At 44.9% G+C, this 57,671-nt stretch carries 48 protein-coding genes (1 of these 48 running past the window's edge); 35 read left to right on the top strand and 13 right to left on the bottom strand.

Annotated elements, in window-relative coordinates; genetic code table 11:
• Positions 1–46, top strand: partial view of a phenylalanine--tRNA ligase subunit alpha gene (gene pheS / locus AM279_RS13280; protein WP_054408514.1) — the 3' portion only. The gene continues 974 nt to the left of window position 1, outside the view; 46 of the gene's 1,020 nt are visible here — the last part of the coding sequence; its start codon lies beyond the left edge, outside the window; it ends in the stop codon at positions 44–46.
• Between the two features lie 318 nt (positions 47–364).
• Here the strand turns inward: pheS and AM279_RS13275 are convergent, their stop codons facing one another.
• Positions 365–859 carry a copper resistance protein NlpE gene (locus AM279_RS13275; protein ID WP_074961653.1) on the bottom strand — a complete coding sequence of 165 codons (495 nt, stop codon included), beginning with the start codon at positions 857–859 and terminating at the stop codon, positions 365–367.
• Positions 860–1,104: 245 nt separating this feature from the next.
• Between AM279_RS13275 and AM279_RS13270 the strand changes: the two genes are divergently transcribed.
• The 9 genes from AM279_RS13270 to AM279_RS13230 all read left to right on the top strand — a co-directional run bounded on the left by AM279_RS13270 (position 1,105) and on the right by AM279_RS13230 (position 11,432).
• Positions 1,105–1,515: a hypothetical protein gene (locus tag AM279_RS13270; protein WP_054410334.1), complete on the top strand. Its 411-nt coding sequence runs from the start codon at positions 1,105–1,107 to the stop codon at positions 1,513–1,515.
• 101 nt (positions 1,516–1,616) lie between these two features.
• Positions 1,617–1,967, top strand: coding sequence for an arsenate reductase family protein (locus tag AM279_RS13265; protein ID WP_054408512.1), 351 nt, complete (start codon positions 1,617–1,619; stop codon positions 1,965–1,967).
• Between the two features lie 84 nt (positions 1,968–2,051).
• The gene (locus AM279_RS13260; protein WP_054408511.1) at positions 2,052–2,912 is read left to right on the top strand and encodes a YicC/YloC family endoribonuclease; all 861 of its coding nucleotides are present in this window, start codon (positions 2,052–2,054) and stop codon (positions 2,910–2,912) included.
• A 77-nt stretch (positions 2,913–2,989) separates the two neighbouring features.
• Positions 2,990–3,577, top strand: a complete 588-nt coding sequence (gene gmk / locus AM279_RS13255; RefSeq protein ID WP_054408510.1) for a guanylate kinase — start codon at positions 2,990–2,992, stop codon at positions 3,575–3,577.
• 131 nt (positions 3,578–3,708) lie between these two features.
• Entirely contained in the window at positions 3,709–4,290 is a 582-nt protein-coding gene (gene nadD, locus AM279_RS13250; RefSeq protein WP_054408509.1) for a nicotinate (nicotinamide) nucleotide adenylyltransferase, read from the top strand.
• 577 nt (positions 4,291–4,867) lie between these two features.
• Positions 4,868–6,316 carry a PcfJ domain-containing protein gene (locus tag AM279_RS13245; protein WP_054408508.1) on the top strand — a complete coding sequence of 483 codons (1,449 nt, stop codon included), beginning with the start codon at positions 4,868–4,870 and terminating at the stop codon, positions 6,314–6,316.
• Positions 6,317–6,360: 44 nt separating this feature from the next.
• On the top strand, positions 6,361–7,758 hold the full coding sequence (locus tag AM279_RS13240) for an RtcB family protein (protein ID WP_054408507.1): 1,398 nt from the start codon (positions 6,361–6,363) through the stop codon (positions 7,756–7,758).
• Positions 7,759–7,942: 184 nt separating this feature from the next.
• Entirely contained in the window at positions 7,943–8,476 is a 534-nt protein-coding gene (locus tag AM279_RS13235; protein WP_054408506.1) for a tetratricopeptide repeat protein, read from the top strand.
• 76 nt (positions 8,477–8,552) lie between these two features.
• Positions 8,553–11,432: a GH92 family glycosyl hydrolase gene (locus AM279_RS13230; protein ID WP_054410332.1), complete on the top strand. Its 2,880-nt coding sequence runs from the start codon at positions 8,553–8,555 to the stop codon at positions 11,430–11,432.
• On the opposite strand, the gene AM279_RS13225 is transcribed toward AM279_RS13230, so the two are convergent.
• The 5 genes from AM279_RS13225 to AM279_RS13205 all read right to left on the bottom strand — a co-directional run bounded on the left by AM279_RS13225 (position 11,429) and on the right by AM279_RS13205 (position 18,826).
• Positions 11,429–12,427, bottom strand: a complete 999-nt coding sequence (locus tag AM279_RS13225) for a TerC/Alx family metal homeostasis membrane protein (protein ID WP_054408505.1) — start codon at positions 12,425–12,427, stop codon at positions 11,429–11,431. The genes AM279_RS13230 and AM279_RS13225 overlap by 4 nt on opposite strands.
• A gap of 3 nt (positions 12,428–12,430) precedes the next feature.
• A complete protein-coding gene (locus tag AM279_RS13220; RefSeq protein ID WP_054408504.1) occupies positions 12,431–13,426 on the bottom strand; it encodes an NAD(P)H-dependent glycerol-3-phosphate dehydrogenase in 996 nt (331 codons plus the stop codon).
• A gap of 323 nt (positions 13,427–13,749) precedes the next feature.
• Complete coding sequence (locus AM279_RS13215) at positions 13,750–14,064, bottom strand: hypothetical protein (RefSeq protein WP_143090428.1); 315 nt, start codon at positions 14,062–14,064, stop codon at positions 13,750–13,752.
• Positions 14,065–14,204: 140 nt separating this feature from the next.
• Positions 14,205–15,749, bottom strand: coding sequence for an L-piperidine-6-carboxylate dehydrogenase (gene amaB, locus AM279_RS13210; protein ID WP_054408502.1), 1,545 nt, complete (start codon positions 15,747–15,749; stop codon positions 14,205–14,207).
• Positions 15,750–15,931: 182 nt separating this feature from the next.
• Positions 15,932–18,826, bottom strand: a complete 2,895-nt coding sequence (locus AM279_RS13205) for a triple tyrosine motif-containing protein (RefSeq protein ID WP_054408501.1) — start codon at positions 18,824–18,826, stop codon at positions 15,932–15,934.
• 250 nt (positions 18,827–19,076) lie between these two features.
• Between AM279_RS13205 and AM279_RS13200 the strand changes: the two genes are divergently transcribed.
• The 3 genes from AM279_RS13200 (at position 19,077) to AM279_RS13190 (ending at position 23,743) form a co-directional block, all read left to right on the top strand.
• A complete protein-coding gene (locus AM279_RS13200) occupies positions 19,077–20,480 on the top strand; it encodes a glycoside hydrolase family 30 protein (protein ID WP_054408500.1) in 1,404 nt (467 codons plus the stop codon).
• Positions 20,481–20,482: 2 nt separating this feature from the next.
• Positions 20,483–22,795, top strand: coding sequence for a glycoside hydrolase family 3 N-terminal domain-containing protein (locus tag AM279_RS13195; protein ID WP_054408499.1), 2,313 nt, complete (start codon positions 20,483–20,485; stop codon positions 22,793–22,795).
• Between the two features lie 180 nt (positions 22,796–22,975).
• Positions 22,976–23,743 (top strand): amidohydrolase, encoded by a 768-nt coding sequence (locus AM279_RS13190; protein ID WP_054408498.1) that lies wholly within the window; start codon positions 22,976–22,978, stop codon positions 23,741–23,743.
• On the opposite strand, the gene AM279_RS13185 is transcribed toward AM279_RS13190, so the two are convergent.
• Complete coding sequence (locus tag AM279_RS13185) at positions 23,740–25,371, bottom strand: Ig-like domain-containing protein (protein ID WP_054408497.1); 1,632 nt, start codon at positions 25,369–25,371, stop codon at positions 23,740–23,742. The genes AM279_RS13190 and AM279_RS13185 overlap by 4 nt on opposite strands.
• Positions 25,372–25,492: 121 nt before the next feature.
• On the opposite strand from AM279_RS13185, the gene AM279_RS13180 reads away from it, so the two are divergent.
• Positions 25,493–27,505, top strand: a complete 2,013-nt coding sequence (locus AM279_RS13180) for a T9SS type A sorting domain-containing protein (RefSeq protein ID WP_082344230.1) — start codon at positions 25,493–25,495, stop codon at positions 27,503–27,505.
• 68 nt (positions 27,506–27,573) lie between these two features.
• Here AM279_RS13180 and AM279_RS13175 read toward each other — a convergent pair whose 3' ends face one another.
• Entirely contained in the window at positions 27,574–28,257 is a 684-nt protein-coding gene (locus AM279_RS13175; RefSeq protein WP_054408495.1) for a ComF family protein, read from the bottom strand.
• Positions 28,258–28,604: 347 nt separating this feature from the next.
• Between AM279_RS13175 and AM279_RS13170 the strand changes: the two genes are divergently transcribed.
• Positions 28,605–29,462, top strand: a complete 858-nt coding sequence (locus AM279_RS13170; RefSeq protein ID WP_054408494.1) for a hypothetical protein — start codon at positions 28,605–28,607, stop codon at positions 29,460–29,462.
• An 81-nt stretch (positions 29,463–29,543) separates the two neighbouring features.
• Here the strand turns inward: AM279_RS13170 and AM279_RS13165 are convergent, their stop codons facing one another.
• Positions 29,544–31,484, bottom strand: coding sequence for a S9 family peptidase (locus tag AM279_RS13165; protein WP_054408493.1), 1,941 nt, complete (start codon positions 31,482–31,484; stop codon positions 29,544–29,546).
• A gap of 294 nt (positions 31,485–31,778) precedes the next feature.
• On the opposite strand from AM279_RS13165, the gene AM279_RS13160 reads away from it, so the two are divergent.
• The 6 genes from AM279_RS13160 to nudK all read left to right on the top strand — a co-directional run bounded on the left by AM279_RS13160 (position 31,779) and on the right by nudK (position 37,800).
• Complete coding sequence (locus AM279_RS13160) at positions 31,779–32,426, top strand: M949_RS01915 family surface polysaccharide biosynthesis protein (RefSeq protein WP_054408492.1); 648 nt, start codon at positions 31,779–31,781, stop codon at positions 32,424–32,426.
• 190 nt (positions 32,427–32,616) lie between these two features.
• Positions 32,617–34,161 carry a glycine--tRNA ligase gene (locus AM279_RS13155; RefSeq protein ID WP_054408491.1) on the top strand — a complete coding sequence of 515 codons (1,545 nt, stop codon included), beginning with the start codon at positions 32,617–32,619 and terminating at the stop codon, positions 34,159–34,161.
• Positions 34,162–34,233: 72 nt separating this feature from the next.
• A complete protein-coding gene (locus tag AM279_RS13150) occupies positions 34,234–35,070 on the top strand; it encodes a hypothetical protein (protein WP_054408490.1) in 837 nt (278 codons plus the stop codon).
• Positions 35,071–35,199: 129 nt separating this feature from the next.
• Entirely contained in the window at positions 35,200–36,006 is an 807-nt protein-coding gene (locus tag AM279_RS13145) for an alpha/beta fold hydrolase (protein WP_054408489.1), read from the top strand.
• Between the two features lie 348 nt (positions 36,007–36,354).
• Positions 36,355–37,014: a suppressor of fused domain protein gene (locus AM279_RS13140; protein WP_054408488.1), complete on the top strand. Its 660-nt coding sequence runs from the start codon at positions 36,355–36,357 to the stop codon at positions 37,012–37,014.
• 207 nt (positions 37,015–37,221) lie between these two features.
• Entirely contained in the window at positions 37,222–37,800 is a 579-nt protein-coding gene (gene nudK / locus AM279_RS13135) for a GDP-mannose pyrophosphatase NudK (RefSeq protein ID WP_054408487.1), read from the top strand.
• Positions 37,801–37,914: 114 nt separating this feature from the next.
• Here nudK and AM279_RS13130 read toward each other — a convergent pair whose 3' ends face one another.
• On the bottom strand, positions 37,915–38,376 hold the full coding sequence (locus AM279_RS13130; protein ID WP_054408486.1) for a nuclear transport factor 2 family protein: 462 nt from the start codon (positions 38,374–38,376) through the stop codon (positions 37,915–37,917).
• A 197-nt stretch (positions 38,377–38,573) separates the two neighbouring features.
• On the opposite strand from AM279_RS13130, the gene AM279_RS13125 reads away from it, so the two are divergent.
• The 6 genes from AM279_RS13125 (at position 38,574) to AM279_RS13100 (ending at position 42,718) form a co-directional block, all read left to right on the top strand.
• The gene (locus tag AM279_RS13125; protein ID WP_054408485.1) at positions 38,574–39,125 is read left to right on the top strand and encodes a DUF4256 domain-containing protein; all 552 of its coding nucleotides are present in this window, start codon (positions 38,574–38,576) and stop codon (positions 39,123–39,125) included.
• A gap of 11 nt (positions 39,126–39,136) precedes the next feature.
• On the top strand, positions 39,137–39,526 hold the full coding sequence (locus AM279_RS13120; RefSeq protein WP_054408484.1) for a DUF1398 domain-containing protein: 390 nt from the start codon (positions 39,137–39,139) through the stop codon (positions 39,524–39,526).
• A 38-nt stretch (positions 39,527–39,564) separates the two neighbouring features.
• Entirely contained in the window at positions 39,565–40,029 is a 465-nt protein-coding gene (locus AM279_RS13115) for a DinB family protein (RefSeq protein WP_054408483.1), read from the top strand.
• A 22-nt stretch (positions 40,030–40,051) separates the two neighbouring features.
• Positions 40,052–40,624: a hypothetical protein gene (locus AM279_RS13110; RefSeq protein WP_054408482.1), complete on the top strand. Its 573-nt coding sequence runs from the start codon at positions 40,052–40,054 to the stop codon at positions 40,622–40,624.
• Positions 40,625–40,718: 94 nt separating this feature from the next.
• Positions 40,719–41,498, top strand: coding sequence for a pyrroline-5-carboxylate reductase (gene proC, locus AM279_RS13105; RefSeq protein ID WP_054408481.1), 780 nt, complete (start codon positions 40,719–40,721; stop codon positions 41,496–41,498).
• Between the two features lie 440 nt (positions 41,499–41,938).
• Complete coding sequence (locus AM279_RS13100; RefSeq protein ID WP_054408480.1) at positions 41,939–42,718, top strand: Bax inhibitor-1/YccA family protein; 780 nt, start codon at positions 41,939–41,941, stop codon at positions 42,716–42,718.
• Between the two features lie 69 nt (positions 42,719–42,787).
• Here the strand turns inward: AM279_RS13100 and dusB are convergent, their stop codons facing one another.
• Positions 42,788–43,780, bottom strand: a complete 993-nt coding sequence (gene dusB / locus AM279_RS13095) for a tRNA dihydrouridine synthase DusB (RefSeq protein WP_054408479.1) — start codon at positions 43,778–43,780, stop codon at positions 42,788–42,790.
• A 1,025-nt stretch (positions 43,781–44,805) separates the two neighbouring features.
• On the opposite strand from dusB, the gene AM279_RS13085 reads away from it, so the two are divergent.
• On the top strand, positions 44,806–48,681 hold the full coding sequence (locus AM279_RS13085; RefSeq protein ID WP_082344229.1) for an immunoglobulin domain-containing protein: 3,876 nt from the start codon (positions 44,806–44,808) through the stop codon (positions 48,679–48,681).
• Here the strand turns inward: AM279_RS13085 and AM279_RS20655 are convergent, their stop codons facing one another.
• The gene (locus AM279_RS20655) at positions 48,682–48,831 is read right to left on the bottom strand and encodes a hypothetical protein (protein ID WP_160316449.1); all 150 of its coding nucleotides are present in this window, start codon (positions 48,829–48,831) and stop codon (positions 48,682–48,684) included.
• 144 nt (positions 48,832–48,975) lie between these two features.
• Here AM279_RS20655 and AM279_RS13080 point away from each other — a divergent pair, with 144 nt between their 5' ends.
• The 7 genes from AM279_RS13080 (at position 48,976) to thiL (ending at position 57,305) form a co-directional block, all read left to right on the top strand.
• The gene (locus AM279_RS13080) at positions 48,976–50,988 is read left to right on the top strand and encodes a T9SS type A sorting domain-containing protein (RefSeq protein WP_054408476.1); all 2,013 of its coding nucleotides are present in this window, start codon (positions 48,976–48,978) and stop codon (positions 50,986–50,988) included.
• Between the two features lie 4 nt (positions 50,989–50,992).
• Positions 50,993–51,214, top strand: coding sequence for a hypothetical protein (locus AM279_RS13075; RefSeq protein WP_074961651.1), 222 nt, complete (start codon positions 50,993–50,995; stop codon positions 51,212–51,214).
• A 202-nt stretch (positions 51,215–51,416) separates the two neighbouring features.
• Positions 51,417–53,213, top strand: coding sequence for a translation elongation factor 4 (gene lepA, locus AM279_RS13070; RefSeq protein WP_054408474.1), 1,797 nt, complete (start codon positions 51,417–51,419; stop codon positions 53,211–53,213).
• A gap of 94 nt (positions 53,214–53,307) precedes the next feature.
• On the top strand, positions 53,308–54,402 hold the full coding sequence (locus AM279_RS13065) for an AAA family ATPase (protein WP_054408473.1): 1,095 nt from the start codon (positions 53,308–53,310) through the stop codon (positions 54,400–54,402).
• On the top strand, positions 54,399–55,085 hold the full coding sequence (locus tag AM279_RS13060) for a DUF4276 family protein (protein WP_054408472.1): 687 nt from the start codon (positions 54,399–54,401) through the stop codon (positions 55,083–55,085). The genes AM279_RS13065 and AM279_RS13060 overlap by 4 nt, the downstream gene beginning before the upstream one ends.
• Positions 55,086–55,088: 3 nt before the next feature.
• On the top strand, positions 55,089–56,159 hold the full coding sequence (locus AM279_RS13055; RefSeq protein WP_074961648.1) for a helix-turn-helix transcriptional regulator: 1,071 nt from the start codon (positions 55,089–55,091) through the stop codon (positions 56,157–56,159).
• Positions 56,160–56,249: 90 nt separating this feature from the next.
• Positions 56,250–57,305, top strand: coding sequence for a thiamine-phosphate kinase (gene thiL / locus AM279_RS13050; RefSeq protein WP_054408471.1), 1,056 nt, complete (start codon positions 56,250–56,252; stop codon positions 57,303–57,305).
• A gap of 72 nt (positions 57,306–57,377) precedes the next feature.
• Here thiL and AM279_RS13045 read toward each other — a convergent pair.
• The coding region (locus tag AM279_RS13045; RefSeq protein WP_152926071.1) for an integrase core domain-containing protein at positions 57,378–57,671 on the bottom strand (294 nt) is incomplete at its 5' end.

Here is a 57,671-nt window from a genome sequence, read left to right as displayed (position 1 = left end):
TGAAAACGATGTCCGCTTTCTTGAGCAGTTTAAATCAAGCATATAATACAAAATCCCGGTTTTTGCCGGGATTTTTTGTTTAAGCAGGTTTTTTCTTTGTGAACTAAAAGGGATTTTAATATTCTTAAACTTAGTGTTCTTTGTGTCTTTGTGTTTTGAAAATTATTCATGAGAACACGAATTATGATTTTGAAAGCGTTACATCCGTTGTGTTTAAATATTACACCACATTTTTTTTAACACAAAGACACAAAGGGCACAAAGTCAGAAACATAGAATTCTAAAGTTTGTAGTGCTTACCGACCCTGAAAGGATCGCGTACATTAGCCCGGGATGCAATCCCGGGAAAAAATTAGGGGTATATCTATTTCACCCTGTGCAAAAAATACCGTGCCGCAGGCCCACCCTGTTCGGCATTGCCAAATTTATCCAGCTTAACAACCATATCATCCTCCGGCATCAGCTGAAATTTAAGGTGGTCGCCCTCGGCATCAAGTGTTGCAATGTTTTTATCGTCAAGGTTAAACGTGCCGTTATAAACAGTAGGCTTGGTTTCTTTGCCAATATATTGCGATGACAGCGTGTAGGTCTTATTGCCGTTAAGGGTAATTTTGGTTAAAATCCCCTTGCAGTCGCCACATGGCAGGCTGCCTGAATAGTTGCCCACCCACGCCGGGGTGTCATTTTCCGGGGTGACCGAAGCTCCGCCTGTAGTATCGGCCGGTGTCGTGGTGTCGTGCTCAACGCTGGGCAGTGTGCCCTGTTCCTGCTGCTCCACGCTTGTTTTTTCGGCATCGTTTTTACAGCCTATGCTCAGGGTTAGCAGGGCAGCAAGCAGGGTTATCTTTAGTGTTTTCATAATGGGTTCATTTTTAGTTACTTTAAAGTTAGGCAAAAGCCGCAATATCTTTTCCTAACGAAATGATAAGGTTTTCCGTGCAAACGCGTCATAAAATAATAAGCCACTAATTTCACGAATCTAACTAATTAATCTGTTTATCATTGGTTTTGTGTAATTTCATAAATTCAGGATACGTAAAATTTGTGAAATTCGTGTAATTTGTGGCTAAACAAAACCGTATTTTTGCACCTTTTACCAAGCACATGAAAAAAGATATAATTATACCAAAAGTTGAAAACGTGTATGTTGCTGCCCTTCAGGAGTGGAACGACGACTTTATGGAAAACACCTGGTATGCCTACCTGGTAAACGACAGTGCCGATAAACTGGAAACCGTAATTGTAGTGAGCAAGGCCAAAGGCGAAATAAACGGCGAGGAACGCCAAACCGGCAGCCTGCGCCATGCTTTTGTAGAGGTATTGCCAGATACCGCCGTAAAAATAGAAATGATTGAAGAAAGCGTGCTACGGCTGGACAATTCGTTTATGGTCACGTTTTTTAAAGGCAACACGTTGTATGACAAAAACTTTGTATTCCGTGCCGGCACCATAAACCCCAATAATGCCAAGACTGAAGTGCCGGTTATCTTTAAAGACGGAATTTTACTTAAATAGTCTTACACAGCCGAAAGTCAAAAAGTCGAATGATATAACGCCTGAGTGAAGCTCCACCCTCTCCTTTGGAGAGGGGTCGGGGGAGAGGCTCCTTAAACAAAATGAAAAAAATCTACCACCTTAAAACCTGTTCTACAAACGCCAAGATATTAAAGCAGCTGCCCAATCTTGACAAGTTTGAACTGCAGGAAATAAAAGCCAACCCGCTTACCGAAGCCCAGCTTGAAGAGCTGCACAAAATGGCAGGCAGCTATGAAGCCCTGTTTAGCCGCAATGCAAGCCTGTATAAAGAGCGCGGCTTAAAAGATAAACCCCTTACCGAAGAAGACTATAAAAACCTGATACTGGAGCACTACACGTTTTTAAAACGCCCCGTAATTGTATCGGGCGACCACGTATTCATTGGCAATAAAGCCAAAACGGTAGAAGATGCTATAGATTACTTAAAGTAAGTACAGCGCACTGATGACGGCTGTTAACTGTTAACTGAACACTGTCAACTTTTTATTACCTTTGTTTTCAACTAAATCCTTCTCATGATACAATCTATGACCGGCTTTGGCAAGGCCTCGTTGCAAATGCCTACAAAAAAGATTACTGTAGAAATCAAGTCGCTTAACAGCAAAGGGCTCGACCTTAACGTGCGCATGCCCTCTACATTCCGCGAAATGGAACTGGGGCTTCGCAATAAAATTGCCCAGAAGCTGGAGCGCGGCAAGGTAGATTTCTCGCTTTTTGTAGAGGTTACCGGCGAAGAAACATCTTCTAAAATTAACGTGCCCATTGTTAAGGCTTACATAGCCCAGATGAAAGCCGTTATACCTCATGGAGATGATACCGAGCTTATGAAAATGGCTGTGCGCATGCCCGATGCCCTTAAAACCGAGCGCGAGGAGATTGATGAGAACGACTGGGCACAAATTGACGGCGTTATAGATGAGGCGCTTAACAATATTTACAACTTCAGGGTGGCCGAAGGCATTGCCCTTGAAAAGGAGTTTTTGGTGCGCATAGGCAACATCCTTTCGCTAATGAACGAAACTGTGGCCTATGACGAAGAACGCATCCAAAACGTAAAAGACCGCCTGCGCGCTACCATTGCCGAGCTTGAGGTAGAGGTAGACGAAAACCGCTTTGAGCAGGAACTGATTTTCTATCTTGAAAAGATGGACATTACCGAAGAAAAAGTGCGCCTTGAAAACCACCTGAACTACTTTATGGAAACCCTTGCGGGTACCGAGGCTAACGGGCGCAAGCTGGGCTTTATAGGCCAGGAAATGGGCCGTGAAATAAACACCATGGGCTCTAAAAGCAACCACGCCAAAATGCAAAAGCTGGTAGTGCAAATGAAAGACGAGCTTGAAAAAATAAAAGAGCAGGTGCTCAACGTATTATAATTGTTGGGAGTTGTGGGTTGGGTGTTTCGGGTTGAACACGCAACCCACAACTCCCAACCCGCAACTAACACAACACAATGAAAGGAAAACTGCTTGTATTCTCGGCGCCTTCAGGGTCGGGTAAAACCACTATAGTACGCCACCTGCTGGCACACCCCGAACTTAACCTTGAGTTTTCGGTATCGGCTGCCACGCGCGAAGCCCGCGAGGGCGAGGTGCACGGCGAACACTACCACTTTATATCGCTTGAAGAGTTTAAACAACACATTAAGAACGAAGACTTTGTAGAGTGGGAAGAAGTATACCGCGATAACTTTTACGGCACACTTAAAACCGAGGTTGAGCGCATTTGGGCCCAGGGCAAAAACGTAATTTTTGATATAGACGTGGCCGGTGGCCTGCGCATCAAGAAGAAATTCCCTAACGAAACCCTGGCCGTATTTGTAAAGCCACCAAGTATTGATGAGCTTAAAATACGCCTTAAAAAACGCAGCACAGAGAGCGAGGATAAGATAAACATGCGCATAGCCAAGGCATCGGTAGAGCTGGCTACAGCCCCGCAGTTTGATACCATCATTAAAAACTACGACCTCGATACAGCTAAGGAAGAGGCATACAGGCTTGTAAAGGAGTTTGTGGCCCCCCAACCCCCGAAGGCGGAGTAGTAGCCCCATCCGGGTCAGTCATTGCGAGGGAGGAACGACCGCGGCAATCTTTTTAAGAGTATCGAAGATTGTTTTTACCCGCAACATCTTACTAAGAACCTTAGAACCTAAGCACCTCAGTACCTTAAAAAATGAAAGTCGGACTCTATTTCGGTACGTTTAACCCCATACATGTGGGGCACCTGATTATTGCCAATCACATGGCCGAATATGGCGGGCTCGACCAGGTGTGGCTGGTGGTAACGCCCCACAACCCGCTTAAAAACAAAAGCACCCTGCTAAACGACCAGCACCGCCTGCAAATGGTGTTCCTGGCGGTAGAAGAGTATCCAAAACTGAAACCCACCGATATAGAGTTCCGCCTGCCGCAGCCCAGTTATACGGTAAACACGCTGGCACATTTACAGGAAAAATTCCCCACACACGAGTTTTCATTAATTATGGGCGAAGACAACCTCAATTCGCTACATAAGTGGAAGAATTATGAGGTTATTTTGCAAAACCACGACATCTACGTCTACCCCCGTATCAATACCGAAAGCATAGACCCCGCAATAGCCGAAAATGCCCGTATCCATAGGGTTAATGCCCCGGTTATCGAGATATCGTCAACCTTTATCCGCAACAGTATTAAGGAGGGTAAAAACGTGCGTCCGCTGCTGCCCGGCAAAGTGTGGGAGTATGTTGAGCACAACCTGTTTTATACCCGCTAAAACCCCGCTTTTAAAATTAGAACAAATACAAATAGCTGATTTTATTTGCATTATTAAAGAATTGCTTTACATTTGCAGCTCAATAACAAGAAAAAAAATAAAACTATGCGTTTCACAATATCTATATACAAGCTACAAAGTGCAGGAGTTCCTGTGCTGGCTCAGGGGTATTGTGCCATGTTTTTTAGATAGAAATCATCTGTAAAAATATATACAACCCCGAAGCCACTAAGCTCCGGGGTTTTTTTATGCCCATGCTACAGCACATTTTACATACAGCATCAATAGGCCGCACCGAAGATTTCGTGTGCAATGCTTACATAGGACCGCATATTCCCTTGTGAAAGGAGGAGTAACACCTGCACGTCAGGTAAAAGCCCGGTCCCGTTAACGACCGGGCTTTTTTTATTCCCAACAGCCTCTCCCCAACCCTCTCCAAAGGAGAGGGAGTAGCTACACGTTGCTGAAAGCGGACTTAATTAAAAAAATAAAGCAATAACAATACATGATAAAACCAAGTAAAACATAGTCTGCTGCCGGGTATTTCCATGGCTTCAGATTTTAAAAACAACAAGCCATGGAAACACTACACAACACCGCAGCACCTTTCGCCATACGCTTCCCTGCGTTGGTAGAAAGGCTTTATACAAACCCAGACAGCGCCACTACAGGCAACGGCATAGAAAACGCCATAGCCATGCAGTTTGCCGCAATGGGCACCGCAAACAGCGCCTTTAAGAGAGATGCTTTCCGTGAGTTGCTAATGGTGGTGTTCAGCAAAAAATGCTACGGCATACTGCGCAACCCCGGCTATATAGAAATACTGGGCAACATAGCGGCCTTTGGCAACAAAACCGTTAACCCGGCCAACACCTGGGTTAAGGACAGCCTTACGGCAGAAGGCCAGCTGGCAAGCCTTATCAGGCACCTGTTTGCAAAGTATGAAGTACCTGCCTTTATGGAATATGTGTTTGCCGAAAGCAGTAAGATACACATGCTGTGGTACATACAGCTGGGCCGGGGCGATAGTGTGCACGATTTGTGCGCCTTTCCCGCGGTATTCACAAAAAAAATGGCGCACGAGTTCCGCAATACGCCGGGCACACTTACCGTAGAGCAGGCCATCCGCAGGGCACAGGCGCTGGGTTATGGCGCTAATGCGGCTGTAGCCGAGGCCATAGCCTGGAGTGCCGCCCTTGAGGAAATAACAAACGCCGCATTCAGGGCTGAGGTAATATGCTTCATTGCTAAAAGAGCCCCTGAAGTGGGTAACGTAGCCGCCATACAACTGGTGGTTGAGTATGCCGCCGAAATGCACCGTACCAACGCTGCTTACAGCTTTAAGGGCCGTACCTGGGCATCAGTTAGCAGGCTGGCAGCCGATTACCACCTTGAAATGGCAAAACGCCGGGAGGCAGAAGCCCGAAATGGCTGGGTTCCGGCTAATATTGCCGGCTATGAGGTGGTAAAAGGCAGCACAACCTACAAAATCATACAGCTAACCGATAGCGAGGCGCTGTATGAAGAAGGCCATGAAATGAGCCACTGCGTTGCTGATTATGCGCTGGATTGCGAGGAAGGCCGTGCTGCAATCTTCTCTCTACGTAAGTGTGTAGAGGGCAGGGAGGGTTTTGATACGCTTGCAACGCTTGATGTGAGCCCGGTTACCATGAACCTTGTTGAGGCAAGGGCCAAGTATAACGATGATGTATCTGCCGAGGCAGAAACGCACATCCTGGCATGGGCAAAGGCCCAGGGCATAACCATAGCATGCGAGCTTTATAGCTATTATGAACCCAGGCAGTATGTGCCTCCGGTAGTTCCGGCTGTAAACCCTCCGGCAGAAATGCCACGGGTGGTGCCCATACCGCGCCAGGAGCCTGCTTTTGAACCCTATGAGCCTTACAGGCCCGCAGCGGGTTACGGCTTTGGCTCTGATGCCGATTTTAATGTAGATGCTGCTTCAGTTCTAAAGATTGTGTTTTTCATAATCAAAATCCTGTGGCTTGTGTCACGTTGCAGCTAAGGCGGTTAGCGCCGCCTTGGCTTAATTTAAAATTTTAAACCATTATGGCAAAATTAAAACTGAGGGGTAACACCCTTATTGATATAGGTTTCCCGCAAACAAACGCAATTACTTATGCACTGGAAACCGTAAAGAAACATTACAAACGCGAGACCAACGATAGAGTACTCGCGCTGCTTAAGGAAGTACTGGCCGACCCGCAACAGTTTATGGGAGACGGCATCTTCGGCAAAACGGCTGAAGCCCTGCTTACCGCGAAGAAAACAGAGGCACGAAGGCTGAACCCAACCCGTGCGCCATTTGTTATTTATGGCGAAAACGGTATTGAACCCCTGGCTAAAGAGCAGCTGTACACTGCGCTCAAGCTCCCCGTGAGTAAGGCCGGTGCCCTTATGCCCGACGGCCATGCCGGTTATGGACTGCCCATTGGCGGCGTACTGGCTACCGAAAACGCTGTGATTCCGTATGGGGTGGGGGTAGATATTGGCTGCCGTATGTGCCTTACCGTGTATGACATTAACCCGTCGTATCTGGAAGGGCATAAAGATAAGTATGTGGGCATTTTGCAGGAGCATACCAAATTTGGCATGAGCGAGGCACACAAAAACCCGGCCGACCACGAAATATTCGAGCGCGCTGCCTTCCGCGAAATCCCGTTGCTCAAAACCCTTAAGAATAAGGCGTATTTGCAACTGGGCAGTTCGGGCGGGGGCAACCACTTTGTAGAGTTTGGCATTGTAGACGTACCGGCAAACGACCCTGTTTTCGGGCTTCCTGCCGGTAAGTATGTGGGTGTACTGTCGCACAGCGGTTCGCGTGGGCTTGGCGCCAACATTGCCAAACATTACACCGCGCTGGCCATGAAGCAAACCCCGCTGCCCAAAGAGGCACGTCACCTGGCGTGGCTGGACCTCGACACGCACGACGGCCAGGAATACTGGATAGCCATGAACCTGGCAGGCGATTATGCCTCGGCATGCCACCACGACATTCACCGCCGTATTGCAAAGGCGCTGAGTGCGCGTCCGCTTAAAGTGGTAGAAAACCACCACAACTTTGCCTGGAAAGAAATCATTAACGGCGAGGAGCTTATCGTACACCGCAAAGGGGCCACCCCGGCGCAAAAAGACGTGCTGGGTATCATCCCCGGCAGTATGACGGCGCCCGGCTATATTGTAAAAGGTTTGGGCAATGCAGAAAGCATCAATTCGGCTTCGCACGGTGCGGGCAGGCTCATGTCGCGCTCGCAGGCCAAGCAAAACATTACCATGAGCGAGGTTAAGAAAGTGCTGAAAGACCACGGGGTTACCCTTCTTGGCGCAGGCCTTGACGAAGCCCCAATGGCCTACAAAGACATCAACAAAGTCATGGCGCAGCAAAGCGAACTGGTAGATGTGGTGGGCAGCTTTACACCCAAAATCGTGAGGATGGATAGGGGGTAGTGTTCAGTGTTCAGTAGGCAGATAGCAGGTAGCAGTCATGCTGCGCCTGTCTTTCACAATAACAACGCCTCCCGACCCTGAAGGGGTCGCGAATAATAGCCCGGGATGAAATCCCGGGGAGATAGTTATAGCGAGTCGAAGTACGGACTTCAAGCAAAAAAATAATAATTAAACAATTAAAACAATGGGAATTAATACCTATGAAGTAATGTACATTCAGGCGAGGGACAATTACCCGTATAACGTTGAAGAATGTATAGAAAAGCTGCAATATGTTATAGCTGCCGATGACGAGCATACCGGCGCGCACTACCTTATGGGGTGCATTTATAACGAACAGCTTGAAGACCATAAACAGGCCGAGTTTCATTACAGGATGGTGCTGTACCTCGATAATACTTATATGCCGGTGTACTACAAGTATGCCGAAATGCTGCTCAACCTGGGTCGCGACGAAGAATGCCAAAACATTATAGATGCCGGGTTTAAAGTGCCAGGCATAGATGAGGCCAAACTCTTGTGGCTACAAGGCGTGCTGTATGAAAAGGAGTCGAAGTACAAAAAGGCCATAAAAACTTACAAGGCGGCTAAGCTTAAATGCCTTAACAACCGCTTTATGGATGATATGGACGACCATATTAAACGCGTTAAAGACAAGCGCGAACTGGTTAAGCCGCCGAAGAAGAAAAAGCCTGGGAAAAAGAAATCTAAAAAATAAGCCTGTTAGTAAAGTGAAAGCCGCCATGTGCGGCTTTCTTATTTTTTATACATTTATCAAAATAATCAACCTAAAAATGAAAAAGCTGTCAATCCTTGCCGTTATTGGGTTTTCAATTTCGGCATATTGTCAAAATACTAACTTTTCGCAGTACGTAAATCCTTTTATAGGCACCGGTGGGCACGGGCATACGTTTCCCGGCGCTACATTGCCGTTTGGCATGGTGCAGCTGAGCCCTGATACCCGTATAGACGGCAGTTGGGACGGTTGCAGCGGCTACCATTATTCTGATGCTAAAATTTACGGCTTTTCACATACGCACCTTAACGGCACCGGCTGCTCTGATTTTGGCGACATCATGCTCATGCCCACTATGGGCACGCCAAAGCTTACTAACCAGGGCTATGCATCAACATTCTCCCACAAAAACGAAAAGGCTTCCGCCGGATATTACTCGGTACAGCTGGATAACGGCATAAAGGCAGAGCTGACCACTACTACCCGCGTGGGGCTGCACCGTTATACGTTTACCAAAGCAGGCCAGGCCAACATTATACTCGACCTGAACCACCGCGACAAGCTGCTAATGGGCGAAGTACGGGTTATAGACAATAAAACCATTGAGGTTTTCCGCCGTAGCGAGGCCTGGGCACGCGACCAGTATGTGTATGCCCGTATTGAGTTTAGCACACCGGTTAAAATAAATGCCGTAAACAACAATGCCTTTGCCCCAGCTAAGGTTACCGATACCTTTTTTGCAGGTTCGCTTCTCGCGATAAGCTTTGGAAAAGAGGTCAAAGCCGGCGAACAGCTTTTGGTAAAAGTCGCGCTTAGCCCTACCGGTACCGATGGCGCTGCCAAAAACCTGAAAGCCGAACTACCCGGCTGGGATTTCGAAAAAACCAAAACCGCCGCCGCTACCGCCTGGGATACCGCCCTTTCTAAAATAGAAATTACCGAAGACGATAAAGACAAGCTGGCTGTTTTTTATACCGCGCTCTACCATACCATGATGCAGCCCAATATTGCCATGGATGTAGACCATCAATATCGCGGCAGGGATAATGAAATTCATACCGCCGAAGGCTTTGATTATTACAGCGTGTTTTCGCTTTGGGATACCTTCCGCGCGGCACACCCCCTGTATACGCTTATCGAAAAGAAACGTACCGCTGATTTTATTAACACCTTCCTGGCACAGTATGAGCAGGGCGGCCGCCTGCCCGTTTGGGAACTGGCTAGTAATGAGACCGACTGTATGATAGGCTACCACTCAGTCAGCGTTATGGCCGATGCTATGGCTAAAGGCATAAAAGGCTTTGATTATGAAAAGGCGTTCCAGGCGGCCAAACACAGCGCCATGCTCAGCCACCTGGGGCTCGATGCCTACAAGCGCAACGGGTTTATAAGCATTGACAATGAACACGAAAGCGTCTCTAAAACCCTTGAATATGCCTATGACGACTGGTGTATTGCGCAAATGGCAGAAATGACCGGACATACTGACGATTACCGGTATTTTATGAAGCGCAGCCAGAACTGGAAAAACCTGTTTGATAAAAGTTCACTACACATGCGTCCCAAGCGCAACGGCGGATGGGAAAGCCCGTTTGACCCGCGCGAAATAAACAACAATTTTACCGAGGGCAACAGTTGGCAGTACAGCTTTTTTGTGCCGCAGGATATAGAGGGAATGATAACAGCTTATGGTGGACCTGAAAAATTTGAAGCCAAGCTGGATGAAATGTTCAGCGCGCCCAGTGCCACCACCGGCCGCCAGCAGGTAGACGTTACCGGGCTTATAGGCCAGTATGCCCACGGCAACGAGCCCAGCCACCACATGGCCTATTTGTACAATTATGTAGACAAGCCCGAAAAGACTAAGGAAAAAGTACACTACATCCTCAACAACTTCTATAAAAACACACCTGACGGGCTTATAGGCAACGAAGACTGCGGGCAAATGAGCGCGTGGTATGTGCTGAGCAGTATGGGTATTTACAGGGTTACTCCCGGCTTTGATAAATGGGCAACAACAACACCCTACTACAATGCAACAATAAAGTTTGAGAATGGTACAGATTTTTCAATAACAAAAACTTCCGGACCTGATAATCTTCAGTTTATAGATACAGTTTGGGATACGCACAGTGAAGGGACATCTCAGCTTGATGTAAATAAGCTGACGGCTATGCAATATAGTGCTATTATACCCGTGCCGGTGGTTTCGCCTAATGTGCCGTCGTTTAGGAATAAAGCCAGGCTTACACTAACGGCTGATAAACCTAATGATGTGATTTACTACAGCCTGAACCAGGACGATGTGTATACAGAGCGCTGGAGCAACAAACAGGCTTTCAGCGTTTATGAAAAACCGCTTACCATTTCTAAAAACTATGATGAGGTGGTTTTTTACAGCGAGCGCAACGGCATTAAGAGCGATGTGGTAACCGCCCGTTTTGTTAAAAAGCCCAACAACTACACCATAAGCATTAAGTCAACCTACAACCCGCAGTATACCGCCGGTGGTGCAGAAGCGCTTATTGATGGCATTCCCGGTAACGAAGACTGGCGCATGGGCGGCTGGCAGGGCTACCAGGGCCAGGATTTTGAGGCCGTAATAGACCTGCAAAAGAAAACCAGGGTAAGCGCCGTGCATGCCCGCTTTTTGCAGGACAGCCGCGCGTGGATTGAATTTCCCACGAAAGTGGAATTTTATACCAGTAACGATGGTAAGGAATTTAAGCTGCTAAAAACCATAGAAAACACAGTGCCCGCGCAGGATTATAACGTGCAGGACCATTCATTTGGGCTTGAAGGCGCCGAACTTAAAGGCACAAAAGCCCGCTACATAAAGGTTAAGGCCTATAACTACGGCACATTACCCCAGTGGCACCAGGGTGCAGATGGCGAAGCGTTTATTTTTATAGATGAGATTACGGTACAAAAACCCTAATCCTGTTCAGCAGGGTTTTTGGCCGGGAACGCAAATGAGGCTATTACAGCGCCAATAAGTATGCCACCTACCACAGCTAAAGACACAGGCGAAGAAATGTGTACAAATGGGCTTATAAGCATTTTTATGCCTATAAACGCCAGTATAAGCGCCAGGCCATAGTGCAGCTTGCTGAACATGTGCATAAAGTTGGCCAGTAAAAAATACAGTGCCCTTAAGCCCAGTATGGCAAATATGTTAGAAGTGTACAGTATAAAAGGGTCATCCGGCGCTATGGCAAAAATGGCCGGGATGGAATCTACCGCAAAAATAAGGTCGGTAAACTCAATAACGGCTACCACAACCAGCAGGGGAGTAGCCATTTTTATACCGTTTTGTATGGTAAAGAACTTATCGCCGTCGTAGTTTTCAGATACCTTAAAAAATTTGTGCACTATACGCGCGCCGGGGCTTTTGGTAAAGTCCTTGTTCTCGTCAGTATCTTCATTTGCACCCCATGATTTTATACCGGCACCTATAAGGAAAAGCCCGAATAGGGTAAGCACTACGTTAATTTCTACCTCTTTGCCAAATATTTCCATGGCCGGCAGGTAGGTAAGGTTAATAAGCTCAACCCCTGTAAAAATAAATATGGCCCTGAATACCAGCGCGCCTATAATACCCCAAAACAGCACTTTGTGGTGCAGGTGCTTGGGCACATTAAAAAACCCGAAGACCATTATAAATACAAACAGGTTGTCTACAGAAAGGGCTTTTTCTATCCAGTAGGCGCTTTGAAAACGTGCAAACGAGTCAAAGTCCATCGTGTAATAAATAACGCCGCTAAACGCCATAGAAAGGCCTATCCATACTATTGACCAGGTAAGTGCCTCCTTGTTGCTCACCACATGGCTCTTTTTATTAAAAACGCCCAGGTCCAGCAGCAGCATGATAAGTATAACCACGCCAAAGGCGCCCAAAACAACAGGATGGTTTATTAAGTGGTCGTGCTCCATGGCTTAGTTTAGTTTTTCGGTAAGTTTTTTAAATACTTTTTTTGCCTCTTTGCCGTCATACAAAATATCATACACGGCATCTATAATAGGGGTTTTGGCTTTGTAGCTCTCGTTAAGCTTGTGGGCACTTTTGGCGGCATAATACCCCTCGGCCACCATGCTCATTTCCATCATGGCGCTTTTTACGGTATAGCCTTTGCCTATCATATTGCCAAACATCCTGTTGCGCGAAAATACCGAATATCCGGTAACCAATAGGTCGCCCAGGTAGGCGCTGTCGTTTATGTTGCGCTTCATTTTGTGCACCTTGCGTATAAATTTCTTCATCTCGCGGATGGAGTTGCTCATCAGCAGCGCCTGAAAGTTATCGCCATAGCCAAGGCCGTGGGCAATACCGGCGGCAATGGCATAAATGTTCTTAAGCATTGCAGCATATTCTGTGCCAATAATATCGTCAGATATCTTGGTCTTAATGTAGTGGCTGTTGAGGTTTTTAGCCATGGTTTTGGCATGCTGCTCATCGCCACAGGCTATAGTAAGGTACGAAAGGCGCTCAAGGGCTACCTCTTCGGCATGGCACGGGCCGGTTATAACGCCTATGTTATCATAATCAATATCATATTCATTATGAAAGTGTTCGCCCACAATAAGGCTTGTTTCGGGCACAATACCTTTAATGGCGCTAAAAATAACCTTGTCTTTAAGGCTTACGGTAAGTTTTTCCAGCTCGGCGCTTAAAAAGGCAGAGGGTATGGCAAATATAATGTAGTCGGCGTGTGCAACGGCCTCGTTAATATCGTTGGTAAGCAGCAGTTTTTTTATGTCAAATTCTACCGAGCTAAGGTAGTTTGGGTTGTGCTTTTGCAGTTTTAAATGCTCTATTGCATATTCATTGCGCATATACCAGGCAATCTGGTTTACATTAGAACACAGCATTTTGGCAATGGCAGTAGCCCAGCTTCCGCCGCCAATTACTGCAAACTTTGGATTATCGCTCATCCTGTAATAGTTTGTTTTTTCGCATCAAAAGTACTCATTTTTAGCAAATGCCCATTTATATGCGCCACTATCACCTTACAAAGATTAACATTTTATTATGACAATTAATGCAATCACAATCCGTGCACTGCGTTATTGTAATGAATTGTTTCTAATTCCAGGAATTACAACAAGGTTAGTTAAAAATTTTTGTTTTTGGTGTTTTTAAAAGGCATTTGCACATTGTGCGGGTGCCTTTTATGTTTTGGGCGCATTTCATTAAACTAAAGTACAGTAAATTACCCTTACAAAATGCTAACCAAGTGTTATTGTTTGGTTAACCCCTATTGGTTTACCACCACCTCATAGCATTCGGTAGTTTCCAAAATAATCTTCTTAAGGCTCTTTTTAAGGATGTGGGCAACGGTGTCTGTTAATGGCTTTTCCTTTTCGGCATCTACAGGCAGTAAAATATAGGTTTTAAAGCGGTCAGCCTGCCGGGCGTGTTTGCGGATGAGGCTGTCGGCACTGGTGTCGTTACAGCAATACAGCATTTCGGCTTTGCCTGATTTAAACTGTTTGTACATCTTGTTCCAGAAGTTGCCCATCTGGGTTTCGTGTGCTTTCTTTTTTAAATCGGTTACCAGTACTACAAACATAAGGCGTATATTTATTGCTTTAATTTGAAGCAAAAATAAAAGCCTTACAATCATTAGGGTATGATATTTGTCATGCCTGCAAAACAAAAACGGCCGCCCTTTAAAAGAGCAGCCGTTTTATATAAACAAAATCGCTTAGGTTATAGGTCAAATTTAATGCCCTGTGCCAGTGGCAGCTGGGTGCCATAGTTAATGGTGTTGGTTTGCCTGCGCATGTAGGCTTTCCACGCATCGCTACCACTCTCGCGGCCACCGCCGGTTTCTTTTTCACCGCCAAATGCGCCGCCTATCTCAGCACCCGAAGTACCAATGTTTACGTTGGCAATACCACAGTCAGAACCCTGCTGGCTCAAAAACAGTTCCATCTCGCGCATGTTGTTGGTAAAGATTGATGAAGACAAGCCCTGCGGAACGTCGTTCTGCATTTCAATAGCCTGCTCAATATTGGTGTACTTCATTACATACAATATTGGGGCAAAGGTTTCGTGTTGTACGATTTCAAAGTGATTTTCGGCCTCGATAATACACGGCTTAACATAGCAGCCGCTTTCATAGCCTTCACCTTCAACCACGCCGCCTTCAACCAGTATTTTACCGCCTTCGGCTTTGGCTTTTTCAATAGAGTTTAGGTATTGCTCCACCGCATTTTTATCAATTAGCGGACCCACGTGGTTGTTACTGTCCAATGGGTTGCCTATTTTCAGCTGGCTGTAAGCACTCTTAAGCACTTCAACCGTTTTATCATACACACTTTCGTGAACAATAAGCCTGCGTGTGGTAGTACAACGCTGTCCGGCAGTACCCACAGCGCCAAACACAGCGCCCACAAGCACCATGCTTATGTCGGCGTGCTCGCTCACTATAATGGCATTGTTACCGCCCAGTTCAAGTATTGTTTTGCCAAAACGGCCTGCAACCGTTTGGCCCACGTGGCGGCCTACGCGTGTAGAACCGGTAAACGATACCAACGGTATGCGCTTATCGTTGTTTATGAGTTCGTTACATTCTTCGCCGGTAATAAGGTTACAAACACCTTCCGGTATGTTGTTGCGTTCCAGCACGGTTTTCATAATGTTCTGGCAGGCAATGGCGCACAGTGGCGTTTTGCTTGATGGTTTCCAAATGCACACGTCGCCGCAAATCCAGGCCAGCATAGAGTTCCAGCTCCATACCGCTACCGGGAAGTTAAACGCCGATATAATGCCCACTATGCCCAGCGGGTGGTATTGCTCATACATGCGGTGGTTAGGGCGCTCGCTGTGCATGGTAAGGCCATACAGCTGGCGCGATACACCTACTGCAAAATCGCAGACGTCTATCATTTCCTGCACTTCGCCAAGGCCTTCCTGCAGGCTCTTGCCCATTTCAAAGCTTACAAGCTGCCCCAGGGTGTCTTTATGCTTGCGGAGCTCTTCGCCCATCTGGCGTACAATTTCGCCACGCTTAGGTGCCGGTACAAGCCTCCAGGTTTTGTAGGCTTCCTGCGCCTTAGCCACTACAGTTTCATAGTCTTCTTTAGTCGAACCTTGTACTTTCGCAATAAGCGAACCGTCTACAGGCGAGTATGATGCTATAAGTTCGCCGTTAGAGAAGCTCTCAAGGCCGGTTGAGGTACCCTTGTTTATTTCTGTAATGCCCAGCTGCGTAAGGGCTTTTTGTATGCCGAAATCGGTAAGTGTTTCCATTTTATAACTTTTTCGAAGTTTGTTGTTATATTTACAAAGATAGCTTTTTTTAGGAGGATGCGGTTTTGAGCTGTGAATTTCACGAATTGACACTAATATACAGTCCTTTACACGGAGAAATAAAAGACGTTAACAAATTCATTTCATTAAATTTGTGAAATTCGTGCAATTAGTGGCAAAAATTAAATGACTTCCGATTCCCTGTCTGTATTTTCTAAGAATGCTGCAAAATTATCCTCACTCGCCACCCCAAGCTTTTTACGGATACGGTACCTTGCGTTCTCAATGCCCCGCAGCGAAATGCCCAGCAGCGGCGAGATTTCCTTATTGCTGAGGTTCATTTTCACAAAGGCGCACAGGCGCAGCTCGCGCTTGGTCAGCTCAGGGTTAAGCTGCTTGAGGCGCTCAAAAAAGTTGTGGTGCACCTTTTCAAAATGCACGTCAAACACCTCCATATATTCCTCGCCTATCTGGTGGCGGTTCAGTTTCTGGAAAATTTCCAGCAGTTTCTTGCGGCTTTCCTCGTTGCGGAGGTGGCTTTTCAGTTCCTTAAGGTCGTCGGTTATTTCGTTAAAAATGTCCTTTTTATGCACCAAAAGCATGGTGTAGTTGGCCAGCTGCTTGCTTTTATTTATCACGTCTTCTTCCAGCACGGCCTTGTCGCGGTTTATGGCCTCCTTATCGCGTTGCAGCTTAAGCTGCTCCAGTTCCAGTTCCAGCAGTTTCTTGCTTTGTTCGGCCTCGCGGCGGCTCTTGATGCGCTCATGGCGGATGCGGCGCTTTACTAAGTACCGTATCCCTAAAATAATCAGGATGCCCAACACACCATAAATAATATAGGCAACGGTAGTCTGGTACCACTTGGGCGGAATGGTAAACCTGTAGCTGCCCTCTTTGCCCTGTAAACCCGCTGTATTGCGGCTTTTAACCTTAAAGGTATAGGTGCCGGGGCGCAGGTGTGTATATTCTTTGTAGGACAGGTTTTGCCACGGGCTCCATTCCTGGTCAAGGCCTTCCAGTATGTAACTGTATTGAATTTGTGTGCCGTGCGTCATTTTAGGGGCGGCAAAATCAAAACGTATAATGTCGGTTTGGTTAGGTATGGCCTGTGGTTCGGTGCCTGTAACGGTAAGCGGCAGGCTGCTGTGTTCCTTCTTTTTAGAATAGGATATCCCGGTAATCAGGGTGCTAATGCCGCTTGTAGCCGACTTGTTTTCAATAGTATACAAAAACAACCCGTTTGAGGTGCCAAACAGCATTTTATCGCCCGGTAGTGGCGCAAGGCACTCCATACCGCGGTTAAACGTGCCCTTAAGGTTCAGGAACAGGCCTTTGTGCAGTTCCGGTTTTTTGTCGTTGGTAAAAAAATACCCTGCCTCGTCGTCCTGTACAAACCAGGTGCGGTTGCCGCTTTGCATCAGTTTACGGGTGTTTTTAGTAGGGTCTAATATGCTGTTGAGTTGTGTATGGGGCTCAAAGCGGTTGGTTTTAAGGTTGAAAGTATAAATGCCGGTGTTTGTGGTAAACACCACCTTGCCCTGCCAGCGCGACACGTTTACGTTAAACGAATTCTCAAGACCGTTTTTGTTGGTAAAATGGTCAACGGCAATAACACGGTTATAATTCTGGTTCAGGCGAATCCTGAAAATACCCTGGTAGCCGTGGCAAATCCAGTAGGTGTTGGGTTCATCACCTGCCAGGATATCGCGCGCCGACTCATCAAAACCGTTGATTTTAGGGTGTAAAATCCATTCTGTTCCCTGCTTTTCCAACAAATAAAGCCCGTTGTAGTGCGATGCCAAAAACAACCCCTGCTTGCCTGCTACGGGTGTTACTTTCCAGAAACCTGCCTCGGGGGCAATTTTAGTAGCAGTCTCGCCCTCAATTTTGTACAGGCCGGTATCGTGGGATGCGATAATGTCGCCGTCTAAAAGCTGAATGCTCCAGGTTTGTCCGTTTATGCCGGGTATTTTACTAAAATCGTTGGGCGATGCCGGTGCCGCCGGGTTAAACGGCGCATAATAAATGCCCTGCGTGGTAGCCAGGTAAAGGGTGCTGTTGTGTACCAATGCATCATATACTGATGCCTTGCCAAACAGCGCCGTGTAGGGCGACCTGAAGTCAATATAACTAATGCCGTTGTTTTGCAACACCCAAATGTTGTTATCGTTACTGCGGAAAACCTGGTGTATAACGCCATCAGGCACCTGTTGCAGCATGGCGGGGTGGTGCAGCACAGCACCTTCACGCGTTACAAGCACAATGCCCGAACTTATGGTGCCAATGTACAAGCACCCGTTACCGGCCTTTACTGCACCCGATGCATAGTCTTTTGCCTCGCCGTTAAAAATGTTGGTAATAATCGCCATAGTTCCGGTTGCCGTATCAGCCCGGTAAACAGAACCCTGCGTGGTAATGGCTGTCAGCTGGCCGGGTGCATCGCCGGGCAGCAGGGCGGTAAGGTCTTCGTTGTTATACTGTTGAGGCTCAAAAACCACCACAGGCTCGTTTTGGGTAGGGTTGTAGCGCAATATGCCGTGCCCGGTTTCCTGTACATAATAATTACTGCCCACCATGGCCGAAAACATAAATGCCGATGATGCCGGTATGCGCGTTGCTGTTTTACCCGATGTTACAATGATTTCATTGTAAGCGCGGTACAGTATTTTATTGCCAAAAGGCTGTATGTCCCAAAGGTTTTCAATGTTGCGGCCGTCCAGCTGTAGTGTGTTTGTAAGCGATGTATAGCGGTATTGGCCTGTGGCATCTTTGGTAACTGTGCCTGTTTCATTATATCCACCCACATAAACCGTCCCGTTTTTAGCCGTTGTAAGGCTGCGCACGCTCGAATTGTTGGGTAAAATAAGTTTGTGCCAGTGTTCGCCATCAAAAACCAGAACGCCATCGTTATTGCCAAAATATAAAACGCCGTCTTTATCCTCGCACATTACCCAAAACTCGGCATCGGCGTTAAACTCCTGCTTTTGGTAGGTTTTTAGCTGCACATTGTTGCTTTGTGCAGAAGCAATGATGTGGAAAAGTATAGGTAAAATAAAATACAGGAATCTTTTTTGCATCGTTTAGCATGATAAAGGCACAGTACGAAAACGTTATAAAAACCGTGTCGAAATGTTGCAGCCTGATTACAAAAGTATAAAAAAACGTAATAAAAAAAATTTCTTATTAGTTTGAAAAACAAAATACTACAAAAAAAAGGTAATAGTTTGAGTAGGTACTGTGAGTAATGGTGTAGCCAAAGTGTAGCGCTCTTTTTCGTTTAAAAGCCATTTGCCTGTACTTTAGCTTTCAGAAATTATTTGATTTTTTATGCTGAACCAATTTCGATTAGCCGCCATTGCCCTGCCTGTAGTTTTACTATTGGGCGCATGCGGTACATCTAAAAAAACAAAGAACAACGCATCGCTTTGGGTTACCATGCCTGATAAGTCGGTACTGTTTGAAGAACAGGCCATAACCGCAACGCAGGCCGCAGAGGCCACTGTTACTATAGACCCGTCTAAAACCTACCAGAGTATGGATGGTTTTGGTTATACGCTTACGGGCGGCAGCGCACTGCACATTGCAAAAATGAGCGCCGACTCAAGGTCGGAACTGCTAAAAGAACTTTTTGGTACCGGAGACGGGCAGATAGGCGTAAGCTACCTGCGGGTAAGTATTGGCGCGTCTGACCTTGATGAGCTGGTGTTTTCGTATGATGACATCCCCGCAGGGCAAACCGATAAAGACCTAAAGAAGTTTGACCTGGGCTATGATAAAAAGTACCTGATACCGGTGTTGAAAGAGATACTGGCCATAAACCCCGATATAAAAATATTGGGTTCGCCATGGTCGCCACCCGTGTGGATGAAGGATAACGGTGATACCCGTGGCGGTTCGCTAAAGCCTGAATATTATGGTGTATATGCCAAATACCTGGTAAAATACATACAGGAAATGAAAAAGGCAGGCATTACCATAGATGCCATTACGGTGCAGAACGAGCCGCTGCATCCGGGCAATAACCCCAGCCTGCTGATGCCTGCCGAAGCCCAAAAGGTTTTTGTGCGCGACCATCTGGGGCCGGAGTTCAAAAAGAACAGCATCAAAACAAAGATTATTATTTACGACCACAATGCCGACAGGCCTGATTACCCTATCAGCATCCTGAATGATAAAGAAGCGGCTAAGTATATAGACGGTTCGGCATTCCATATGTATGGTGGTGAGGTAAGTGCCATATCTACCGTGCATGATGCGCACCCTGATAAGAACCTGTATTTTACTGAGCAGTGGGTAGGTGCCCCCGGAAATTTTGAAAAAGAGCTCACCTGGCACACCGAAACCCTTACCATAGGCGCACCGCGCAACTGGTGTAAAACTGTACTGGAATGGAACCTTGCGGCAGATGAGCGCCAGGATCCGCATACCGATCGTGGCGGGTGCGATCGCTGCCTGGGCGCCGTGACTATTTCAGGAAATAAGGTAACCCGTGAACCCGCTTATTACATCATTGCGCATTCCAGCAAGTTTGTAAGGCCGGGGTCGGTACGTGTAGAAAGCAACCTGCCCGATGGCCTGCCTAATGTGGCCTACAAAACGCCTGATGGCAAGATTGTAGCCATCATTCAGAATACCTCAAAAACTGTGAAAACAGTAGATGTAAATGCCCAAAATAAGAAAACCACTATAACCTTACAGCCCGGCGCTGTAGCTACACTTGTTCTTAATTAACCATGAAACACGTTTTAAGTACCGTTATTACAAGCCTTGCACTGGGTGCCGCACTTACGGCAAATGCCCAGCAAAGCCAGGCAGATATTGATAAAAAGGTTGATGCCCTTATCGCCAAAATGACCCTTGAGGAAAAAGTGGGCCAAATGGCGCAGGTAACGCTCGACGTTATTGGCAAAGGCAAAAACCGCTATTCGGCCGATCAGCCTTTTGAGCTTGATCCTGCAAAAATGAAGGATGTTTTTGATAAATACCACATCGGTTCGATCCTTAACACCTCGGCAAACAGGGCGCTTACGCCGCAAAGGTGGTATGAGATTATCAGCACCATCCAGAAAACATCGCTTAAAACCGATAAAAACAAAATACCGGTTATTTATGGCGTAGACGAGATACACGGCGCTACGTATACCGATGGCGCTACCATGTTCCCGCAGCAAATAGCCCAGGGTGCCGCACGCAACCCTAAGCTTACCGAGCTTGGAGCATCAATAACAGCTTATGAAACCCGTGCCAGCAACATTCCGTGGAACTTTAGCCCGGTGCTGGATTTGGGCCTTACGCCAACATTCAGCCGCATGTGGGAAAGCTTCGGCGAAGACCCTTACCTGTGTTCAGTACTTGGTGCTGCCATGATAGACGGCTATGAAGGGAAAGACAACAACATTGCCGACCCTTACAAACTGGCCAGCTGCATGAAGCACTTTTTGGGCTACCATGCCACCATTTCGGGTAAAGACCGTACGCCCGGCTACATCAGCGAAGATGCACTGCGCGAATACCACCTGCCATCATTCAAGGCAGCCATTGATGCGGGTGCACATACTATTATGATCAATTCGGGCATTATCAACGGGGTTCCGGTGCATGCCAGCTATAACATCCTTACCAAGCTTCTTAAAGAAGAGTTGGGCTTTAACGGCCTTGTGGTTACCGACTGGGCAGATATTGAAAACCTGCACCGTCGCGACAGGGTTGCCGCCACCGATAAGGAAGCCATTATGCTTGCCATTAACGCAGGTATAGACATGAGTATGATACCCTACCAGTATGAGGTTTTTTGTGATAATTTAATTGAACTGGTAAAAGAAGGCAAGGTAAAGCAGGACAGGATAGACGATGCCGTAAGGCGTATACTGAAAGTAAAGTATGCACTGAACCTTTTTGATAAACCGAATACCCACTACAAGGACTATCCTAAATTTGGCAGCAAAGAGCACGAAAAAGCGGCTTATGACATGGCTGCCGAGGCCATTACCCTGCTGAAGAACGAGGGCAGTGTGCTTCCGCTAAAGAAAGATATAAAAGTACTGGTTACAGGCCCTAACGCCAACACCATGCGCGGCCTTAACGGCGCGTGGACCTACAGCTGGCAGGGCGACCGCGTAGAGCTGCACGCCGGTAAGTACAACACGATACTTGAGGCGGTTCAGAATAAGATAGGCAAGGGTAATGTAACGTACGTTCCCGGTGTGAGTTACAAGGAAGACGGCCATTATTATGATGAGCTTGCCAACCAGATGGATGAGGCCATAGCTGCTGCCAAAAACGCCGATGTAATATTGCTGTGCCTTGGCGAAAACAGCTATACAGAAAAGCCTGGCGACATGAACGACCTGTACATGAGCGACCTGCAAACCGAATTGGCCCAAAAAATTGCTGCTACAGGCAAAACGGTTATCCTTGTCCTTAACGAAGGCAGGCCGAGGGTTATAAGCAAATTTGAGCCACAAATGAAGGGTATTGTACAAACCTACCTGCCGGGCAACTTTGGCGGCGATGCACTGGCCGATATACTGTTTGGCGATGTAAACCCCAGCGGCAAGCTACCGTATACCTACCCAAGGTATCCTAACTCAACCATTGGGTACATCCACAAACCCAGCGAGGAACAAAAGAAGGCAGAGGGTGTATACAACTATGAGGCCGACTACAACCCGCAGTTCCCGTTTGGGCATGGGTTGAGCTATACCACATTTGAATATAAAGACCTGAAGCTGGGCAAACCGGCTATTAAAAAAGGTGAGAACATTACGGTTACCGTAACGGTTACCAATACCGGAAAAGTTGCGGGTAAAGAAGTGGTACACCTGTTTACCAGCGATTTATATGCCAGCAGCGTTACGCCTGATGTTAAGCGCCTGCGCCGTTTTGAAAAGATTGAGCTCAAGCCCGGCGAGAGCAAAACCGTAAGCTTTGAGCTTACACCTAAAGACCTTAGCTATGTGGGCCGCGACGGCAAAACCCTGCTTGAAGCAGGCGATTTTGAAGTAGCTATTGATAAGCTAAAGGCAACATTTACACTTTCGGAATAATTAGTTATTCATAAATTAGAGTTTTAGGTTAGTTCTATTTGAAAGCCCCCGATTGGTTACGGGGGCTTTTGTTGTTTAGGCAGTTTATAGCCACTAATTTCACGAATTAGCACCAATTTGTAGGGTGTGTTTAGATGTTAATTCGTGAAAATTCGTGAAATTAGTGGCTAAAGAAACCAAATGAAAATATCCCTTATACAAACCGCTCTCGCCTGGGAAGACGCTGCGGCCAATCGTGCTGCTTTTACCGAGAAGATAAACGCTATAAATGAGGTGGTTGACCTTGTTGTACTGCCTGAAATGTTTGCCACCGGCTTTACCATGAACCCTTCGGCTGTAGCCGAAACCATGGATGGGGAAAGCGTGCAGTGGATGGTACAAACTGCTGTTTCAAAAGGATGTGCCATAACCGGAAGCCTTGTTATTGAGGAAGATGACAAGTACTATAACCGCCTGTTGTTTGTACTGCCTGACGGCGAAATAAAAACCTACAACAAGCGCCACCTGTTTTCGTTTGCGGGGGAGGACAAGCATTATACCGCCGGTACTGAAAAGCTTATTGTAGACTATAAAGGGTGGAAAATATGCCCACTGGTGTGCTATGACCTGCGTTTCCCGGTATTTGCGAGGAATACGGAGGGCTATGATTTATTGCTGTATGTAGCCAACTGGCCGCAGATACGCACTTTTGCGTGGGACAGCCTGCTAAAAGCCCGTGCCATAGAAAACCTTGCCTATACCATAGGGGTAAACCGTGTGGGGCAGGATGCCAACGGCCATGCCTACAGCGGCCACAGCCAGGTGCTGGATGCTTTAGGTGCTTATATTGTTGAACCACAGGAAACAGATGGTGTGTTTACTATTGAATTAAGCAAACAAATGCTTGAGGAAACCCGCGCCAAATTTGCGTTTTTAAACGACAGGGATAGTTTTACACTACAGTATTAGCCACCGGGATTGCCCGATGTGCCGTCTCCATTAATAATTTCTTCGTAATCCCACATGGGCCTTACATCCAGTTCTTTAGGTCGGTAAAAAACCTCTTCAGGCTGGATTTTTTTCATGTAATCGCCGGTATCCCACTCGCGGTTATTATTGTCGTCATAAATTAACCTTACATAGTACTTTGCGGGTTCCAGCAATTCAAAATTAATTTCGGTAGCGCCATCGCTAAATGCCTCGGCCTTAGTGTCTCCCTTTTCATCAGTAAGCTGTATGATTAGTGGGAAACGCTTTACATTTTGCAGCTTGATAAAAATATTGCCATAGTCTACATATACCCGTGTGTTGAGCTTGTAATAGGTGGTATCGTTCTGCTTGCCATAAAAGTCGGTTACAGCGCCGGGCATAAAGGTAAACACATATTTTTCTTCCTCTTCCTTCTGGAAATCAAACACTATTTCCTGCTTATACTCATCATACTTATAGCTATAGGGCACGGCTATAGAGTCTTTATTTATCAATGATATTTTGGTAGAATCTATAGCAGTAAGCGGTGTTAACGGCCTCAGCGTGAACCTGTCCCTAAAGTTTAACCCGCCCTTTTGCACGGCATCAAGGGTTAGCGAGTCGGTTGCTTTTATTTCCTTAAGCTTTACCATAAAGTTTTTTATCGAGTCGCGGTGTGTTACCTGCACACTCAACGAATCGCGCACAATATCCCTTGGCAGCCAGATGTTTAACGAGTCTTTGCCCTTTTCGGCGGTAAGCCTTGATGGTATAACATCGGTGCCCGCGCCATTTTTAACCACTACGGTAGCCCCGCGTGCATCGCCCTCATAAGGCAAAAACAGCCTGTTGCTGGTGGCAATAACGGGCTTAGAAGGCTTAAAATCACCTTTTTGCTTAAAGAGTTTCAGCTCATAGGTACTGTCGGTAGGTATGGTTATGGCGCGGCCCAAAAAAGCAATTTTGTCGCTCTTAGGGTCATAGGTATAGTTGTTAGATGCATCCTTAAGTGCAAAGATGTGGTAGCGGCCCTCCTTAAGGTTTTGCAGCGAATAGTTGGTCATACTATCCAGTGTGTTAGTAACATAGCGCGGGCGTTCTTTATACACAGTACTGTCGTTAAACGCCTCATTGGCTTCATACAGCATTACGGTTACAAAGTTATCGGGAGTGCGGTTAAAGGCATCTTTTATACCGCCGTTAACCTGCAGTGAATCAATATAATCGCCGGTTGAAAACACAAACCGGAACTGCGAGTAGGGGTTACCCTCGTTATTATCGGTTATACTTTGGCCAAAGTTAAGGCTGTAGGTAGTGTTGTCTTCCAGGGTATCTTTAATCTTTACCTCTATAAACTTGCTGGCGCTGCCCTGTGGCGTTATAGTAGGCTGATACTTAAGCGGTGGCGATATAATCAGCTGCTTGTTGATATCCTTAACCTTAATGTATTCGTTAAAGTCTATGTGTATTTCTTTACCCTTAAAATTAGTAGTCATGTTTTTAGGGTAACTGCCTATAATATAAGGGGCTATGGTGTCTTTAGGACCGCCCGATATGGTGCCGCGCTTGGCACATCCGGTAAGGGTAAAAGCTACCGCAAGTATAAGGAAAAAGGTGTTTTTCAGCATGGTGCACATTATAACTGCACAAAATAACAATTTATTTCACAGGGGGCAAAATGTTTTAGTATATGGTAGGGTAAAACCCTGTAGGGCTGTTATCTGAAAAAACCAATCAACTATATTCAACATGCTAAAACACTACCATTGCAGGCCTTACAGGCTTGCCTTACCCCTATTGTCTTTATTATTACCCGCAATGGCCATTGGGCAGGAATGGCAGTGGGCAAAATTTGGCGGCGCTAATGACCAGATACAGGCCGCAGGATACTCTAAGCCTGAGACGGTTACCAGCATGGCAACCGACCCCGAAGACAATGTTTTTGCGCTTTCGCCGGTGGGTATATCTAACCTTGAGGTAGATGGTGTACCGAAACAATCTTTTGGGGCCTATGCCTCCAGCTATGCCACGGTAGACTACATGATATCAAGCTTTGCCTGCGATGGTACCCTGCGTTGGGCTAAGGTAATTGGCGGCCCTTCAGATGATTATATTAAGAATATAAAGACTGATGCCGCCGGCAATGTATATGCATCAGGCTTTTTGATAAACACCAGCAGCCCCGGCAGCGAATTTGAAGGGATACATTTTGACGAAGATTACGCAGTAGAGTATGACAACTGGAACACTAATAATGAAGCACTTTACCTGTTTAAATACAGTAACGATGGCGAACTGGAATGGGTACACACCCCACAGCCACCGGGGCTTACATTTTCAGAGTCGGTTACACAAAACCGCAACCTGGGCGTAGAGGTTGACCCTCAGGGTAATACCTACTGGCTATGCCAGCTGGCAGCAGGTACCTATTGCGATGGTGCTTACCAAAACACCACTACCGGAACATTGCACCTGCTTAAATATGATACTGATGGCAATTTTATTGAAGCCCACCCTTTTGAAGTCGAAATAACTTCTGGTAATATTTTGAATTTCAAAATGGTACGCAATCATGTAACAGGTGTTATTTACCTGGCAGGATACCGTTTTACATTTGATGACAGCGATTATGTCAAGGTTGACGGCCAGCAGGTTACGGGTAGTGCTTACATAGCGGCTTTTAACAGCAATGGCCAGGCACAGTGGCTAAAGCAGAACACCACCATTATGTTTGGCCATGGTTTTAATGATATAACGCTTGATAATCAAGGGAATATATACCTTACCGGGGCAAGCTACCATGATGATACTTTTGGCAGCGTGTCATTCGACCCACAATATGTGTATACCTATCCGGTAGTGTATAAACTTGATTCAGAAGGTAATACAATTTGGGGTACAGCGCCCGATGCGGTAGAGTCGGCTAACTTTGGAAACGGTATTGCGGTTAATGGCGATGAAGTATGGATTACCGGGGGTGGCATGGGCATTACATGGGGTGATTATCAGGTACCCCTTGTATTTAACCAGGGAGATGATATATACGTCTATAAATTTAACGCTCAAACGGGAGAAGTGGCTGGTGTTGAGCAAATTGAAAGTAATATAGGGTCTTGGGACAGGGGCTCGGCGCTTACCGCGGCTAACGGTGCCTTTTACCTTGGTGCTGAGTTTGCCTATCATGTTACCTTTGGCGACCATGAACTGTATACCGATACCCAACAGACTGATTTCCTGGTGGCTAAGTACGGTACAGATGAGTGCTATTGCAATACGCCTCAACCGTCATTTACTGTAAGTGAAGCACTTAACAATCAAGAAGGTGCTTTTGCCTTTGAATATACCGGTGATACCGGCTACTATACCATTAACTGGTACTTTGGCAGTGAGGGTACATCTACCGAAGTAAACCCTACCTATTACTTTGAAGAGCCCGGTACATATGAGGTATGTGTAACAATATCAAACCTTTGTGGTGCTATAGAGTCTTGCCAGCAGGTTAATGTTGTGGCCGGTGCCGGGCAATTTGGGCTTAAAAATGTACAGGTATACCCTAATCCTGCTAATAATGTGCTGAATATCAATACTGAAGAAAACCTGTCATTTGAAATATATTCACTTTTAGGCGCTAAAGTTATGGAGGGTATTATTACCTCAGGCTCCCAACAGGTTGATTTACAAAACGTTGCCTCGGGTGTGTACATGCTGAAATTACAAAATGACAGTGGTGTGCAGCAAACCACAAAACTGATAATAGAATAGCTTAATACCCCTCTACAGGGAATGGAAGGGCTGCCGAAAGGTGGTCTTTTTATTTGTATATCAGTATTTTAACTATGCGCGTAAGCTATGGTAACAATACTCAGCCTTGCCCCGGGCACCTGTAGCAGCAGCCTGCCGCAGGCTTCAAGGGTAGCACCGGTGGTTATTACATCATCTACCAGTAAAAAGTGCTTATTGTGGTCTGATTCAGAGTAGTTTACGCTAAATGCCGAATTGATAATCTCTGCCCGTTTCTCCCTGTTCTTCTGGGTTTGGGTCTTGTTGTAGGTAGCACGCAGCAGCAGGGTGTCGTTATAGTTGGTATTCAGTCCGTTAGCCAGTGCTTTGGCAAACCCGGCGGCTTGGTTATAGCCCCGTTCGCGGAGTTTTTTAGGGTGCAGGGGTACGGGTATTACATCTGTAACGTCTTGTAAAACAGTAACTTTGGCTAAGTCTTTGGCATACCATTGCCCCATAAGCGTGCCAACCTGCTGCTGGCGGCGGTACTTAAGGTTGTGTACCAAATTCTGGCCTATTCCCTCCTTATGAAAATACAGCAGGGCCGACACATGCTCTACCGGTAACCGGCCTAAAAACTTTTTATGTGCTTCATTATCAAGCTGTAAATGGTGGTTGGTAAACGGCATATCGTGCCGGCAGGTGGTACAGATCATGGCGGTTTCTTCCGGCAGGGGTTCATTGCACCCGGGGCACAGGGGAGGGTAGATAAGGTTGAGGAGCGGTTTTAGCATAAAAAATCAGTTACCCAAATATACGTTTTCAGGTTGATTTCGCAATACAGTAAATTCTTACTTTTTAACATCAAATTAACGGTAGTTCTTCACTTTTGGAGTTTAAGATTCAGTTATAAGGTCAAAGGTCGGAAGTCATAAAGCCCAAAGCACAAAAAATGTGTAATACTATTTTTTTGAAGCAGAATTATTTCTTTAAAATAGTTCATATTATCGTTTTTTTATTCATAATTGTTTCTTGCTATTTTAATAGAGTTATTTATTATTTTATGTAGGTTTATGAAGTTGCTCAAATAAGTATTTGGATGGCTATTAAAGCCACACCATAAAATTAACCGAAATTGTACATGAAAAAATTTGAACCAGAAGTTGAACTTTCTAAATCGCTTAATGAAGAACAGAAACAAAATTTACATAAAGAGTATATCGAAAATAAATCGGTCTTAGGTATAGATATATATAAATATAGTGAGTACTCTGAAGATATACAAGTTTATGTTCCGGTGTTATTCAATTCATTATATAAAATAACCGTTGAAAATTGTTCAATAGGAGAAAAGTATTTCTTTCAAAATTATGGAAGTACTTTTTCTGACTTTAAGGAAAATTTTATTAGTACTGGTGATGGTGGTTTTCAAATATTTGACAATCCACTTCAATCTTTAATATTTGCGATTTATTTTCAGTTGAATGTAAAAAGATTTAATTCTGGAAGTTTGACAGGAAAATTGAATATAAATCTATTTGATATAATAGGAAGAATTGAATTAAGATATGCTACGACATATGACAAAATTTATTGTTATGATAAAAACTTTTTTGGAGCAGCAATTATTAATAATTCCCGCATTCTTTCGAAAGATAATTTAAACAGATTGCTGACCGATTACAAGTCTTTACAATGGTTTGACCAGACAATAAATACTATCGAAAATTTAATGATAATGAAAATAGAAAATTTCTACAAAATAAGTTACTTCAAGGAGTTTTCAAAAGATCATGGATCCTTATTATTTGGAAATCCTAATTCAGATAAATTTAAATCATTTGATATATTAAAAATCGGAACTATTATTTCTAAAAATACTTCATTAGATATATATAATTTAAAAATACAAGTATTGATAAGTATAAAGGGAGAACATAAAGATTTTAAAGGATTTTTTATTACAGTTGGAAATTTAAATACACAAGGAATCCAATAAATGAACAAATTCCCGACCCTTTAGGGTCGGCTCATCCCTACAGACCCCACAACTTTCGACCTTCGACTTTAAAACTTTCGACTATTTTAAAAGGTACTCCTTCACAAAAGCCGTAACCGCATAAAACTGAAAATCCTGGTTATTCTTCTTACGGAAACCGTGGCCCTCGTCATTTGCCATAAGGTACCACACCACACCCTTGTTGGTCTCAATTTTCTGTACCATCTGCTCAGCCTCGGTGTAGGGCACACGCGGGTCGTTCTTACCCTGGATTATGAACATGGGCTTGGTAATCTTGCCGGCGTTGTTTAGCGGGGCAATCTTTTCAAAAAAAGCCGCCATTTTAGGGTCGCGCTCATCGCCATACTCTACGCGGCGCAGGTCGCGGCGGTAGCTTTCGGTATTTTTAAGGAACGTATTAAAGTTGCTGATGCCCACAATATCAACACTGCAGCGAATGCGGTCGTTATAATGTGTGGCGCAGGCCAGGGTCATGTAGCCGCCATAGCTGCCGCCCATAACCATAATACGGTCAGGGTCAAGGCTGGGTTGCGTGGCAATCCAGTCCAGAAGGGCGCCAATGTCTTTTACGCTGTCTTCGCGCTTATAGCCGTTATCAAGGTCGGTAAAGGTCTTGCCATAGCCCACACTGCCGCGCACGTTAGGGAACAGGATGCTCACCCCCAGCTCGTTAAGGTAGTAGTTGTAGCGGCCTATAAAAAACGGTTGGCTTTGCCCTTCCGGCCCGCCGTGAATGTTGATTATAACCGGCCTCTTACCCGTAAACTTCTTGTTGGCTTTGTACAGGAAACCCGAAATCTCCTGCCTGTCAAAGCTTTTCCATTTTACCAGTTCCGGTTCGCCAAGGCCGTCCAGGCTCATGGGCCCCAGCTCGCTCTCGGTCCAGCGGGTCAGTTTACGGGTGTTGGTGTTGTATTCATATACATCTCCGCTTGAGGTGGCCGTACCAAAGGTAATGCCCAGCGAAATATTGTCGTTATGCCACTCCACGCCGTCTATAACACCCGTAGGTATTACAGTAACGGCCTCATATCGTTTGGTGGTTATATTCTGGATATACAGCTTGCTTTGGCCCGCCTCATTTACTACAAATGCGGCCTTAGCGCCGTCTTTACTTATGGCGTATGCATCAAAATCCCAGTTGATGCCCTCTGCCAGCCACATTAGCTTGCCGGTTTTAATTTCTGCTATGGCAGGACGCAGAAACTCGCTGCCGCTGGTGGTTAAAACAAAAATGTGGGTGTTGCCGTGGGCAAACTTAATGCCGTTATATACTGTGCGTTCGTTTTTTTTAGGGAGTATTTTTGTCAGCTTACCCGCCTCCATATCATACACATACGTCTGTACCTCGTTAACCGAAACATAGTTGGTAAGCAACACCAGCTTCTCGTCTTTACTCCAGTCGGCAATGCTCCAGCCGCCGCCGGTTACTTCCAGTATTTTCCTGTCGGATGATGGGTCAAGCGGATCCATAAGGTACACGTCGCGGTCGGCACCGTTGCGGCGGGTGCTGGTATATAAAATTTTGGTTCCGGCTTCGTTCCACTTTACACCGCCGTTTTGCGAACGCGGCGCACCGGCCAGCAGCGTGCTTTTTCCGGTAGCTATATCATATCTATAAAGGCTGCGGAACTCATCGCCACCCTTGTCTTTACTAAACAAAAAGTACTCGCCCGTAGTGGGCTGTATGCTAAACCCGCCCGGCGCTTCGTCAAAAAAAGTAAGCTGCCTGCGGTCGCCACCCGGCATGGCCACCCGGTGTATTTGCGCGGTGTTGCCAAACCGGGTTGAAATGAACATTTCCTTGGTAACGGGGTGCCAACCGGCCAGCCCAGCCGAGCGGGCATCGGTATAGGGTTTTACGTCTTCGGCAATGGCAGCAGGCAGTGCAGGCAGCTTTGCCACCAGGTTATCGGCTACGGGTATTGTGGCTTCCTGTGCGTATGTGCTAAGCGCAAACAGGCTTATGCCAAAGGTTAACAGGTTGTATATGTGTTTCATGGGGTGGTTTGTTTGTAGTAAAAGTAATTATTTTATTTAAAGATTTAAGGATTGAAAAATTTAAAGATTCAGGATAACAGGGTGGCTGTAGAGACAGGCTTCGCCTGTCTCACGCAACGATGGGTTTAGGGCACGAGTGGATTCCCCTCCCCCGGAGGGCGGGGTGGTTAAATGGTAATGTTGACCTCAGGGCATTGCCCTGGGTACAATAACGATGTTGCACGTTACCCCTTCAGGATCATCTCCCGTATCAATAAATTCATTATTTTGCACTAACCAATTATCTTCGCCCTTATGAACATCAAACTCCTGCTAATACTCCTTATGGTGTGCCTTGTTTCCGCACAGGCGCAAACCACACAAAAGGCCGACCTTAAAAACCTGCCGAAAGGCATAACCTACGAAGGCAAGGTAAAAGATGCCATTCGGTATACCGACAGCCTGGGCGATAACATTGTTATAACCACCCAAACCGGGGCTTATGTAAGCAACAGGTTTGTACACGAAACCGAAGGGCAGGATGCCGAACTCTTTGCCTATCACTACCTTGTAAAAAACGGCGTTGCCACCCAAACCTGGAAAGTATATGACTATGTGTCAGATTGCCCTGTTGATATGGAGCTTGCGTTTTTAAAAGGCACATTTCAGGTAACCGATTTAGATAAAGACGGGCATAACGAAGTCTGGCTCATGTACAAGCATTGCTGCCATGGCGATGTAAGCCCCTGTGGCATGAAGGTTATAATGTATGAGGGTACAAAAAAATATGCCATGCGCGGCGAAAACAAGGTTTTTGGCGGTACCGATGATAAAGGCGCAGACCATTACATGGGCGGGGGCTATGAGTTTGACCCTGCCTTTAACGGAGCCCCGGCAGTATTCCGCAATTATGCAAAAGCACTTTGGGAAAAGAACATCATGCAAAAATGGGATGGGGAGTAGGAATTCACTTTTTCCCCGACCCTGAAGGGGTCGCGCACATTAGCCCGGGGCATCGCCCCGGGTACCATAACAATATTGCACATTACCTAATATGCGCTGGAACAAATAACCGAATAACCGAATTATCATTTTTTCAATCTTTAAATCCTTCAATTTTTAAATCTTAATTCCCTTTTCCTATTTTTGCACCATGGCAAAACAAGACGATCAATTTAAGAATGTTATATCGCACGCAAAGGAGTATGGCTACATCTTCCAGTCGAGCGAAATTTATGATGGGTTAAGCGCAGTGTATGACTACGGTCAAAACGGTGCCGAACTAAAAAAGAACATCCGCGAGTACTGGTGGAAAAGCATGGTGCAAATGCACGAAAACATTGTGGGTATAGATGCCGCAATATTTATGCACCCCACCACCTGGAAGGCCAGCGGCCACGTAGATGCCTTTAACGACCCGCTTATAGACAACAAAGACAGCAAAAAACGCTTTAGGGCCGACGTGCTTATTGAAGACCACGCCGAAAAAATATACCAAAAAGCCCAAAAAGAAATAGAAAAGGCACGTGCCAAGTATGGCGATGCCTTTAACGAAGAAGAGTTTAAGGCTACCAACACCCGTGTGAAAGACTATCTTGCCAAAAACCGCGAGATACTGGAGCGCATGGCGCGTTCGTTAGAAACCGAAAACCTGGCCGACGTAAAAGCCCTTATCGAAGAGCTTGAGATAGCCGACCCGGATACCGGCTCTAAAAACTGGACCGATGTGCGCCAGTTTAACCTTATGTTTGGCACTAAGCTGGGCGCTGAGGCGGCTAACGCTATGGACCTGTACCTGCGCCCCGAAACGGCACAGGGTATATTTGTAAACTTCCTTAACGTGCAAAAAACCGGCCGCATGAAGGTGCCGTTTGGTATTGCGCAAACCGGTAAGGCATTCCGTAACGAGATTGTGGCGCGCCAGTTTATTTTCCGTATGAGGGAGTTTGAACAAATGGAAATGCAGTTCTTCGTTCGTCCGGGCGAGGAAATGAAATACTACGAGTACTGGAAGGAAACCAGGCTAAAATGGCACCTGTCGCTTGGGCTGGGCAAAGAAAACTACCGTTTTCACGACCACGAAAAGCTGGCACACTATGCTAATGCCGCTGCCGATATTGAGTTTAACTTCCCATTCGGCTTTAAAGAGCTTGAGGGCATCCACAGCCGTACCGATTTCGACCTTAAGGCACACGAAGAGCACAGCGGTAAAAAGCTGCAATACTTCGACCCTGAGCTAAACGAAAACTACGTGCCGTATGTGGTAGAAACTTCGGTGGGCCTTGACAGGATGTTCCTTGCCGTGTTCTCAACATCGCTTAAGGAAGAAACCCTGGAGGATGGCTCAACCCGTACCGTGCTGAGCCTGCCTGCCGTACTGGCCCCTACAAAGGCTGCCGTATTGCCGCTGGTTAAAAAAGACGGCCTGCCCGATGTTGCCCGCCAAATAATCGAAGACCTTAAGTGGGACTTCAACGTGGCGTATGATGAGAAAGATGCCGTAGGCCGCCGCTACCGCAGGCAGGATGCGCTGGGCACACCGTTCTGCATTACGGTAGACCACCAAACGCTGGAAGACCAAACGGTAACCATCCGCCACCGCGATACCATGGCTCAGGACAGGGTTGCAATCTCTGAACTGCGCGGTATTATAAACGACGAAGTTTCGGTTAGGAACTGGTTATTGAAGATGAAATAAGATTTTAATTAGAAAAAGCTGTTATGAATAATTACGTAACAGCTTTTTTGTTTCATAATTAATGCCTTTTGTATGAAAGACCTGAAAAATATTATTATTGATTTATGGAATTTATTTTTCCCATTATTAATAAGGCTTTTTTTGACGGTCTTAATTCTAAATTTTATCATAGTTGCAAAATCTAAAGAACTAATCATATCGCAAACATCAAATCTGATTAAGACTTTTGCAGAAACATCTAAGATATTTCTTGTTGATTTGGGGCTTGAAAATTTTTTTGGAATATATGTATTAGTTGTTTTTATACTCAGTTGCTACACATTTAATAATACTTTGATTTTCCTAAACTCTATTATACAAATTTCTGTCTTTTGGAGAGGTGGCTATCTGAGTATCACGCCTCATTCTACCAAAAGGATACTTAGATATTTATCTAATGTAAGCGATCCGGCTAGCTTAGAGGTTGAAATCCAGAAATTATTATTTTTTGCAAAAAAAGATAATATTCAAAATTTACATGATGATGATTGCTGGTTCTCAAAACGATTAGCGAAGTATAGTAAATATAACGAGGTCTTGACTTTCGAATGTCTAATTGTGATCATATTAATGATTTGTTCTTGGAAATATATTGTGGTTTTCAATTCATTGCTGATCCTTATTTTATTGTTGATTGCAGTCTTGTTTGTTTCATCAAAGATGGCGCTGGAAGTCAGGCTTCATTATCAAAGAATACTTAATAAACTAGAACTTACCTTGGACGTGCCTAAAATGAATGAAGAACAAGTGAAGGAAATTGAAGCAAAGTTAAATGCAGGGATAACCAAACGATGGTGGGGTCTCCGTTTATTAATTATTGGTGACATAAGAGAAACAATCAAAAATTTCGGATTTCTTACAATTAAATAAATTCTTAGCCGGCGGAAGCCCCCGACTCGTGCAAAAACAAAAATATGGGCAAGATTCCCATATCATCAATAAACACCACATACTCTTAAAAAAGTACCCTTTGTGTTTAAAAAAAATAAACCTCAAAAAATGAAAGCATCGATAAGCATTATCACATTCTTTATCTTTTTAACGTGTCAGTCACAAGCTATTGACACATTAGTTGACGTAGGAAAACATAAACTTCTTTTTCACATTATAAAAGGTAAAGGCATGCCCATACTATTTGAAACCGGTGGAGGTGCAGATGGGAATGCCATGAATACTATTTTACAGCCAATAGCTGAAAAAACGGGGGCAACTTTAATAACGTATGATCGGGCCGGTTTCGGGCAAAGTACGGTAGATACTTTGGAAACGGATATCACAAAGCATGATATTTTACACGGAATTGAAGATTTAGAACTTGCTCTAAAAAAGTTAGGCTACAACGGCAATATCATGCTCGTTGCGCATTCCTACGGAGGATGGTATTCAACACTGTTCGCCGCAAGAAACCAGGAAAAAGTTAAGGGTGCCGTTTTAATAGATGTAAACCACGATTATTATACAGACGAATATCTTAGCGAAACTCTTGCACAACAAAAAAATGATATTGAAACCTGGAAAAACAATAATCCTGGATTTTATTATATGGCGGTTAATTTGAGAAGTACAGTTGAACTTATGAGAAAAACCCCTTTTCCCTCAAAAATTCCGGTTATTGATTTTGTAAATGGCATACCGTTTTGGAAAGATGCAGAAAAAATTGAACGTTGGAAAAAATGCCATAGGGACTTTGTTAATGCGCAAACCAATCGTATTGGAATAATCGCCACCGGGTGCGGACACCTGATTTATAATGATAACCCTGGTCTTGTTATTAATTCAATAGTTGAAATGTATAACAGAATTTAATAATAAAACGTCGCACACTTCCGCTCGCGCGAGCCTCTGGCTCGTGTAAACAGCAACCCTTTGTGTTCTTCCTTTGTGGCCTTCGTGCCTTTGTGTTAAAAAATTAAACTCCGAAAAGATCGCCGCGCTCCATGCCTCCGCCCGCGATGACAGCGCGTGAAGAAAGCTCCCTGTAGCTATTCCCCTCCCTCGGAGGGGTGCCCGTAGGGCGGGGTGGTTAAAACGCTTGTCATCCTGTCCCGCGCTATCGGGAGCCGAAGGGCGCGTTCCATCTTTATAAAACAATCATTTAACATACCCCCTGCCCAAACATCCGTATCTTAGGGGTTCACAACAAACAATACTGCTATGAGCAACCCTTTTCACGAACGCGAATTTTTTGACGAGCATATCGACTGGATATCAAGCCACATAGACCAGCATTTTCCCAATGCCGAAACAACCGTTTTTCACGAAATGTTTGCGCCCGACTTTAAAGTGCATGTCTACTTTATAAAACCGGCCAATGCCACGTACAACATACTGCTTACCGAGGGCATGAGCACCCTGGCCATGAACGTAAGCGACAACATAGAAAACAAAGACGACTACAAGTTTGCCGAACTCATGATGCTTATACCCAAAGACATTGAGTTTGACGATGTATATACCCCCGAATCTAAAAACGGCTACATTATAACCATGCTTAAAGAAACCGCGCGTTTTCCGCACCATTACAACACGTGGATAGGCGAGGGGCACTCAATTGTGTCCAGTGCCGAAATGGAGCCTTACAGCCCCGAAACACGCTTTGTGGGCGGAGTTATACTGCCGTCGGTTACCTTTGGCGAAGACGTAATGTGCATTCGCCGTGAGGGCGGTGTAATCAATATATACAGCTTTTTCCCGGTGTATGAAGATGAAGTGCGCTACAAGATAGATCATGGCTACCAGGGGTTCCTGCAACTACTTATAGATAACGATGCCAAAGAAATTTTAGACAACAACAGGCCCAGCCTGGTGGGGTAGAAGATTTTGCTTACCTTAAAAGACCGACGCGCTCCGTACCTCTGCTCGCAATAGCAATGTTTAAGAGTCTGAGTGTAGCTATTCCCCTCCCGCGGAGGGGTGCCCGTAGGGTGGGGTGGTTAAAATCCGCTTGTCACCCTGAGCTTGCCGAAGGGCGTGTTCCAAAAATCTTTCAATTTTTAAATCATTAAATCGTTCAATCAAAAAATGATAAAAGACATCCGCATCACAAAAACCGAAGTACTGTCAGACAACTGGTACACCCTGCGCAAGGTAACCTATGAATATACCAAGCCAAACGGCGCCGTAGTATCGCAACACCGTGAGGCGTACGACCGCGGCAACGGCGCCACCATACTGCTGTATAACAAAGAGCAGGGCACTGTAATTTTAACGCGCCAGTTCCGCCTGCCCACCTACGTAAACGGCAACCCAACCGGCATGATGATAGAAGCCTGCGCTGGCCTGCTGGACAAAGACAACCCTGAGGACTGCATACGCCGCGAAACCGAAGAAGAAACCGGCTACAAGGTAACCGATGTACGCAAGGTGTTTGAAAGCTATATGTCGCCCGGTTCGGTAACCGAGATTATTTACTTCTTTGTGGCCGAATATTCTAAGGATATGAAAGTAAGCGAAGGTGGTGGTGTAGACTATGAGGAAGAAAACATAGAAGTCCTGGAGATGGGCATTGACGAAGCCATGAACCTGGTGGCCACCGGCGAAATTAAAGACGCCAAAACCATCATGCTGCTGCAATATATAAAGCTTAACGGAATCCTTTAGTCTTGATTTTTAGATTGTTGGATTTTTAGATTATTAGATTGTTGGATTTTTCGATAGTTCGATTTACATCCGGTCGAATAATCGGAAAATCCAACAATCTAATAATCTAAAAGCCTATTCCTCAAAATTATCATAATAGGTAAAATCCTTTACAATCAGCCCGTTTTCAATGGTAAATACCGTACAGATGGGTAGTTCAAATTTAGAGCCGTCGGGCGCGGTGCCGGTAGATACAAACTCTACAATAATATTCTTTTCGCCAGATGGGTATACCTGCACCACACTGTCGTGCACATCGGTAAGCACTTCCTGTAATTCGGTGTATTTGTCTGCAATTTGCTTACGGGTTTGTTTTACAATGCCCGGCCCCAGCGATGGGTCTTTAAAATCGGCAGGCTCGGCATACATGGCAGCCATTTTTTGCCAGTCGTGATTGTTAAAGTGCTCAAAGTACTGTTTAACAAGCTTTTCGTTTGCAGATGTTGCTGTGCTTTCAGGTTTGGTGTTGGTGTCGGCCTTGGGGTTATTGCACGCAAAAACGGCGGCCAGGCACAAAAGAGAGGCAATTTTTTTCATGTTTTCTGGTAATTTTTTATGATTGGTTGAATAGCATAAACGTACTATAAAAATTGGTATAAACAAACCTGTTTTTTAGTGGTTTTCAGGGTTGTAAAACCCAATTCAAAAATGTGTTCGGTTATCTGTTTAAAAAATTTAGTAGCTTAGTCCTGTCTAAAAATCAAACCATCTAAAAATCCAACAATCTGAAAAAAATGAAGTTATCCCAAGAACAAACCGAAACACTGCTGGGCATACTCAAAACCCGTTTTGAAAAGCATACCAAACGTCACGAAGGCATAGCCTGGGCCGATGTAGAAGCAAAACTGCACGATAATCCCGCCGCGTTGTGGAGCATAGACCAGATGGAGGAAACAGAGGGCGAACCCGATGTTATAGGCATTGACCCCACAACCGGAGCCTTTATTTTTGCCGACTGCTCGCCCGAAAGCCCCAAAGGCCGCCGCAGCGTGTGCTATGACCCGCAGGCGCTGGAAAGCCGTAAGGAACACAAGCCTAAACACAGCGCCACAGGCATGGCTGCCGAAATGGGCATAACCCTTATGGATGAGGCACAATACCGCCACCTGCAAACCCTGGGCCCGTTTGATGCCAAAACCTCAAGCTGGGTACTGGCGCCAGATAATATTCGCAAGCTTGGCGGGGGTATTTTTGGCGATTACCGCTACGGCACGGTATTTATTTACCACAACGGCGCCGAAAGCTACTATGCCGCAAGGGGTTTCAGGGGTATTTTATACGTTTAAAACCATACTATATGTTTACAACAGAACAAATAAGCCAGGCGCACAGCAAAGTAAAATCGGGCGCTGATTTCCCGGCATACATACGCAATCTTAAGGCGCTGGGTGTGCTATATTATGAAACCTTTGTGCACGATGGCCATGCCGTTTATTATGGCACAGGCGGCTTTAAAACAGCATCGCAGCCTAAGTATGAACCTGTGGCTGTTGCCGGAACGCTAAACCTGCCACAGTTTAAGGCCGACCTGAAGCTCCACCAGCAGGGCGGCACTGATTATGCCACTTTCATAAGCCACTGTGCACAGCACGGCATTGTTAAATGGGCAATGGACTTAGAAAAAATGACCTGTACCTATTTTGATGCAGCAGGCAATGAGGTGCTTACCGAGCAGGTGCCGGGATAGGGTGTTCATCATTTTTGTATCTTTATAAAAACAACGCCATGAACCGCAACACGTTTATTGCCAACCGCCTGCGTGAGGTTTTCCTTAACGGGAAGTGGATTGCCAATACAAATTATAAAGAACAGTTAGAGGTTACAACGTGGCAGCAGGCGGTACATAAGGTGGCCAACCTTAATACCGTGGCAGCGCTTGCCTACCATATAAATTACTATCTGGGCGGGGTGCTGAAAGTGCTTAACGGCGGCACGCTTGATATTAGCGATAAATTTGCCTTTGATGTTCCGCCTATTGAAAGTGAGGCCGACTGGCAAAAGCTGGTCAGCCAACTTCTGGCTAATGCCGAAGCTTTTGCCCTTGCCGTTGAACAGCTGCCCGTTGAACAGTTTGGTGCTATATTTGTAGACGAAAAGTACAGTACGTACGGGCGCAACATAGAGGGAGTGCTGGAACACAGCTACTACCACCTGGGGCAAATTGTACTGATTAGAAAATTGATGGGCTAAGCCCTTTACAAAGATTACCAGAATGAAACCACTTATTACCCTGTTGTTTGCCCTTATCATGCTTCCTGCCTACAGCCAGGATACCGAAGCCGTGCCTGCGGCCAACTATTTTATGCAGGTAGATAAACAGGGTAAAACAACAGACAGCCTTATAAACGCTAAAGCGGCCGGCCTTGTGCGGATAGATGCCATGCCGCTTACCACAATAGCCGTAAACAACGCTACCGGCGAAGAAACCCCTGCAACCGTAAAAGGTACCGGCTTTTTTTACAACGGCAGGCTCATAAAACTATCAGTAGCCGGTGCAAACCAGGGGCTGCTGCCCAAAGGCTATGACGGCTGGTTTACCGAAAATTATTATTTTGGCACCGATGGCCTTATACTGGTGCTGGTACAGTGCCAAAACCCACCCGAGGGTGTAGGCAAGTGCGAAGGCCCTATGGGGCAGCACCGCATTTATTTTAAAGATAACTCGCTTTACAACCCCAAAACGTTCTCGCGCGTCAGGGTATGCGGGTGGCCGCCTGCTGCCATTATTGCAAAAGCTACCGTAGAGCAGGTTATAGCCCAGGCAGGGCAATATGCCAAAAGCTGAATGATTTACTGTTGATATTCGCCATGCACATATTGCATTAGCAACAATTTGCTATCTTAGTGCAACGCCAATAATCAATAGAAATCATCAAAATATGAACATCCACATAATAGGCGGGGGCAACCTGGGTGCAGCCATTGCAAAAGGCCTTGCGCAGTTTACTACAGGAAACAACATAACCGTTACCCGCCGCAACACACACCTTATAGAAAGCCTTAAAGGGCAGGGCATAAACGTGCAGGCAAATAATACTGCCGGTATTGAGATGGCCGACCTTGTTATCCTTGCCATTAAACCCTGGCAGACGGATGCCGTACTCGATGAAATACTGCCGCACCTTAATGGCAAAATCATAGCCTCTGCCGTAAGTGGTGTTACGCTGCAACACCTTAACCAGAGGGCAGGGGGCAGTAATGCCATCATCCGTATTATGCCAAATATAGCGGTAGAGTTTGGTGCTTCGGCTACCTGTGTCTCGGCATTGCCGCAGGATATGGAAAAAGCACAGCCGGTGGTAGCCCTTTTTAACCAAGTGGGCACCGCTGTTATTATAGACGAAAAGCTTATGGACGCCGCCACGGTTTTAGGTGCCTGCGGAACGGCTTTTGCGCTTCGTTATATTCGCGCCAGTATGCAGGCCGGTATAGAAATAGGCTTTGATGCCAAAACCGCCCTTGCTATTGCCGCACAAACCGCCCTTGGCGCTACCGAGATGCTGCTTAAAGAACAGGCACACCCCGAACAGCTTATAGATAAGGTTACTACGCCACAGGGCTGCACCATTGTGGGCCTTAACGAAATGGAGCACGAAGGCTTCAGTTCATCGCTCATAAAAGGCATTAAGACCTCTTTAAGAAAAATTAAGGAAGGATAGTTGAGACAATTGTTAAAATATGTTAACAAATCATTGTGTTAAAATTCGTTATTTAAATAATGAATATTTCAATTATTTGTAATTAAAATACAAAATGTTGATTTGTAATAACATAAATTATACCAGTCTGTGCTGTTTTTTTGCAGTAATTCAAATACTGAATAATGTGTTAAAAATGTTAAAGGAGTGTTAAAATCAATGTTAAAATTGTATTTCATCGATTTTATATGCGCTTCGTCGGATGTGGTTAGGAACTATTAAACAAAATAAATTATGTTTGCCCTATAAAAATAGCATTAGTAAAATTTAGATTTTACGGTATTTTTGGGGGCATAAAAAAGGGAAAACTATCAGTTTTCCCTTTTTTTATTTTACGGCATCATCTTTGCACTTTCCTCTTAAAATTTTTTACATTTGGCTTAGTTAACAATTTATATAAAATGCAACAGCAATCTAACAACCCGTTTTTTAAAAACAAAGAATTTAATTCGGCTCCGCAAACCACCTATTATAATGCCGATGGCTCTCCGGCTAACGTTATAGATTATAACGATACCATGACGGTTAACGGCGCTATGGCAAAAACAGCCATATTATTTGGGCTTTTACTGGCAGGTGCCCTTGTGCCGTTTTATCTTATAGCCCAGGGCATGAATTTTTATACCCCGGCTATTGTGTCTTTTGTTATAGCATTAATCATTGGCCTTTCGGTAGGCTTTGCGCCAAAACAATCGCGCTACCTGGCTCCGGCTTATGCGCTTTTTGAAGGTGTGGTTATAGGCAGTATTTCTATATTATTTGAAGTATATGTGCAGCCCGGCATTGTGCTACAGGCTGTAGGCGGCACTTTTGTAACGTTTATAGTGTGTTTGCTGCTGTACCGTTTCAGGGTGGTAAATGTAACAGAACGTTTTAAATCAGTGGTTATAGCAGCAACTATGGCGCTGTTTATATATTACCTGGTGTCTATGGTGGTGTCATGGGCATTTGGCATTACACTGTTTCACCATGGCAACTCGCTAATCAGTATTGGCTTTAGCATATTTGTTATTGTGCTTGCTGCGCTTAACCTGTTTCTTGATTTTGATATGATAGAAGAAGGTGCCGAACGCCGCCTGCCTAAATATATGGAGTGGTTCAGTGCCATGGGCCTTATGATGACCATGATATGGCTGTACCTGGAGTTTTTAAAGCTTCTTGCAAAACTAAACAGGGATTAATCCTTTTAGCTATACAAAACAAAACGGCCACGCATTGCGTGGCCGTTTTGTTTTTATAAAAAAGTACAGCTACACCGTTTGGCCTTCGCCATATTTGTGCAGTACCTCGTCAAACACGTCATAAATATCCTGAGCGGCATCCAGCGTAACCATTTTTTGGCGGTATTCTTTAAAGTTAGGAATACCTTTAAAATAGTTGGCATAATGGCGGCGGGTTTCTACAATGCCTACACGTTCGCCTTTCCACTCCATAGCCCATGTAAGGTGGTTGCGGGCAGCTTCAACACGATCCTGGACCATAGGCTCGGGCAGGTGCTGGCCGGTTTTAACAAAATGCTTTATTTCGTTAAAAATCCACGGATAGCCTATAGCGGCACGGCCTATCATAACGCCGTCTACACCATAGCGGTTTTTGTATTCAACGGCTTTTTCGGGGCTGTCTATATCACCATTACCAAAAATAGGTATAAATATGCGCGGGTTGTTTTTAACACGGGCAATGTGGCTCCAGTCGGCCTCGCCTTTATACATCTGGGCGCGTGTGCGGCCGTGTATGCTCAGGGCCTGAATGCCTGTATCCTGTAGGCGTTCTGCCACCTCGTCTATATTAATGCTGCTGTCGTCCCACCCCAGGCGGGTTTTAACGGTAACGGGCAGGCTGGTGCTGTTTACCACGGCTTTAGTAAGGCGCACCATAAGGTCTATGTCTTTAAGTACACCGGCACCGGCGCCTTTGCATACCACTTTTTTAACAGGGCAGCCAAAGTTTATATCAACCAGGTCAGGGTTTACGGTTTCTACAATGCGGGCGCTCATGGCCATTGCCTCTTCGTCTCCGCCGAAAATCTGTATGCCTACGGGGCGTTCATAATCAAAAATATCAAGTTTCTGGCGGCTTTTCATCGCATCGCGAATAAGCCCTTCACTGCTTATAAACTCGCTGAACATCAGGTCGGCACCATGTATTTTGCACAGCCTCCTAAACGGCGGGTCGCTCACATCTTCCATAGGTGCAAGCAACAGCGGAAACTCCGGTAACTCTATTTTCCCAATCTTAACCATCTTCATTCTTTTGTGCAAAGGTACAATTAAGTTATAAAGTCTTAAAATTGAAACCCATAAAGTACATATTGGCTGGTATATGTTAAAATTTAGTGCGCATAAAATTCCGGTTTAAAACTTTAACACTTGGCTTTAAAATCTGAAAACCCTTACAAACAGGGCGTTTTAGAGCGGTAATAAAAGGCGTGCATAAGAAAAATATATAGTGGGATAAATTTTAACAATAAATGTTAAAGGTTTGTTAAGATTTTTAACATACCTTTGCTGTGTTGGATAAGGAGATGGTTAGCCCCCAAGATACCTTAAACTCTACTTCAAAATATAAAGATGTATAGAATTTGCCCCCAATTTTATACTGATTAGTCCCCCAAACTTTTACAAAACAAGCACTTACACGCCCCCTAACGTAAGTGCTTTTTTTATTGGTCTAATTTAGTTTTTTATGATTCAGGCTGTATTTGCCACTTTTAGTTGTTAAAATAAATGTTAAAATTTATAAAAAACACGCTAACAAATTTTGTTAAATTTTAACATTTCAATCTTAAAATTCAGATCGATTTTTAATCGATACACTACCTGATTAGACGTAAATTAAATCGATGAAGTGTTAAAATACCTAAAAAAGTAGAAATTATAGGTGTAATAAATACCGTTATTTCGATACTCTGTTGCAAAAACAATCAATTTTAAGATGTTAAAATCAGGATTTGAAATTTTTTCAGCCAACATTGTCTTTTTTTCATAAAAATGCCACAGCCCCTTATTTTTCTGAAACTCCGCATTTAACTTTATCGTAGTTAGCAATGGTTGTGGCAGGAGGTATAAATTTCGGCTATAACCATATAAGAATATAGTATTGTGCAGTGCTAAATGCAGGGTAGCGTATGCTAAATTTGTAAGTGTTAAAGAAATCTTAAAATTTAAGATTCGTTAAGAAAAAGTTTCCTTTAACATTTTTTAACTTTTGTTGAAAAAGCATTGTGGAATTTGGGTTTTTAATTTGTAATTAATTTTAAATTAACTATATGAGGGTTCGAAAAATTACTTCTTTACAGAGGCAGCTATGCTATTTGCTGTTTTTGTTTACATCGGCGGGCTTTGCACAGTCGGTTACGGGCAATAGCCCCCAAAAGGTTACCCACCGCACCAGTGTTACTATTATTGGTACAGGGTTTACCTCGACATCTACGGTAAGGTTATATACCGGTACTGACTATGCTACAACCAGTACTGCTTATGTATTGCCTACGCAAACTACTTTTGTGTCTGCTACAGAGCTTCGCATTATCCTGCCGACAGTAGTTGCGGCTAACACAGCCGAGGTTACACGTCATTACAGGGTGGTTAACGGCTCTGGGGCATCAGCTACATTTTCTGCGGAGAGAAGCTATACTTATATACCGCCCTACACTATTGCAGGATCTGGTGTTACAGAAATAGTTACTAACTGGGCTAATGGCGCTTCAACAGCATGGAAGTCTACATCTACCAGTAACAACCCTAACCAGCCCGATAATTCACACAGTATGATGGGCTTTAGGTATGGTGGTACACTATACAGTACCGGTAATGAAGACAATATTACAGGTGTGCTAAACGCTGCCGGATATACAGCCGGGGCTACAGGTACAGGTTCAAACTTTGTTACCGGAAACTTTAGGGCACTGCCTATTAAAGACATTCTTGGTAGTGTGCCAAGCAGCGGGCCAAACCTTATAGTATTAGCCAGCAGGGTAGACGGTAGCCCTAACACACAAATACCTACTGCGCCAAACGTGGCAGGCCTTACAATACGTAATGTACTTATTGATGGTACACGCGGCCTTAACATAGGTACAGGTACAACTAACCTGCCTCCTACTGCAGTGCTTACTTTTGAGGCTACAAACATTATTACAAACAACGTAAGCGATGGTGTGCCGGATATTATTGTATCTCAGATTGCTGAGCCTACAGATGGTTCATACTCTGTATATTCGTTTATAGATGATGCAGGTAACATTGTGGGCCGCCCGGTTCAGGTTGCTTTTAACTCTGTTGCCTCATTAGGTAAATACAAGAGCGACTTCTTTACCCTGCCTACAGGCCAGCCGCTTAACACGGCGCAGATAAACGGCTCTATGCTAATTGGTGCTACTACACGCGACATAAGGTTGGTGGCCTATAAAATTGGCGATTTTAATGTAACATCTGCAAATGCTGTAGATGCCAAGAAATTTAAAGTAATGCCAAGCGGTACCAGCGACCCTGCGTTTATGGCGTACAACAGGAACCGTTTCCAGATTCCTGCACCCGAAATTACAGGCCAGCCAGCCAGCCAGGCTATATGCCCGGGTGGTTCTACAAGCTTCCAGGTAACGGTGGCTTCTACATCAAGCGGTACTGAAACCCCTACTTTCCAGTGGGAGAAAAACGGAGTGCCTGTAGTAGATGTGCCAGGACATATTTGGGGTGCTACTACTAATACCCTTACTATAAACCCTGTTAATGCTTCAGATGCTGGTGCTTACAGGTGCCTTATAACTAATACTGCGGGTTCTGCGCTTTCTAACAACGCTTACCTTAACACTATTATCAATGCAGGCCCTGATGTAACGGTGTGTCAAACTGCTGCAACTGCAAACATACCGCCGCTTGAAGTAAGTGCGCTGGGCAACAACCCTGTTTATGAGTGGTATAGCAATACTGTATATAATAACACTACAGGTACACTAATTGCAAGTGCTACTACTGCTACTTATTATCCGCCAATGACTGTTGGTACAAGATACTATTATGTTAAGTCGCGCCCATCAAGCCTTAACAACTGTCCTGGTGCCGTAGTTACATCTGAACCTATGGAGTATAACGTGGTGGCAACAGCACAGGGTGGTGTTGTTACACCTGCTGTTCAGGCAGTATGCCCTAACGGTAATGCCTACATTACACTTTCAGAGCACACAGGTGCTATACAGTGGCAGGTTTCGTCTACAGGTGGCGCCAGCGACTCAGAGTGGACTAATATTCTGCAAAGTACTACCACTACTTACAATACGCCGTCACTATACGTTGCAAACGTAGGTACTGCTACTACATACTACAGGGCTAAACTAACCAGTAACTGTGGTACTGCAACATCTCCTGTAGCTGTTGTAAACACTAATGACAACTTTGCGTGGACCGGTACTATAAATACAGACTGGAGCCTTGCAGGCAACTGGTCTTGTAACTCAATACCTACCATTGCTACAACCGTAACAATACCGGCAGGTACACCATTCCAGCCGCACGTATATGGCATAAAAGGCTTTGCTAAAACAATAACCGTTCAGGAAGGTGCAGTAGTAACTGTAGACCCTGCCGGTACTCTTGAAGTAGCACAGGCTGTAAACGTAGCCGAAACAGGTTCGTTTGTGGTAGAAAACAACGGTGCGCTTGTGCAAAATGCAATTGACACAGCTAACACAGGTGTGTTTACAGTAAAACGTAACAGCAACGCCCTTTACAGGTTAGACTATACACTTTGGTCTTCTCCGGTATCTGGCCAAAATCTTGTAGATTTCTCTCCGCAAACTGCCACAGGCCGTTTCTATGAGTACCGCTATGGCTTAGGCCCTGAGGCTCTTACAACAAACCTTGAGCAGTACCACTATTATGCTAACCCATCGGCAATAAGCTTTGATGCAGCAAGGGGCTACCTTATCCGTATGCCTAATAGCCTGCCAGCTATAACCGGTTACAATGCAGGTACAGCTACCCATGTATTCCCGGGTATATTTACAGGAACAGCACACAACGGTAGCTACTCTCCTGCACTTACACTTAACAGTGTAAACCAGGCAGGCCACTACTATGCAGTTGGTAACCCTTATCCGTCTCCAATAAGTGTAGCGTCATTCTATAACGATACTGATAACTCATCTAAAATAGAAGCAGGTTCTGCACTATACTTCTGGAGGAAGAAAAACAACTCTACCGTGGTAAGTTATGCAATACTTACTATGGCCGGCCTTACCACAAACTCTGGTACTCCTGGTTTTGGTGGAGAAGGTAATGCGCAGTTTTACACGGGTAACACAGGCGGCAGTACAGCCTATAACGCTTCTTGGATCATTTCTCCGGGCCAGGGCTTCCTTGTTAAGCTTAGGGAAACAGCAACAGGAAACGTAACGTTTAAAAACAGCATGCGTGTACCTGCAACTACAACTGCTACAGAAACCGCAGGCCAGCCGTTCTTCAGGACTGCACAAAACAACAACGCTCCGTCTCGCTACTGGCTAAACTTTAGCGATGCTACAGGTGCTTATAGCCAAACCCTTGTAGCTTACAGCGAAGAAGGCACGCTGGGTGTAGACTATGGTTATGATGGTTATGACCTTGGTGAAGGCAACATGAGGATGTACTCTGTAGAGTCTGGCATTAACTTTAGCATACAGGCAAGGCCTGAGTTTAACCAGACAGACGTGGTGCCTATGGGCTTCGGCGTAGCTACAGCAGGCCAGTATACAATAAGCCTTAACGATAAAGACGGTTTGTTTGCCGAAGGCCAGCAAATATATCTTAAAGACAAAATGCTGGGTACAACCTACAACCTTGCAGATGGAGACTATATCTTTAACACAGGTGCAGGCGAATTTGCAGACAGGTTTGAGGTGGTTTATGTAACCGATGCCCTTAGCAACCCTGGTTTTGAACTAAACAGTGTATATGTATACAAACAAAACGGCACAAACACTATTAACGTAAACAGTGGTTCTCTTGAGCTTACAGGTGTTAAAGTGTTCGATATCCGTGGCAGGGAGCTTTACAACGGTGCTGCTACAGGAACCGAGGCTGCTGTTAGCCTTAACATTGCACAGCAGGTAGTAATTGTAGAAGTTACAACAACTACAGGCAAGGTTAGCAAAAAAATCATATTTTAATTAGACGAATCCGGATATTACGGTCTTCCACACCCCCTGGAAGATAGAGCCGGAAGGATAGGTCGAGATAATTTTTACCCCCAATACCAGGTGCGTGCTGTGTTTTACAGCACGCACTTTTTTTGTGGCTTTTTTTGAGTGGCTTTTCATCTTAAGAGAATTTGGCAAAGCGTTATTTTTTTTAATTAATAATTAACTGAAAGCGAGCGGTTTTTAACAGGTTTAAAACAATGGTTTAACCCGTATCCGTAGTTCTTTGTAGTATCATTCAACACCCAAAATATTGATGCTACTATGACAAAAATTATTACAAAAAAAACTTCAGTGCTGGCAATAGCTTTATTTGCCACACTTGGCACGTTTGCACAAACAAGCGTGTGGACGGGGGCTATAGACAACAATTGGAACAATGTATCTAACTGGTCGTTAAATGCAATCCCTACACTGCAAACAGATGTACAGATTGTACACACATCGGGCAACTACCCGGTTATTGACGGCGAGGATGGTTCGGCCGAATGCCGCAATATAACAGTAGATAATGATGCCTCTATTACCCTTAACGGATATGGTGTGCTGCGCATATCGGGCACTGTATCGGCAAGTAATACCATAAGCGCTTTGGGTGGTACGGTGTCTTTTATAGGTACTACACCACAAACGCTGCCTGCCGGTGCATTTTTTAACGGTGCGGTTTACAGCCTTACTACAAACAACGCCCAGGGTGTAACACTTAATGGTGCGCTTGCAGTAAACGGTGTTTTAACGTTGCAAAACGGTACATTCAATACATCAAATGCCTTAACCCTTAAAAGCAATGCACAAAACACCGCCAAGGTTGCAGAATCTGCCGGCAGCATTGCGGGTAATGTAACGGTAGAGCGTTATATTCCGGCGCGCAGGGCATTCCGTTTCCTTAGCTCGCCTACAACCGGCGGAACAATAAACAGCAACTGGCAGGAAGGCAGCCCGGCTACAGACCCTGTGGGTCTTGGTACAGATATTACAGGAACAGGTGGTGCAGCTAACGGCTTTGATGCTTCGGGCTCTAACAACCCATCGCTGTTTACCTTTGATAATGAAACCGCAACATGGGAGGCTGTTACTACTACTAATATAGATCTTGAAGCCGGTGTGCCATACAGGATGCTGGTGCGTGGAGACAGGGCTGTAGACCAAACCAGTAATGCAGCAGTTGCTACTGCTACCACACTGCGCACTACAGGTACACTTACTACCGGAAATGTACTGGTAAGCAACCTTAGCCCCGCAGCCGGTGCGTTTAACTTTGTGGGCAACCCATACCAGGCAACTGTAGATGTACAGGAGTTGCTTGCAGATGCCGGTGCAACAAATGTTAATGCAAACTTTTACTACGTTTGGGACCCAACCGTTAACACAAGGGGTGCTTATGTAACTGTAAATGTAGATGCCAATACAAATTCAAACCCAAGTTCAGTCGCTAATAAATACCTGCACCCGGGTCAGGCTTTTTTTGTAGAAACAGCTGCTGAAGGAACTGCATGGCTTACGTTTAAGGAATCTCATAAATACACAAACGGCACCAGTACACCTAACCTGTACAGGACAAATTCTGATAACGAAGGCGCTGCAATTGCACTTACGCTATATACAGATGAAAGCCTTGCGGCTAACGGCCCTTCGGCAGACGGCCTTGTAGTGCGCTTTGATGATGCATACAGCAATGATGTTGACGCTTTTGATGCTAAAAAACCTGCTAACCAGGATGAAAGTATAGCACTTGTAACCAATGGCCAAAACCTGAGCTACGAAAGCAGGGCAATGCCGGTAGATGGCGAAACCCTTGCGCTTTCGGCTACTACATACCGAGCGGCTAACTATACATTTAAGGCTAATACAAATGGTTTAAACGGAGTTTCAGCATGGCTTAAAGATAATCATACAAACACGCTTACAGAGCTGCAAAACAACGCCGAAACGCTTTACAGCTTTACGGTTGCCGAAGGCGAAGCCGGTTCTGTTGCCGAAGGCAGGTTTGAAGTTGTATTCCAGTCTACCCTTTCTGTAAATAACCCATCTGCTGCACAGTTCTCGGTATATCCTAACCCTGCAACAGGCTCAACATTTAATGTGGCGCTTGCCGGTGCCGAAGAAATTACCGTAACGCTTTACAACCAGTTGGGCCAGGCAATAGCTGCACAGGCTACACCTGCCGGCGATACCTTTACTATTACCCCCCAAACCCAACTTACCGATGGTCTGTATATGGTAGAAATAACTTCAGGCTCAAAAGTATATAACTCAAAAATAATCGTAAAACACTAAAGCTATGAACACTATTGTAACCCCCATGAAAAGATTCTATGCCCTTACAGCATTGTTGTTTATGATGTTTGCCCCGCTAAGCATAAACGCACAGCCGGGTTTTCAGGAAACCGTAGATGATGAATCTACATCAACAGCCCCTATTAACGGCTATGTATATGCCGGTGTACTGGCTGCCGGTATTATAGGTTATGCCGCCACAAGGCAAAAAAAAGCCACAGTATAAACGTTACCTAAATACACTTGTTAAAAAGGCGCATGCAGCAAACCTGTATGTGCCTTTTTTATTTGATACTGCCCTGCTTTGCAACTCGCTAACTTTAACTATATTTGCCCATTAATTCCCGTACCTTTATACAGTACAGCCTCCGGATGTCATCCTGAGCCTGTCGAAGGAAAAAGGAACAGAAAAGAGATAACAGACGAAGATGAAGCATATCAGGAATTTTTGCATTATTGCCCACATAGACCACGGTAAAAGTACCCTGGCAGACAGGCTTCTTGATGCCACGCAAACCGTAACGGCGCGCGAGCAGCAGGCACAGCTACTGGACAATATGGACCTTGAGCGTGAGCGTGGTATTACCATTAAAAGCCACGCCATACAAATGGAATATACCTACAAGGGCGAGCAATACATACTTAACCTTATAGATACCCCGGGCCACGTAGACTTTAGTTATGAGGTATCGCGCTCTATTGCAGCGTGCGAAGGCGCACTGCTTATTGTAGATGCCGCACAAAGCATACAGGCACAAACCATAAGCAACCTGTACCTGGCGCTGGAAAACGACCTGGAAATAATCCCCGTACTTAATAAAGTCGACCTGCCAAGCGCCAACCCTGAGGAGGTAAGCGATGATATTGTAGACCTTTTGGGCTGTAAGCTTGAGGATATTATCCCTGCGTCTGGCAAAACAGGCCTTGGTGTAGAAAATATACTTGCGGCTATTATAGAGCGTATCCCTGCTCCAAAGGGCGACCCGGAAGAGCCGCTACAGGCGCTTATATTCGACTCGGTGTATAACCCATTCCGTGGTATTGAGGTTATCTTTCGTGTAAAGAACGGAACCATAAAAAAAGGCCAGAAAATTAAATTTATGGCTACCGGCAACGAATATTTTGCCGATGAAATTGGTACACTTAAACTAAACCAGGTACCCAAGCAGGCCGTTAGCGCCGGCGACGTGGGCTACCTGATAAGCGGTATAAAAGAAGCACGCGAGGTTAAGGTGGGCGATACGCTTACCGATGCCAAAAACCCTACCCAAAACATGGTAAGCGGTTTTGAAGACGTAAAGCCCATGGTATTTGCCGGTATTTACCCGGTTGATACCGAAGATTATGAAGAGCTGCGCAACTCTATGGAAAAACTGCAGCTTAACGATGCTTCACTGGTGTTTGCAGCTGAAAGCTCTGCGGCGCTGGGCTTTGGTTTCCGATGCGGTTTCCTGGGCATGCTGCACATGGAAATCATACAGGAACGCTTGGAGCGCGAGTTTAACATGACGGTTATTACTACCGTGCCTAACGTGTCGTATCTCGCTTATACCAAGAAAGAGCCTGAAAAACCCATTATTGTAAATAACCCTTCCGACCTGCCTGAGCCGTCTAAGCTAAGCCATGTAGAGGAGCCATACATTAAGGCAACCATCATTACAAAATCTGATTTTGTGGGCAACGTAATGAGCCTTTGTATAGAGAAACGTGGTTTGATTACTAACCAAACGTACCTTACTACAGAGCGTGTGGAGCTTACCTTTGATATGCCGCTGGCCGAGATTGTATTCGACTTTTATGACAGGCTTAAAACGGTTTCTAAAGGCTACGCCTCGTTTGACTATACGCCTATTGGCATGCGCACCTCTAAACTGGTACGCCTTGACGTGCTGCTTAACGCACAGCCGGTAGATGCACTTAGCGCCCTGATTCACGAAGACAATGCCTACAACATTGGTAAAAAAATGTGCGAAAAGCTGAAAGAGCTTATCCCGCGCCAGCAGTTTGATATTCCTATACAGGCGGCTATTGGCGTTAAGGTTATCAGCCGCGAAACGGTTAAGGCCCTCCGCAAAGACGTTACCGCCAAGTGTTACGGTGGTGATATTTCGCGTAAGCGTAAACTTCTTGAAAAACAGAAAAAAGGTAAGAAACGTATGCGCCAGGTGGGCAACGTTGAGATTCCGCAGGAAGCGTTTATGGCGGTACTGAAGCTGAATGACTAAAGGTTATTTTGAATTTTAAATTCTGAATTTTGAATTATAGACCCGGTGCAGATGTGCCGGGTTTTTTTTGTAAGTTTGAGTATTAATATTATCAATGATAAACAAGTTAGAAATACAAGGATATAAATCTATAAGACAATTAGATTTGGAATTGAAGCCAATAAATGTACTTATTGGTTCAAATGGTGTAGGTAAATCTAATTTTATTTCTTTTTTCAAACTCCTAAATATTATTTACGAACAAAGGCTTGAGAATTACTCAAAAACTGAAGGAGCAGATAATTTACTCCATTTTGGGAGAAGACAAACTGAATTTATTGAAGCCCATGTTGAGTTTAACGAAACTAATGCTTACAGCTTTAAATTGCAGCCTACTAACGATAATAAATTATTTATATCAGAAGAATCAACAGGTTTTAATAAATCTAAGGGAGGCAATCCTGCGTGGTATGGGCATGGCTGGGCATGGAATGGAATAAATAGTAATAGTGATGAAAGCTTTATAAGAAATAGTACGGTTGGAATAAGCTCTTATGTAAATTTATACTTGAAATCTTTTAAAATATATCATTTTCACGACACAAGTAGTGACGCGCCTTTAAGATCTGCGAGTCAACTAAATGACAATTCGTACCTGAAGGAGAATGGCAGCAATTTACCATCATTTCTATATTATTTGCAAGAAGTCTATCCCGCAAATTTCAAAAAAATAGAAAGGATTGTAAAATCTATTGCGCCTTTTTTTGAGAGATTTGACTTAAAACCTGACAGACTCAATTCTTCAAGAATAACTTTAGAATGGATTGAGAAAAATCATCCTGAAAATTATTTTAATGCAAGTCATTTCTCAGATGGTACAATAAGGTTCATTGCATTGGCAACACTGTTATTGCAACCTGAGCTTCCTAAAACAATTATTATTGATGAGCCTGAACTTGGATTACATCCTGTTGCTATCAACAAATTAGCAGGTCTTATAAAAAAAGCTTCTGCGCAAAGCCAGATAATTATATCAACTCAATCAGTAAACCTTGTGAATAATTTTGATGCAGAAGATATAATTACCGTTGATAGGGGGAACAGCCAATCAGAATTTAAAAGGCTTGAAAACGAAAGTTTGCAAAACTGGCTTCAGGACTACAGCATGGGAGACCTATGGATTAAAAATGTAATAGGTGCACGGCCATGAGGGATTTATATTTTGTAGTAGAAGGTGAAACAGAATTAGAGTTTGTTGAACAAATTTTAATTCCTTATTTCTATAAGCAAGGCATTAATGGTCATTTGCAGGCTTTGATTATTACAATGAGCGGTGGCGGGCACGGATTTAACAATATTCAACATTTTTTAAATACAGTAGAGCCAGTACTACATTATTCAAACCAACCTATTGTTACAACATTAATTGACTTTTTTAGATTAAATAGTGAAACAAAACTTCCAGGCTATTCAGGTTGTTTAGGTATAAATTTGACAGATGATAAAATAGACTATTTACAGCAAAAACTAAATGATGCAGTCCAAACTGTAATTCCTTACCGTTTTTTCATTCCGTACATTCAAAAACATGAAATGGAAACGCTTTTCTTCTCCAATCCGGAAGAGGGATTTTATCTTGAAGATGAAAAGATAATAAATGATGTTTTGGCAGTAACCAGGCAATATGGTAATGTAGAAGATATTAATGGCACAGAAGCAGGTGCTCCATCAAATAGGCTTAAAGCTATCTATGAGTTACATGGACAACGGTATGAGAAGACAGTGGATGGGATTAATATTGCTGAATTAACGGGGATAGAAATTATTATCGAAAAATGTCCGCGCTTTAAGGGCTGGATTGAAAATCTCTTACACGCTCTGAATAATTGGTAACCCATGCACGACAACCCTAAAAAATTCGACCGCATTGTTGCCATACTCATCCAGCTGCAATCGCGCAAGGTGGTAAAGGCGCAGGACCTGGCCGAACGTTTCGGTGTAAGCCTGCGCACCATATACCGCGACATCCGTACGCTTGAAGCTTCGGGCGTGCCGCTGTATGGCGAGGCCGGAACGGGGTACTCATTAGTTGACGGCTACAGGCTGCCGCCGGTAATGTTTACGCGCGAGGAAGCCGCCAGCTTTATTGCCGCCGAAAAGCTCATGCAAAAGTTTACCGATAAGAGTTTAGGCGAAAGCTATAACAGCGCCATGTTTAAAATAAAGGCCATTTTAAAAGAGGTAGACAAAGACTGGCTGCAACATATGGAAGAAAACGTACTCATGCAGCAAACGTTTCCTGTTACGCAGCTATCAGTGCCCAACGCGCTGGGGGTGCTTTTCAGCGCCGTAGCCGAAAAGAAATGTGTCAACCTGCACTACCAGGCGTTTGATGCAAATCAGGCCAGCACGCGCATTATAGAGCCCGTGGGCATATTTCACGACCACAGCAACTGGTATGCCATGGCCTATTGCCACCTGCGCAGCGATTACAGGCAATTCCGTACTGATAGGGTACAGTCTATAGAGCTTACACAGCAGCCGTTTACAAAACAGCACCAGCCGCTGGAACATTACATCCAGCGCGAAAAACAACAATACCCCACCACCCGCGTACGGATATTGGTGCGGGCAGATAAAGTCCGTTTTTTAAGCAACGACCGCTACTATCACGGGTTTGTGAGCGAAACTATAACACCCGATGGGGTGGAGATGGTGTTTGAATCGCAAAATATAACCGAGTGGTTTCCCCGCTGGTACTTAATGTATGCCGATTATGCCACCATACTCGAACCCGAAGAACTCAAGGAAAACGTACTGAAAATCATGGAGCGCTACCGCGGGCATTTAGATTCTGATGATAAAATTACACAATCACATCAGGATTTGGTTTTGAGTAGAGTAAAGAAATCTAAAGAAAATCCTCAACGGCTCCTTGATTGGGATGAGGTTTCTAAAAAGTTATAGATTTGACTTTATAACTTTCGGTTTTCTAACCTTATGACTTAATTGTAACTTTGTCACTTTGTAACTCTGCTACTTTGCAACTCTAAAAAAATGATTGAAGACAAAAACCAGCAACGCACCGGGCTTGCCGCTCTGGGCGAATTCGGGCTTATAGAGCACCTTACGCAAAATATAGAAATCAAGCAGCCGTCTACCCTTACAGGCATAGGCGATGATGCCGCCATACTTGATTTTAAAGATAAAAAAGTGGTAATAAGTACCGACCTGCTTATCGAGGGCGTGCATTTTGACCTGGGCTACATGCCGCTAAAGCACCTGGGCTACAAGGCCGTGGTGGTAAACCTGAGCGATATTGCCGCCATGAACGCCACGCCTACCCAAATAACCGTGAGCATTGCTGTGAGCAACCGCTTTCCCGTTGAGGCGCTTGATGAGTTGTACGACGGTATCAAGCTGGCTGCAAAAGGCTACAATGTAGATATAGTGGGGGGCGACACCACATCATCACAAAAAGGGATGATACTAAGCATTACCGCCATAGGCGAGGCTGATGCCGAAGACCTGGCTTACCGCAACGGTGCCGGAGATGGCGACCTGCTTGTGGTTACCGGCGATGTGGGTGCTGCATACATGGGCCTTCAGGTTTTGGAACGCGAAAAACAGGTATTCCAGGTTAACCCAAACAACCAGCCTGATTTAGATGGCTATAGCTACCTTATAGAGCGCCAGCTGAAGCCCGAAGCACGTACCGATGTAAAAGCCATCTTAAAAGGGCTTGAAATTGCCCCTACAAGCATGATTGATGTGAGTGACGGACTGAGCAGCGAGATTATGCACCTGTGCAGGCTGAGTGGGGTAGGTTGCAACCTGTATGAAGAAAAAATTCCGGTTGATCCGCAGCTTATCAATACCTGCGAGGAGTTTAATATAGACATTACCACCGTAGCTATAAACGGCGGAGAAGACTACGAACTGCTTTTTACCATTAAGCAGGATGATTATGATAAAATAAAGGGCAACCCTAACTTTACCATCATTGGGCACCTGACCCAGCAAAGTGAGGGCACACACCTTATAACCCGTGCCAATACCAAAATCCCGCTTAAATCAAGAGGGTGGAATGCACTAAGCAACGATGAAGCATAAATAGCTTTAGAAATACCAATGACTAGTCCTAAAATAACGATACAGGATTAATAATAGTAAAAATACATTTTTTTAGACAGAAGTAGCTTTCGGGTTACTTCTGTTTTTTGTTTTATAGGTTTTCATTTTGATACTGCTTTGCAGGTGCATTTTGTTTGGAGTCAGCATATAATTTGACCAATGTGGCCTGATTTGATTATACTTATTTATAACCTCCGCTACCAGCTTTTTCATTAATGATAATTCAAGATGGTAAGCGTCAATCATAAACTCCTGTTTTAATATTCCATTTACCCTTTCCGCTACTGCATTTTCATAAGGATCTGAGTTTTGAGTCATACTACATTTCAAGTTACATTTTTTTAA

Origin of the sequence: Flavobacterium akiainvivens, from assembly GCF_001278115.1 — a bacterium.
Taxonomy (GTDB): Bacteria; Bacteroidota; Bacteroidia; order Flavobacteriales; family Flavobacteriaceae; genus Flavobacterium; species Flavobacterium akiainvivens.
This window is presented reverse-complemented; position numbering and strand designations above follow the sequence as displayed.

Excerpts from the sequence above, each read along its gene's own strand:
- AM279_RS13275 (WP_074961653.1), bottom strand. The coding sequence starts at position 859 with ATGAAAACACTAAAGATAACCCTGCTTGCTGCCCTGCTAACCCTGAGC.
- AM279_RS13270 (WP_054410334.1), top strand. The coding sequence starts at position 1,105 with ATGAAAAAAGATATAATTATACCAAAAGTTGAAAACGTGTATGTTGCT.
- AM279_RS13265 (WP_054408512.1), top strand. The coding sequence starts at position 1,617 with ATGAAAAAAATCTACCACCTTAAAACCTGTTCTACAAACGCCAAGATA.
- AM279_RS13260 (WP_054408511.1), top strand. The coding sequence starts at position 2,052 with ATGATACAATCTATGACCGGCTTTGGCAAGGCCTCGTTGCAAATGCCT.
- gmk (WP_054408510.1), top strand. The coding sequence starts at position 2,990 with ATGAAAGGAAAACTGCTTGTATTCTCGGCGCCTTCAGGGTCGGGTAAA.
- nadD (WP_054408509.1), top strand. The coding sequence starts at position 3,709 with ATGAAAGTCGGACTCTATTTCGGTACGTTTAACCCCATACATGTGGGG.
- AM279_RS13245 (WP_054408508.1), top strand. The coding sequence starts at position 4,868 with ATGGAAACACTACACAACACCGCAGCACCTTTCGCCATACGCTTCCCT.
- AM279_RS13240 (WP_054408507.1), top strand. The coding sequence starts at position 6,361 with ATGGCAAAATTAAAACTGAGGGGTAACACCCTTATTGATATAGGTTTC.
- AM279_RS13235 (WP_054408506.1), top strand. The coding sequence starts at position 7,943 with ATGGGAATTAATACCTATGAAGTAATGTACATTCAGGCGAGGGACAAT.
- AM279_RS13230 (WP_054410332.1), top strand. The coding sequence starts at position 8,553 with ATGAAAAAGCTGTCAATCCTTGCCGTTATTGGGTTTTCAATTTCGGCA.
- AM279_RS13225 (WP_054408505.1), bottom strand. The coding sequence starts at position 12,427 with ATGGAGCACGACCACTTAATAAACCATCCTGTTGTTTTGGGCGCCTTT.
- AM279_RS13220 (WP_054408504.1), bottom strand. The coding sequence starts at position 13,426 with ATGAGCGATAATCCAAAGTTTGCAGTAATTGGCGGCGGAAGCTGGGCT.
- AM279_RS13215 (WP_143090428.1), bottom strand. The coding sequence starts at position 14,064 with ATGTTTGTAGTACTGGTAACCGATTTAAAAAAGAAAGCACACGAAACC.
- amaB (WP_054408502.1), bottom strand. The coding sequence starts at position 15,749 with ATGGAAACACTTACCGATTTCGGCATACAAAAAGCCCTTACGCAGCTG.
- AM279_RS13205 (WP_054408501.1), bottom strand. The coding sequence starts at position 18,826 with ATGCAAAAAAGATTCCTGTATTTTATTTTACCTATACTTTTCCACATC.
- AM279_RS13200 (WP_054408500.1), top strand. The coding sequence starts at position 19,077 with ATGCTGAACCAATTTCGATTAGCCGCCATTGCCCTGCCTGTAGTTTTA.
- AM279_RS13195 (WP_054408499.1), top strand. The coding sequence starts at position 20,483 with ATGAAACACGTTTTAAGTACCGTTATTACAAGCCTTGCACTGGGTGCC.
- AM279_RS13190 (WP_054408498.1), top strand. The coding sequence starts at position 22,976 with ATGAAAATATCCCTTATACAAACCGCTCTCGCCTGGGAAGACGCTGCG.
- AM279_RS13185 (WP_054408497.1), bottom strand. The coding sequence starts at position 25,371 with ATGCTGAAAAACACCTTTTTCCTTATACTTGCGGTAGCTTTTACCCTT.
- AM279_RS13180 (WP_082344230.1), top strand. The coding sequence starts at position 25,493 with ATGCTAAAACACTACCATTGCAGGCCTTACAGGCTTGCCTTACCCCTA.
- AM279_RS13175 (WP_054408495.1), bottom strand. The coding sequence starts at position 28,257 with ATGCTAAAACCGCTCCTCAACCTTATCTACCCTCCCCTGTGCCCCGGG.
- AM279_RS13170 (WP_054408494.1), top strand. The coding sequence starts at position 28,605 with ATGAAAAAATTTGAACCAGAAGTTGAACTTTCTAAATCGCTTAATGAA.
- AM279_RS13165 (WP_054408493.1), bottom strand. The coding sequence starts at position 31,484 with ATGAAACACATATACAACCTGTTAACCTTTGGCATAAGCCTGTTTGCG.
- AM279_RS13160 (WP_054408492.1), top strand. The coding sequence starts at position 31,779 with ATGAACATCAAACTCCTGCTAATACTCCTTATGGTGTGCCTTGTTTCC.
- AM279_RS13155 (WP_054408491.1), top strand. The coding sequence starts at position 32,617 with ATGGCAAAACAAGACGATCAATTTAAGAATGTTATATCGCACGCAAAG.
- AM279_RS13150 (WP_054408490.1), top strand. The coding sequence starts at position 34,234 with ATGAAAGACCTGAAAAATATTATTATTGATTTATGGAATTTATTTTTC.
- AM279_RS13145 (WP_054408489.1), top strand. The coding sequence starts at position 35,200 with ATGAAAGCATCGATAAGCATTATCACATTCTTTATCTTTTTAACGTGT.
- AM279_RS13140 (WP_054408488.1), top strand. The coding sequence starts at position 36,355 with ATGAGCAACCCTTTTCACGAACGCGAATTTTTTGACGAGCATATCGAC.
- nudK (WP_054408487.1), top strand. The coding sequence starts at position 37,222 with ATGATAAAAGACATCCGCATCACAAAAACCGAAGTACTGTCAGACAAC.
- AM279_RS13130 (WP_054408486.1), bottom strand. The coding sequence starts at position 38,376 with ATGAAAAAAATTGCCTCTCTTTTGTGCCTGGCCGCCGTTTTTGCGTGC.
- AM279_RS13125 (WP_054408485.1), top strand. The coding sequence starts at position 38,574 with ATGAAGTTATCCCAAGAACAAACCGAAACACTGCTGGGCATACTCAAA.
- AM279_RS13120 (WP_054408484.1), top strand. The coding sequence starts at position 39,137 with ATGTTTACAACAGAACAAATAAGCCAGGCGCACAGCAAAGTAAAATCG.
- AM279_RS13115 (WP_054408483.1), top strand. The coding sequence starts at position 39,565 with ATGAACCGCAACACGTTTATTGCCAACCGCCTGCGTGAGGTTTTCCTT.
- AM279_RS13110 (WP_054408482.1), top strand. The coding sequence starts at position 40,052 with ATGAAACCACTTATTACCCTGTTGTTTGCCCTTATCATGCTTCCTGCC.
- proC (WP_054408481.1), top strand. The coding sequence starts at position 40,719 with ATGAACATCCACATAATAGGCGGGGGCAACCTGGGTGCAGCCATTGCA.
- AM279_RS13100 (WP_054408480.1), top strand. The coding sequence starts at position 41,939 with ATGCAACAGCAATCTAACAACCCGTTTTTTAAAAACAAAGAATTTAAT.
- dusB (WP_054408479.1), bottom strand. The coding sequence starts at position 43,780 with ATGGTTAAGATTGGGAAAATAGAGTTACCGGAGTTTCCGCTGTTGCTT.
- AM279_RS13085 (WP_082344229.1), top strand. The coding sequence starts at position 44,806 with ATGAGGGTTCGAAAAATTACTTCTTTACAGAGGCAGCTATGCTATTTG.
- AM279_RS20655 (WP_160316449.1), bottom strand. The coding sequence starts at position 48,831 with ATGAAAAGCCACTCAAAAAAAGCCACAAAAAAAGTGCGTGCTGTAAAA.
- AM279_RS13080 (WP_054408476.1), top strand. The coding sequence starts at position 48,976 with ATGACAAAAATTATTACAAAAAAAACTTCAGTGCTGGCAATAGCTTTA.
- AM279_RS13075 (WP_074961651.1), top strand. The coding sequence starts at position 50,993 with ATGAACACTATTGTAACCCCCATGAAAAGATTCTATGCCCTTACAGCA.
- lepA (WP_054408474.1), top strand. The coding sequence starts at position 51,417 with ATGAAGCATATCAGGAATTTTTGCATTATTGCCCACATAGACCACGGT.
- AM279_RS13065 (WP_054408473.1), top strand. The coding sequence starts at position 53,308 with ATGATAAACAAGTTAGAAATACAAGGATATAAATCTATAAGACAATTA.
- AM279_RS13060 (WP_054408472.1), top strand. The coding sequence starts at position 54,399 with ATGAGGGATTTATATTTTGTAGTAGAAGGTGAAACAGAATTAGAGTTT.
- AM279_RS13055 (WP_074961648.1), top strand. The coding sequence starts at position 55,089 with ATGCACGACAACCCTAAAAAATTCGACCGCATTGTTGCCATACTCATC.
- thiL (WP_054408471.1), top strand. The coding sequence starts at position 56,250 with ATGATTGAAGACAAAAACCAGCAACGCACCGGGCTTGCCGCTCTGGGC.